The sequence below is a fragment of the Streptomyces sp. NPDC059567 genome, from assembly GCF_042735655.1.
Lineage (GTDB): Bacteria > Actinomycetota > Actinomycetes > Streptomycetales > Streptomycetaceae > Streptomyces.
Genome location: NZ_JBHWBS010000004.1, coordinates 122,528 through 174,933 on the forward strand (window position 1 = coordinate 122,528; position 52,406 = coordinate 174,933).

At 72.2% G+C, this 52,406-nt stretch carries 42 protein-coding genes and 2 pseudogenes; 23 read left to right on the forward strand and 21 right to left on the reverse strand.

Annotated features, from left to right (window positions below; translation table 11 throughout):
* The 8 genes from ACFVZW_RS03865 to ACFVZW_RS03900 form a co-directional block, all read right to left on the reverse strand.
* Positions 1 to 860, reverse strand: an 860-nt coding sequence (locus tag ACFVZW_RS03865) for a proline iminopeptidase-family hydrolase (RefSeq protein WP_384516300.1), incomplete at its 3' end; no start/stop codon positions are given.
* A 124-nt stretch (positions 861 to 984) separates the two neighbouring features.
* A complete protein-coding gene (locus ACFVZW_RS03870) occupies positions 985 to 1,893 on the reverse strand; it encodes a LysR family transcriptional regulator (protein ID WP_384516303.1) in 909 nt (302 codons plus the stop codon).
* A 25-nt stretch (positions 1,894 to 1,918) separates the two neighbouring features.
* Positions 1,919 to 3,118, reverse strand: a complete 1,200-nt coding sequence (locus ACFVZW_RS03875) for a glycine C-acetyltransferase (RefSeq protein WP_384516306.1) — start codon at positions 3,116 to 3,118, stop codon at positions 1,919 to 1,921.
* A gap of 158 nt (positions 3,119 to 3,276) precedes the next feature.
* Positions 3,277 to 4,308 (reverse strand): L-threonine 3-dehydrogenase, encoded by a 1,032-nt coding sequence (tdh, locus tag ACFVZW_RS03880; protein ID WP_384516309.1) that lies wholly within the window; start codon positions 4,306 to 4,308, stop codon positions 3,277 to 3,279.
* Positions 4,309 to 4,466: 158 nt separating this feature from the next.
* Positions 4,467 to 6,005: a phytoene desaturase family protein gene (locus tag ACFVZW_RS03885; protein WP_384516312.1), complete on the reverse strand. Its 1,539-nt coding sequence runs from the start codon at positions 6,003 to 6,005 to the stop codon at positions 4,467 to 4,469.
* 42 nt (positions 6,006 to 6,047) lie between these two features.
* A complete protein-coding gene (locus ACFVZW_RS03890) occupies positions 6,048 to 8,312 on the reverse strand; it encodes a tetratricopeptide repeat protein (RefSeq protein ID WP_384516315.1) in 2,265 nt (754 codons plus the stop codon).
* A complete protein-coding gene (locus ACFVZW_RS03895; RefSeq protein WP_384516318.1) occupies positions 8,294 to 9,190 on the reverse strand; it encodes an oxygenase MpaB family protein in 897 nt (298 codons plus the stop codon). Before ACFVZW_RS03895 ends, ACFVZW_RS03890 begins: the two co-directional genes overlap by 19 nt.
* 90 nt (positions 9,191 to 9,280) lie before the next feature.
* A complete protein-coding gene (locus ACFVZW_RS03900; protein ID WP_384516321.1) occupies positions 9,281 to 10,315 on the reverse strand; it encodes a GNAT family N-acetyltransferase in 1,035 nt (344 codons plus the stop codon).
* 283 nt (positions 10,316 to 10,598) lie between these two features.
* Between ACFVZW_RS03900 and ACFVZW_RS03905 the strand changes: the two genes are divergently transcribed.
* The 3 genes from ACFVZW_RS03905 to ACFVZW_RS03915 are packed head-to-tail and all read left to right on the forward strand — an operon-like array spanning position 10,599 to position 13,538.
* Positions 10,599 to 10,880, forward strand: coding sequence for a ferredoxin (locus tag ACFVZW_RS03905; RefSeq protein ID WP_384516324.1), 282 nt, complete (start codon positions 10,599 to 10,601; stop codon positions 10,878 to 10,880).
* Positions 10,870 to 12,264: an NAD(P)/FAD-dependent oxidoreductase gene (locus ACFVZW_RS03910; protein ID WP_384516327.1), complete on the forward strand. Its 1,395-nt coding sequence runs from the start codon at positions 10,870 to 10,872 to the stop codon at positions 12,262 to 12,264. Before ACFVZW_RS03905 ends, ACFVZW_RS03910 begins: the two co-directional genes overlap by 11 nt.
* A 38-nt stretch (positions 12,265 to 12,302) precedes the next feature.
* Positions 12,303 to 13,538 carry a cytochrome P450 gene (locus tag ACFVZW_RS03915; RefSeq protein ID WP_384516329.1) on the forward strand — a complete coding sequence of 412 codons (1,236 nt, stop codon included), beginning with the start codon at positions 12,303 to 12,305 and terminating at the stop codon, positions 13,536 to 13,538.
* 154 nt (positions 13,539 to 13,692) lie between these two features.
* Here the strand turns inward: ACFVZW_RS03915 and ACFVZW_RS03920 are convergent, their stop codons facing one another.
* The gene (locus ACFVZW_RS03920) at positions 13,693 to 14,943 is read right to left on the reverse strand and encodes an MFS transporter (RefSeq protein ID WP_384516331.1); all 1,251 of its coding nucleotides are present in this window, start codon (positions 14,941 to 14,943) and stop codon (positions 13,693 to 13,695) included.
* Between the two features lie 133 nt (positions 14,944 to 15,076).
* Between ACFVZW_RS03920 and ACFVZW_RS03925 the strand changes: the two genes are divergently transcribed.
* The 4 genes from ACFVZW_RS03925 (at position 15,077) to ACFVZW_RS03940 (ending at position 19,021) form a co-directional block, all read left to right on the forward strand.
* Entirely contained in the window at positions 15,077 to 15,412 is a 336-nt protein-coding gene (locus ACFVZW_RS03925; protein ID WP_384516333.1) for an ArsR/SmtB family transcription factor, read from the forward strand.
* A complete protein-coding gene (locus tag ACFVZW_RS03930; protein WP_384516336.1) occupies positions 15,412 to 16,137 on the forward strand; it encodes a cation transporter in 726 nt (241 codons plus the stop codon). Before ACFVZW_RS03925 ends, ACFVZW_RS03930 begins: the two co-directional genes overlap by 1 nt.
* A gap of 641 nt (positions 16,138 to 16,778) precedes the next feature.
* Positions 16,779 to 18,734, forward strand: a complete 1,956-nt coding sequence (locus ACFVZW_RS03935; RefSeq protein ID WP_384516339.1) for an amino acid transporter — start codon at positions 16,779 to 16,781, stop codon at positions 18,732 to 18,734.
* 104 nt (positions 18,735 to 18,838) lie between these two features.
* Positions 18,839 to 19,021, forward strand: coding sequence for a hypothetical protein (locus tag ACFVZW_RS03940; RefSeq protein ID WP_384516341.1), 183 nt, complete (start codon positions 18,839 to 18,841; stop codon positions 19,019 to 19,021).
* Between the two features lie 128 nt (positions 19,022 to 19,149).
* On the opposite strand, the pseudogene ACFVZW_RS03945 reads toward ACFVZW_RS03940, so the two are convergent.
* The 5 genes and pseudogenes from ACFVZW_RS03945 to ACFVZW_RS03965 all read right to left on the reverse strand — a co-directional run.
* Positions 19,150 to 19,410 (reverse strand): annotated as a pseudogene (locus ACFVZW_RS03945) (methyltransferase); the annotation flags it as partial.
* A gap of 31 nt (positions 19,411 to 19,441) precedes the next feature.
* The gene (locus ACFVZW_RS03950) at positions 19,442 to 21,931 is read right to left on the reverse strand and encodes an ATP-binding protein (RefSeq protein ID WP_384516344.1); all 2,490 of its coding nucleotides are present in this window, start codon (positions 21,929 to 21,931) and stop codon (positions 19,442 to 19,444) included.
* Positions 21,932 to 21,960: 29 nt separating this feature from the next.
* The gene (gene kdpF / locus ACFVZW_RS03955) at positions 21,961 to 22,050 is read right to left on the reverse strand and encodes a K(+)-transporting ATPase subunit F (RefSeq protein ID WP_384516347.1); all 90 of its coding nucleotides are present in this window, start codon (positions 22,048 to 22,050) and stop codon (positions 21,961 to 21,963) included.
* Positions 22,051 to 22,604: 554 nt separating this feature from the next.
* A complete protein-coding gene (locus tag ACFVZW_RS03960; protein ID WP_384516350.1) occupies positions 22,605 to 23,783 on the reverse strand; it encodes an acyl-CoA dehydrogenase family protein in 1,179 nt (392 codons plus the stop codon).
* A 216-nt stretch (positions 23,784 to 23,999) separates the two neighbouring features.
* Positions 24,000 to 24,200, reverse strand: a complete 201-nt coding sequence (locus ACFVZW_RS03965) for a hypothetical protein (protein WP_147981931.1) — start codon at positions 24,198 to 24,200, stop codon at positions 24,000 to 24,002.
* 165 nt (positions 24,201 to 24,365) lie between these two features.
* Here ACFVZW_RS03965 and ACFVZW_RS03970 point away from each other — a divergent pair.
* Positions 24,366 to 24,767, forward strand: a pseudogene (locus tag ACFVZW_RS03970) (siderophore-interacting protein); the annotation flags it as partial.
* Positions 24,709 to 25,089 carry a siderophore-interacting protein gene (locus ACFVZW_RS03975; protein WP_384516417.1) on the forward strand — a complete coding sequence of 127 codons (381 nt, stop codon included), beginning with the start codon at positions 24,709 to 24,711 and terminating at the stop codon, positions 25,087 to 25,089. The pseudogene ACFVZW_RS03970 and the gene ACFVZW_RS03975, both read left to right, overlap by 59 nt.
* Positions 25,090 to 25,545: 456 nt before the next feature.
* Here the strand turns inward: ACFVZW_RS03975 and ACFVZW_RS03980 are convergent, their stop codons facing one another.
* Positions 25,546 to 28,887 (reverse strand): ATP-binding protein, encoded by a 3,342-nt coding sequence (locus ACFVZW_RS03980; RefSeq protein ID WP_384516353.1) that lies wholly within the window; start codon positions 28,885 to 28,887, stop codon positions 25,546 to 25,548.
* Between the two features lie 90 nt (positions 28,888 to 28,977).
* Between ACFVZW_RS03980 and ACFVZW_RS03985 the strand changes: the two genes are divergently transcribed.
* Positions 28,978 to 31,065 (forward strand): SpoIIE family protein phosphatase, encoded by a 2,088-nt coding sequence (locus ACFVZW_RS03985; RefSeq protein ID WP_384516355.1) that lies wholly within the window; start codon positions 28,978 to 28,980, stop codon positions 31,063 to 31,065.
* Between the two features lie 15 nt (positions 31,066 to 31,080).
* On the forward strand, positions 31,081 to 32,094 hold the full coding sequence (locus tag ACFVZW_RS03990; protein ID WP_384516357.1) for a PHP domain-containing protein: 1,014 nt from the start codon (positions 31,081 to 31,083) through the stop codon (positions 32,092 to 32,094).
* A gap of 25 nt (positions 32,095 to 32,119) precedes the next feature.
* On the opposite strand, the gene ACFVZW_RS03995 is transcribed toward ACFVZW_RS03990, so the two are convergent.
* Positions 32,120 to 33,511: an NADP-dependent succinic semialdehyde dehydrogenase gene (locus ACFVZW_RS03995; protein ID WP_384516360.1), complete on the reverse strand. Its 1,392-nt coding sequence runs from the start codon at positions 33,509 to 33,511 to the stop codon at positions 32,120 to 32,122.
* 342 nt (positions 33,512 to 33,853) lie between these two features.
* On the reverse strand, positions 33,854 to 34,549 hold the full coding sequence (locus ACFVZW_RS04000) for a ThuA domain-containing protein (protein WP_384516363.1): 696 nt from the start codon (positions 34,547 to 34,549) through the stop codon (positions 33,854 to 33,856).
* A 155-nt stretch (positions 34,550 to 34,704) separates the two neighbouring features.
* Between ACFVZW_RS04000 and ACFVZW_RS04005 the strand changes: the two genes are divergently transcribed.
* The gene (locus ACFVZW_RS04005; RefSeq protein WP_384516365.1) at positions 34,705 to 35,511 is read left to right on the forward strand and encodes a class II aldolase/adducin family protein; all 807 of its coding nucleotides are present in this window, start codon (positions 34,705 to 34,707) and stop codon (positions 35,509 to 35,511) included.
* Here the strand turns inward: ACFVZW_RS04005 and ACFVZW_RS04010 are convergent.
* Positions 35,480 to 36,205 (reverse strand): TetR/AcrR family transcriptional regulator, encoded by a 726-nt coding sequence (locus ACFVZW_RS04010; RefSeq protein WP_384516367.1) that lies wholly within the window; start codon positions 36,203 to 36,205, stop codon positions 35,480 to 35,482. The two genes, ACFVZW_RS04005 and ACFVZW_RS04010, sit on opposite strands and share 32 nt — an antisense overlap.
* A 110-nt stretch (positions 36,206 to 36,315) precedes the next feature.
* Here ACFVZW_RS04010 and ACFVZW_RS04015 point away from each other — a divergent pair, with 110 nt between their 5' ends.
* From ACFVZW_RS04015 to ACFVZW_RS04025, 3 genes are read left to right on the forward strand one after another with little or no spacing between them, the layout of a single operon-like run.
* Positions 36,316 to 39,072, forward strand: coding sequence for an FHA domain-containing protein (locus tag ACFVZW_RS04015; RefSeq protein WP_384516370.1), 2,757 nt, complete (start codon positions 36,316 to 36,318; stop codon positions 39,070 to 39,072).
* A gap of 19 nt (positions 39,073 to 39,091) precedes the next feature.
* On the forward strand, positions 39,092 to 39,796 hold the full coding sequence (locus ACFVZW_RS04020) for a hypothetical protein (protein ID WP_384516373.1): 705 nt from the start codon (positions 39,092 to 39,094) through the stop codon (positions 39,794 to 39,796).
* Complete coding sequence (locus ACFVZW_RS04025) at positions 39,793 to 40,788, forward strand: serine/threonine-protein kinase (RefSeq protein ID WP_384516375.1); 996 nt, start codon at positions 39,793 to 39,795, stop codon at positions 40,786 to 40,788. The genes ACFVZW_RS04020 and ACFVZW_RS04025 overlap by 4 nt, the downstream gene beginning before the upstream one ends.
* 71 nt (positions 40,789 to 40,859) lie before the next feature.
* Here the strand turns inward: ACFVZW_RS04025 and ACFVZW_RS04030 are convergent, their stop codons facing one another.
* Positions 40,860 to 42,182 (reverse strand): streptophobe family protein, encoded by a 1,323-nt coding sequence (locus tag ACFVZW_RS04030; RefSeq protein WP_384516380.1) that lies wholly within the window; start codon positions 42,180 to 42,182, stop codon positions 40,860 to 40,862.
* Positions 42,183 to 42,275: 93 nt separating this feature from the next.
* On the opposite strand from ACFVZW_RS04030, the gene ACFVZW_RS04035 reads away from it, so the two are divergent.
* On the forward strand, positions 42,276 to 43,673 hold the full coding sequence (locus tag ACFVZW_RS04035; RefSeq protein WP_384516382.1) for a DUF6777 domain-containing protein: 1,398 nt from the start codon (positions 42,276 to 42,278) through the stop codon (positions 43,671 to 43,673).
* A 169-nt stretch (positions 43,674 to 43,842) separates the two neighbouring features.
* Here the strand turns inward: ACFVZW_RS04035 and ACFVZW_RS04040 are convergent, their stop codons facing one another.
* On the reverse strand, positions 43,843 to 44,028 hold the full coding sequence (locus tag ACFVZW_RS04040) for a hypothetical protein (RefSeq protein WP_384516385.1): 186 nt from the start codon (positions 44,026 to 44,028) through the stop codon (positions 43,843 to 43,845).
* Between the two features lie 115 nt (positions 44,029 to 44,143).
* On the opposite strand from ACFVZW_RS04040, the gene ACFVZW_RS04045 reads away from it, so the two are divergent.
* Together ACFVZW_RS04045 and ACFVZW_RS04050 are read left to right on the forward strand one after the other, a co-directional pair.
* Positions 44,144 to 45,613, forward strand: a complete 1,470-nt coding sequence (locus tag ACFVZW_RS04045; RefSeq protein ID WP_384516387.1) for a PLP-dependent aminotransferase family protein — start codon at positions 44,144 to 44,146, stop codon at positions 45,611 to 45,613.
* A 38-nt stretch (positions 45,614 to 45,651) separates the two neighbouring features.
* Positions 45,652 to 46,191 (forward strand): FBP domain-containing protein, encoded by a 540-nt coding sequence (locus ACFVZW_RS04050; protein ID WP_384516390.1) that lies wholly within the window; start codon positions 45,652 to 45,654, stop codon positions 46,189 to 46,191.
* 84 nt (positions 46,192 to 46,275) lie between these two features.
* Here ACFVZW_RS04050 and ACFVZW_RS04055 read toward each other — a convergent pair whose 3' ends face one another.
* Positions 46,276 to 47,481 (reverse strand): acyl-CoA dehydrogenase family protein, encoded by a 1,206-nt coding sequence (locus ACFVZW_RS04055; protein ID WP_384516393.1) that lies wholly within the window; start codon positions 47,479 to 47,481, stop codon positions 46,276 to 46,278.
* Positions 47,482 to 47,618: 137 nt separating this feature from the next.
* Between ACFVZW_RS04055 and ACFVZW_RS04060 the strand changes: the two genes are divergently transcribed.
* The 5 genes from ACFVZW_RS04060 to ACFVZW_RS04080 all read left to right on the forward strand — a co-directional run bounded on the left by ACFVZW_RS04060 (position 47,619) and on the right by ACFVZW_RS04080 (position 52,311).
* The gene (locus ACFVZW_RS04060; protein ID WP_384516396.1) at positions 47,619 to 48,794 is read left to right on the forward strand and encodes a CaiB/BaiF CoA transferase family protein; all 1,176 of its coding nucleotides are present in this window, start codon (positions 47,619 to 47,621) and stop codon (positions 48,792 to 48,794) included.
* Between the two features lie 67 nt (positions 48,795 to 48,861).
* Positions 48,862 to 49,527, forward strand: coding sequence for a GntR family transcriptional regulator (locus ACFVZW_RS04065; protein WP_384516399.1), 666 nt, complete (start codon positions 48,862 to 48,864; stop codon positions 49,525 to 49,527).
* A gap of 156 nt (positions 49,528 to 49,683) precedes the next feature.
* Entirely contained in the window at positions 49,684 to 50,241 is a 558-nt protein-coding gene (locus ACFVZW_RS04070) for an exonuclease domain-containing protein (protein WP_384516401.1), read from the forward strand.
* Between the two features lie 91 nt (positions 50,242 to 50,332).
* Entirely contained in the window at positions 50,333 to 51,571 is a 1,239-nt protein-coding gene (locus ACFVZW_RS04075) for a glycoside hydrolase family 64 protein (RefSeq protein WP_384516404.1), read from the forward strand.
* Between the two features lie 86 nt (positions 51,572 to 51,657).
* Positions 51,658 to 52,311 carry a CBS domain-containing protein gene (locus ACFVZW_RS04080; RefSeq protein WP_384516407.1) on the forward strand — a complete coding sequence of 218 codons (654 nt, stop codon included), beginning with the start codon at positions 51,658 to 51,660 and terminating at the stop codon, positions 52,309 to 52,311.
* Positions 52,312 to 52,406: the final 95 nt, after the last annotated feature.

The window sequence follows — 52,406 nt, forward strand, 5'->3', positions numbered from 1 at the left end:
ACAATCATTTTGCTTTTGGTTTTAGCCCGCCACCGCGTTCGTAACTTGTCTCTCATTAACAAGAGCCCCCACACCTCGCCGTGTTTACCCCCCCCCCCCCCGCCCCCCCCCACGTCGGGGGTCACCATGTCGTAGCGGCCGGAGGTCACCAGAACGGGGAGGTCGATCTCCCCCAGGCGGTCGGTGACGCTCCAGTCCTTCAGACTGCCCGTGACGTTCCACTCCGGGCCCCAGAGTGCCGCGTTCACCTCCTCCCGCATCGTGAGGACGGAACGCACGAGGTGTTCGGGCCAGGGGTCCAGACGGCAGAGCCACCGTTGGTAGAAGGCCATGGTGGCGCCCAGATAGGCATCGTCGTCGGTCGTCCCCTCCGCCTCGCACCGGTCGATGACCTCGCGCACCTCGGCGGGCAGGGAGTCCTTCAGCCGCCGCGCCTCGGCGGCGTAGGAGGGAGCGTCGGCGACGACGCCCGCCAGGACGAGGCCGGCCACCCCGGACGGCCTGCCGAGGATGTACGCGAGCGCCACCTGGGTGCCCCAGGAGTGGCCGAGGAGATGGAGGCGGTCGAGCCCGAGCTCCTTCCGTACGGCGTCGATCTCCGCCACGAACGTCTCCAGCGTCCACAGGGCGGGGTCGTCCGCCTTGTCGGACCTGCCGCAGCCGAGCTGGTCGTAGAAGACCACGGCACGCCCACCGTCCTCGGCGAGCGCCGCGAGGTCCTCCAGGTAGTCGTGCGGCAGGCCGGGGCCGCCGTGCACGACGAGGAGCGGGAGTTTCCCTCCGGGACCGGGCAGCCTGCCCACGACCTGGTACCAGGTGTGGAAGCCGCGGAACGGCACGGTGCCTTCGGTGACGGGCATGGAGCCTCCTGGGGAGATCCGGGGTTCCTTCCCATCATGAGCAGGCCGGGGGCGGAGGCGCCACGCGATGCGCCGTCGCCGGCGTCGGTCTCGGACGCGACCGGGGCCACCCGGGTGACGTCGGTCAGCCGGCCGGATCGGCGGCCGCACGCAGGGCGTCGAGCACGGGGCTGATCAGGGGGTGGTCCTCGGCCCCGCGCCGCACCGCGGCGAAGACGCGGCGAGTGGGGGCCACGCCGTCGACCGGCCGGATCACCGCCGCGTCGGGGGCCATGCCGCTCAGCGCCGAACGGGGCACGAGCGCCACGCCCGCCCCTGCCGAGGCGAGGGCGACCACAGCGCGGAAGTCGTCGGAGCAGTGCTCGAGCCGGGGTTCGAAGCCGGCGTACTCGCAGGCCAGGACGGTCACGTCGTGGCAGGGATTGCCGGCGGACTGCCCGATCCAGGCGTCCTTGGCGAGGTCGGCGAGGGCGACCCGGTCGCCGGCCGCCAACGGGTGCCCGGGGGGCAGGACGGCGTCGAAGGGTTCCGCGTAGAGCGGTACGCGGGTGAGCCGGGCGTCGTCCTCGCCGGGCGCGCCCCGGTACTCGACGGCGACGGCCACGTCGACCTGCCGGTCCAGGACCATCAGCAGGCTCTCGTCGCCCTCCGCGTCCCGCACCCGCACCCGGATGCCGGGCGAGGTGCGGGCGAGGCCGGTGATCGCCGGCGCGACGACCAGGCCGATGCCGGTGGCGAAGGCCGCCACCGTGACCGTGCCCGCCTCGCCGGAGCCGTAGGCGGCGAGCTCGGACTCGGCGCGCTCCAGCTGGGCGAGGACTGCGTTGGCATGGCTGAGCAGGATCTCGCCCGCCGGGGTGAGCCGCGCCCCTCGGGCGTTGCGCTCGACGAGCCGGTGACCGGTCTCCTGCTCCAGGGCCGCGAGCTGCTGGGAGACCGCGGAGGGGGTGAGATAGAGCGCGGCGGCAGCCGCCGTGACCGTGCGGTGGTCGGCCACCGCCCGGAGGATGTGCAGCCGCCGCGCTTCGATCATGCCCCTAGTGTCGCAGGCCGCGGGACTAGCTCCGCAGGGCTGCGCGGGCGTCGACGAAAGCGTCCACCGCGCGGTTCACGTCCTCGGTGGAGTGGGCCGCCGAGAGCTGGACGCGGATGCGGGCCTGGCCCTGCGGGACGACGGGGTACGAGAAGCCGATCACGTACACGCCGCGCTCCAGGAGCAGCTCCGCCATGCGGCCGGCCTCGGAGGCGTCGCCGATCATGACGGGCGCGATCGCGTGGTCGCCGGGGAGGATGTCGAAGCCCTCCGCGGTCATGCGGGTCCGGAACAGCTCGGTGTTGGCACGCAGCCGGTCGCGCAGGTCGCCGGCCGACTCCAGCAGGTCGAGGACCTTGAGGGAGGCGGCGGCGATGACCGGGGCGAGGGTGTTGGAGAAGAGGTACGGGCGGGAGCGCTGGCGCAGCAGGGCGACGATCTCGGCGCGGGCGGCGACGTAGCCGCCGGACGCGCCGCCGAGGGCCTTGCCGAGGGTGCCGGTGATGATGTCGACGCGGTCCATGACGCCGTGCAGCTCGGGGGTGCCGCGGCCGCCGGGGCCGACGAAGCCGACGGCGTGCGAGTCGTCGACCATCACCATGGCGTCGTAGCGCTCGGCCAGGTCGCAGATCTCGTCGAGCGGGGCGACGTAGCCGTCCATGGAGAACACGCCGTCGGTGACGACCAGCTTGCGGCGGGCGCCGCCCTCCGTGGCCTCCTTGAGCTGCTGCTCCAGGTCGGCCATGTCGCGGTTGGCGTAGCGGAAGCGGCGGGCCTTGGAGAGGCGGATGCCGTCGATGATGGAGGCGTGGTTGAGGGCGTCGGAGATGACGGCGTCCTCGGGGCCGAGGAGCGTCTCGAAGACACCGCCGTTGGCGTCGAAGCAGGAGGAGTAGAGGATCGTGTCCTCCTGGCCGAGGAAGGAGGACAGCCGAGCCTCCAGCTCCTTGTGCACCTCCTGCGTACCGCAGATGAAGCGCACGGACGCCATGCCGTAGCCCCAGCGGTCCAGCGCCTCGTGGGCGGAAGCGATCACCTCGGGGTGATCGGCGAGGCCGAGGTAGTTGTTGGCGCAGAAGTTGAGCACCTCACCGGGCTGTCCCCCGGCGGTGACGGCGACGGTGGCGGACTGGGGCGTGCCGATGACGCGCTCGGGCTTGTGCAGTCCGGCGGCGCGGATCTCGTCGAGGGTGGTGCGGAGGTCGTCGCGTACGGAGTCGAACATGGGGTTCCTTCAGGGGTGGGGAGGTCCGAGGGCGAGTGATCCGAAGGGGCGCGGCCGGCGGAACAGGTCCGAGCGCGCGCAGCCCCCCGAGGAACGAGGGGGGCGAGCACGTACGGGCCTGTGAGCCCGGCTTGAGTGCCCCGGAGGGGAACCGAGCCCTAAGAAAGGGTCCAGTCGAGGATGATCTTGCCGCCCTTGCCGGACGCGGCGTCGTCGAAGGCGGCCTCGAAGTCGGTGTACGCGTAGCGGCCGGTGATCACCGGGGCGAGGTCGAGTCCGCCCTCCAGGAGCACGGACATCGCGTACCAGGTCTCGAACATCTCGCGGCCGTAGATGCCCTTGATGGTGATCATGGAGGTGACGATCTTCGCCCAGTCGACGGAGAAGTCCTCGCTGGGCAGGCCCAGCATGGCGATCTTGCCGCCGTTGGTCATGTTCGCGACCATGTCGCGCATGGCATGCGGGTTGCCGGACATCTCCAGGCCGACGTCGAAGCCCTCCTTGAGGCCCAGCGTGCGCTGGCCGTCGGCGATGGTCTGCTCGGCGACGTTCAGGGCGAGCGAGACGCCCGCCTTGCGGGCCAGCGCGAGGCGCTCCTCGCTGACGTCGGTGATGACGACGTTGCGCGCACCGGCGTGCTTGGCGACCGCCGCCGCCATGATGCCGATCGGGCCCGCGCCGGTGACGAGGACGTCCTCGCCGACCAGCGGGAAGGACAGCGCGGTGTGCACGGCGTTGCCGAAGGGGTCGAAGATCGCGGCGACGTCGAGGTCGACGGGGACGCGGTGGACCCAGACGTTGGACGCCGGCAGGGCGACGTACTCGGCGAACGCGCCGTCGCGGCCGACACCGAGGCCGACGGTGGCGCGGCAGAGGTGGCGGCGGCCGGCCAGACAGTTGCGGCACTTGCCGCAGACGAGGTGCCCCTCGCCGCTGACCAGGTCGCCGACCACGATGTCCGCGACGTCACGGCCGATCTCGACGACCTCGCCCACGAACTCGTGGCCGAGGGTCAGCGGCGTGGCGATGGTCTTCTGCGCCCAGCCGTCCCAGGAGCGGATGTGGAGGTCCGTACCGCAGATTCCGGTGCGCTTGACCTTGATCAGTACGTCTCCGCTGCCGATCTCCGGTTCCGGTACGTCCGTGAGCCAGAGTCCCGGCTCCGCCTTCTGCTTGACCAGCGCCTTCAATGCCTTGGCTCCCGACGTGCGTGTCCAGTGACCTACGGGGTTCGGGCACGGGTTCGCGCCCAAGATCCTCGAAGAGAATCTTCCGTATGTCCTGCATCGGGGTCCATCGAGGTTTTCTTAAGCGCGGCCACAGGTGAGCTTCACGCCGGGTCCGGCCGTCATCGCCCGAGCGCGGCCATCGCCGCGTTGTGGCCGGGGATGCCGCTCACTCCGCCGCCCCTGACGGCGCCCGCGCCGCAGAGCAGGACGTTGGCATGCGCGGTCTCGACGCCCCAGCGGCCGGTGCCCTCGTCCCCGTAGGGGAAGGAGAGGTCGCGGTGGAAGATGTGGCCGCCGGGCAGCCGCAGATCGCGTTCGAGGTCGAGCGGGGTCTTGGCCTCGATGCACGGCCGGCCCTCCGCGTCGACGGCGAGGCAGTCGGCGAGCGGCTCGTCCAGTACGGCGTCGAGCTCGGCGAGCGTCGCCTTGAGCAGTGTCGCGCGGGCGGTGTCGTTGTCGGCGGCGAACAGCCGGGCGGGGGTGTGCAGTCCGAAGAGCGTGAGGGTCTGGTAGCCCCGCTCGGCGAGTTCCGGGCCGAGGATGCTCGGATCGGTCAGCGAGTGGCAGTAGATCTCGGAGGGCGGCGCGCTCGGCAGCCGGCCCGCGGCGGCTTCGGCGTACGCGGTGGCCAACTGCCCGTACCCCTCGGCGATGTGGAACGTGCCCGCGAAGGCCTCGCGCGGGTCGACGGACCGGTCCCGGAGCCTCGGGAGCCGGGTGAGGAGCATGTTGACCTTGAGCTGGGCGCCTTCGGCGGCCGGCGGGGGTGTGTCGCCGAGCAGGGCGGCGAGCGCCTGCGGGGAGGCGTTCACCAGTGCGTGCTCCGCCGCGACCACGCCTTCGCCCTCCGCCGTGCGGTAGGTGATCTCGGCGCGGGTGCCGTCGGTCTCGATCCGGGTGGCCTCGTGCCCGGTGCGGATCTCCGCGCCCGCCGCACGGGCGGCGTCCGCGAGGGCGTCGGTGAGGGCTCCCATGCCGCCGACGGGAACGTCCCAGTCCCCCGTACCGCCACCGATGACGTGGTAGAGGAAGCAGCGGTTCTGGAGCAGCGAGGGGTCGTGGGCGTCGGCGAAGGTCCCGATGAGCGCGTCGGTGAGGACGACACCGCGGACGAGGTCGTCGGTGAAGTTCTCCTCGACACCGACGCCGATGGGCTGCTCGAAGAGCATCCGCCAGGCGGTCTCGTCGGCCACCCGGGCGCGCAGCTCCTCACGGGTGGGCAGCGGCTCCGTGAGCGTGGGGAAGACGCGCTCGGCGACCTCGCCCGTGCGGCCGTAGAACGCCTGCCACGCCTCGTACTCCCGGTCGGAGCCGGTGAGCGCGGCGAAGGAGGCACGGGTGCGGTCGGCGCCGCCGCCGACGAGCAGCCCGCTGTCGCCCTTCGGGGTGTACGAGGAGATGGAGCGTTTCCGCACGGCGAAACGCAGCTCCAGCTCGCGCACGATCTTCGGCGGCAGGAGCGAGACGAGGTACGAGTACCGGGAGAGCCGGGCGTCGACGCCGTCGAAGGGCCGTGTGGAGACGGCGGCCCCGCCGGTGGAGCCGAGGCGTTCCAGGACGAGGACGGTGCGTCCGGCGCGGGCCAGGTAGGCGGCGGCGACCAGTCCGTTGTGGCCACCACCGACGATGACGGCGTCGTACGAGCGCTGTGCGGTCATGTCTCTTGCTAGCACGCGAAGATCGCCCGCGGAACCCCGCGTCTAGGACGTGTTCCGCTCCCCGTCCGTCCGGCGCAGCGCGGCGACGCGCCGGTAGAGGTCGACGGCCTCCGCGTGGCGGCCGAGCTGTTCCAGGCAGTGGGCCTCGTCGTGGCGGCTGGCCAGGGTGTCGGCGTGGTCGGCGCCGAGGACCCGCTCCCGGGCGTCGGCGACCTGGCGGTAGACCGACAGGGCGGCCGCCCAGTCCGCCAGCCAGCCGAGGCCGACGGCGATCTCGCGGCGGCTGACGAGCGTGTCGGGATGGTCGGCGCCGAGGACGCGCTCGCGGATGGCGCACACGTCCCGAGCCTCCTCGACGGCCTCCTCCCAGCGGGAGAGCCGGCCGAGGTTGACTCCCAGGCCGTGGCGGGCGCGCAGCGTCTCGGGGTCGTCCGGGCCGTGCACGCGGGTACGGGCGTCGACCAGGTCGCGGTAGAGCTCCAGGGCCTCGGCGCTCCTGCCGAGCCGGCCCAGACAGATCCCGACCTCGTAGCGGGCCGCGAGGGTGTCGGGATGGTCGGGACCGAGGACGGAACCGCGCGCGGAGGCGACGTCCCGGTACGTCGCGAGCGCCTCCGGCCAGCGCTCCAACTGACCGAGGGTGTACGCCACTTCGTAGCGGGTCACGAGCGTGTCGGGATGCTCGTCGCCGAGCAGCCGGGTGCGCGCCTCGGCCACCTCCCGGGCCATCCGGTACGACTCGTCCAGACGCCCGAGCCGCCCGAGGTTGAACGCCAGGTTGTGGCGGCAGCGCAGGGTGTCGGGGTGGTCCGGGCCCATCGTCCGCTCGCGGGAGGCGAGCACCGCCGCGTACACCTGGTGCGCCTCGAAGTGCCGCCCGAGGCGCCCGAGCACGTACGCCGTCTCCTGGCGCGCGGCCAGGGTGTCGGCGTGGTCGGGTCCGAGGACGCGCTCGCGCGCCTCGGCGACCCGGGCGAAGGCACGCAGGGCGTCGGCGGGGCGGGCGAGCCGGCTGAGCGTGAAGCCGAGTTCGTACCGGCTGGTGAGGGTCTCCGGGTGGTCGGGCCCGAGGGCCCGCTCGCGGTCCTCGGCGACGGACCGGTGCACGTCCTCCGCCTCCTCCCAGCGGCCGAGCCGACCGAGACTGAGCCCGGCCTTGTGCCGGCTGGCGAGGACGGCGAGGAGTTCGGGGGACGGCGTGGACCGCGGGACGAAGCCCGGCGCGGGCGATGCGGGGGACGGGGTGGACCGCGGGACGCCACGGTCCGGAGCGGGCAGGACGCGTGACGCGGCGGTCCACTCCCCCGTGAGCCCGACGGCCGGGTCGAAGGCCACGGTCCGCAGCGCGAGGGAGGCGGCGGTGGCCCGGTGGCCGTGGGTCATCCGACTGGCCCAGGAGGGGAGTCGGGGCGCGGCCGCCTCCGGTACCCGTACCTCCGCGGACACCCGGTCCGGTCCGGTCCGTGCCGAGACGATCCGACGGCGCAGGTCGGTCGCGTCGGTGGGCCGCCCCTCCGGCGTCTTGGCGAGCAGGTCGAGGACGATCCGGTCCAGGTAGTCGGGGAGTTCGGCGCGGTGCGTGCGCAGCGGCTCCGGCGGGGTGTCGCGATGGCCGACGAGGACGGCCCACGCGTCGTCGAGGTCGAAGGGCGGGGCGCCGGTGGCGATCTCGTACAGCACGCATCCCAGCGAATACAGGTCGCTGCGGTGGTCGACCTCGCCGCCGCTGATCTGCTCGGGAGACATGTAGTGCGGGGTGCCCATGGCGATGCCGGTGCCGGTGAGGCGGGAGGTGAAGCCGATGTCGGCGCCCAGTCGCGCTATCCCGAAGTCGCAGATCTTCACGGCGCCGTCGCCGAGCCGCATGATGTTGGCCGGCTTCAGGTCGCGGTGCACGATCCCCTGCCGGTGGGTGTAGGCGAGGGCGTCGGCGACCTGCTCGGCGATGTCGACGACGTCCGGCACCGGCAGCGGGTGCTGTTTGTTCTCCTCCAGGAGCTGGCTGAGGTTGTGGCCCTCCAGGAGCTCCATGACGAGGAAGAGGACACCGTCGGACTCGCCGAAGTCGTGCACGACGGTGACGCCGCGGTGCTGGAGCGAGGCGGCGACGCGCGCCTCGCGGCGGAAGCGCTCGCGCAGCACCTTCACGAAGTTCGCGTCCTGCTGCGGTCCCAGCGGCTTGAGGCACTTGACCGCGACGCGGCGCCCGAGCGACTCGTCGGTGGCGCGCCACACCTCGCCCATGCCCCCGCGTCCGATCACGTCGTGCAGCCGGTACCGGCCCTGGATCAGCCTGGTTTCCGCCATCGCGTGCTGTCGCCCCCGTCGATTCGCTGCGCCCTCCCCGGCTCGTCCAGTATGGCCGTCTGGCTGCGGAGTTTGTACGGGGCGGGGCGCGTGGCGGGTCCCAGACGGGCCATCGCGTTCAAGATGTGACCTGGCGGAAGCCGCCAGCGCATCCGTGCCGGGATGCAGCGCAGCAGGTTTCCCGCCACGGTGAGCTGATGCGTGACGGTGTCCGGCGGCGGTGCGGGCCGGCCGTACAGCGCGTGGGCGTAGGGAGGCAGCGCGCCGTAAGCGAGTGCGGCAATGCGCCGCCAGACGATCTCGCGCGCCGGACGCAGGGCGGGTTTGACCGGGGGACGGCGCAGGAACGCGTCGACGGTCCGCGCGTCCTCGCCGGCGGCGAGCCGCGGCCGTACGTCGTCGAAGTAGTCGGCGAGCTCGCCCGCGGTGGCGGGCACCTCGCGCGGGTCGAGCCCGACGAGCCGGGCGGACGCGCGGTGTTCGTCGATGTAGCGGTCGGCCTGGGCGTCGGTGAGCGGGATGCCGGAGCGACGGACGACGGAGAGGTACGAGTCGACCTCGGCGCAGTGCACCCAGAGCAGGAGCTCGGGGTCGTCGACGCCGAGCAGCCGGTGGATCTTCCGCACGCGGGCGCCGGCCGCCTCGGCGGCATCGGTGCTGCCGTAGCTGATCGTGCCGACGAAGTTCGCCGTGCGCAGGAGCCGGCCCCAGGCGTCCTTCCTGAAGTCGCTGTTGATCATCACGCCGCGCACGGCGACGGGGTGCAGTGCCTGCAGATAGAGAGCGCGGACGCCGGCGATCCACATCACCGGGTCGCCGTGCAGCTGCCAGGTGACGGAATCGGGACCGAAGAGCCCGGGATCGGCGTCCTGCCTCATACCGTTCAGGCTACGGGTGCTGCCGCCGGATCGACCCCACGAAGCGGGGTCGGAGTCAGGCGACGGGGTGGGCAACCTGAGCGTGGCCCCTCAGTTCCTCACCTCGGGATCGTCGGTCCAGGTGAGGGAGCGGATGAGCCAGTCGCCCGAGGCGTCGGCGGCGAGCTCGAAGTGCTGGCGTCCCCATCCGGCGAAGGGCACACCGTCGCGGACGCCGTGCTTGTGGTAGAGCGAGGACCGCAGCGCGCGTCCCGCGACGACGACGGTGGAGAAGCTGACCTCGAACTCCTCGAAGTCGGTCAACTCGGATCCGTTCAGAAAGGCTTGACGGGGCACCAGGAACTCGTCGACGTCCATCCGGGTCACCTGCCCGTCCTGCGCCACGAACTCGATCACCGCCTCGGGTGCGAGCACGGCCCGGGCCGCGTCCAGGCTGACCGGCTCTCCCTCGCGGCGGGTGAACGCGGAGAGGAACGTGGTGGCCACCTTGTCGACGGCGCGCTCCTGGGCAGACGGCGCGTTCTTGCGCCATTCACCGGCCAGCACGGCGAACACCGAGTCGCTGCACCAGGCTCCCTTGAGGAAGGTGCCGTCACGCAGAACGGACTCGTGGCGCATCCCGATGCGCCGCATGAGGGCCGCGGACGCGACGTTGCGTACGTCGCAGATCCCGATGACGCGGTGCCAGCCGAAGCTCTCGAAGGCGATGTCGAGCGCCGCCGTGACCGCCTCGGTGGCCATGCCCGTGCCGTGCACGTCAGGGTGGAACGCGAACCCGACCTGGCCGGTGGCCGGTTCGTCGGGCTCCCGCCGGAGGAACACCTCGCCGACGACCCGCCCCGACTCGTTCTCCACGGCCAGCCCGAGCCAGTCACCGGGAGTGGCGAGCGCCTCACCGGAGATCAGGCGCTCCAGCGTCTGCTGTGTCACGTCCCTGGTGTGCGGCTCGTGCGGCAGGTAGAGCGCGACCTCGGGCAACGAGCGGTGGGCGTAGATCGCTTCGAGGTCGTCCTCGCGCACGGGGCGCAGGCTCAGCCGCTTCGTCCGGACCGGGTACGCCGGATGCGTCGGGGCGTCGGTACCTGCCGGATCGGCCGGATCGGTCAGGTCGTTCGGGTCGGACATCGAATCTCCGTTCGCGCGATGGACCCGCACAGTGTGCCGTGCCGCAGCCCGCCGAAGCGACCAGGTTCTGGTGGCCCCGACGCAGACACGGAGCCGTCACGACCGCATGACCTCCGCCCGTGTGCCCACCGCTCGTCGCACGGCGGGCCACTCCTTCGGCGGTCCTCGGCGAGCGCGAACCATGCTGCGGCTTCCATGCTGGTCCGGGGGGAGATGACCGCTGTCCGAGGCCGCTGTCGAACCCTGGCTTCCTGGGACCTGGCCGCGGAAGACCGGAGCACTGATGAGGCTTGTCGTCGATCTCAACAGATGCCAGGGGTACGCGCAGTGCGCCTTCCTCGCGCCCGAGGTGTTCACGATGCACGGAGAGGAGTCGCTCGTCTACGACCCCCACGCCGAGGACGAGCATCGGGAGAAGGTGGCGCGCGCCGTCGCGGCCTGTCCGGTGCGGGCGATCACAGCGGAGGGTCTGGCGGAAGCCCATCACACCTCAGGGCGTCCCGGCCGGTCCGCTCGCTCCGCGCAGGCCGTTCGGCCCGGGCAGGGGCCGTTCGATGGCCGTTGACGATTTCCACGCGTGGCTCAGGCGCGAGGGCCGGATCGTGATCGTGGGGGCTTCGCTCGCGGGTCTGCGGGCGGCGGAGACGCTGCGAGCGGAGGGCTTCGCCGGTTCGCTCACCCTGATCGGGGACGAGCCGTACGAGCCGTACGACCGGCCCCCGCTGTCCAAGGCGGTCCTGCTGGGCAAGGCATCGCCGGCCCACACCGAGCTCCCCCGGCGCCGGGAGTTCGACGCCACGTGGCGGCTCGGTGTCGCGGCGAGCGGTCTGGACATGGCGGCCAAGCGCGTGCTCCTGGCCGACGGGGACGCGGTGGAGTACGACCGGCTGCTGATCGCGACCGGGGTCCGCGCCCGGCCCTGGCCGCACGAGGCGGAAGCCCAGCTGGACGGGGTCTTCGCGCTCCGGACCCGTGACGACGCGGTCGGCCTCCACCGCCGGATGGCGGCCTCGCCCCGTCGGGTCCTGGTCGTCGGCGCCGGGTTCACCGGTTCGGAGATCGCCTCGGCCTGCCGGGACCGGGGCATCGACGTCACCGTGACGGAACGTGCCGACGCTCCGCTGGTGGGTGCGCTCGGCGGCGTGATCGGTGCGGTCGCGGCGGACATGCATCGCGAGAACGGCGTGGATCTGCGTACGGGCGTCACGGTCACCGCCCTGGAGGGCGATTCGGAGGGCCGTGTGCGGGCGGCGCATCTCTCCGACGGCAGCGTGGTCGAGGCGGATGTCGTGGTCGTCTCGCTCGGAGCGATCCGCAACACGGAATGGCTGGCCGGGTCCGGCCTCGGCGCCGGCCCCCGCGGTATCGCCTGCGACGCCGGCTGCCGGGCCTTCGACATCCGGGGCATCGTCACGGACGACGTCTACGCCGCCGGTGATGTCGCCCGCTCTCCGAACGCCCTGTTCAACTACCAGTTCCTGTCCCTGGAGCACTGGGGCAACGCCGTGACGCAGGCCGAGGTCGCCGCGCACAACATGATCAGTGTCAGCGCGGAGCGGCGGCCCCACATGGGGGTGCCCTCCTTCTGGTCCTCCCAGTTCGGGGTGAACATCAAGTCGGTCGGCGTGCCCTCGATGGGCGACGAGATCATGTTCACCCAGGGTTCGCCGGGCGAGCGGCGCTTCATCGGGGTGTACGGCCATCAGGGCCGCGTCATCGCGGCCGTCAGCTTCGACAACTCGCGGTGGCTGGAGTTCTACCAGCGCCTGATCGAGACGGGCGCGCCGTTCCCCGTGGAGTTCCCGACGGTGGACCGGCGGCCCGAGGGCCGCAAGCCGGTCCCGGCCGAGTTCCCCGACCCGTCCCTGCCGACCCATGGCCCGACGGTGACCCTCAGCGGCTACTCGCCCACTGACCAACAGCTGGTCTTCACCCCGGCCCATCGCTGACCGACGCCCGTCCGGCCCTCTCGTCCCGAGGACACCTCATGACGCATGCCACCCCGCTCCTGCGCCAGATCACCGACTACGCCAATCGCGCGGACCCGTACCCGCTGTACGAGAAGCTGCGCGAGACCCCGGTGCTTCAGGAGGAGGGCGGCCCTTACGTCATCAGCTCCTACTACGACATCCTCCATCTGCTCCACGACCCCCGAATCAGCTCGGACGCCGCCAACATCACCGCGGCGAGCACCGACGGCAGGAGCGGCGCGGAGGAGACGGGGCTGCCACCGAGCTTCATCCGGCTCGACCCGCCCGAGCACGACCGACTGCGGCGGATCGCCACCCGCCCCTTCGGCCCGCCGCACAGCCCCCACCGGGTCGACTCCATGCGCGGCGAGTTGGCCGAGATCATCTCCGGGCTGCTCGACGACCTGGGGGACGCCGGGGAGATCGACCTGGTGGACCAGTTCGCGTACCCGTTTCCCGTGACCGTGATCTGCCGGCTGCTCGGGGTGCCGCGCGAGGACGAGCCGCGATTCCGCTCCTGGGTCGACCCGATCGTGGCCGGTCTGGACCCGGACGCGGGCGGTGACACCACGGAACGGCGGCGGGAGGCTCAGGAGGCGCGGCTGCAGCTCGGCACGTACCTGGCCGGGTTGGTCGAGCAGCGGGGCAAGGAGCCTCGCGAGGACATGCTGTCCGAGCTGGTGGCGAGTCGCGGCGGCGACGGTCCCATGACGACGATGGAGGTGCTCAGCACCGCGGTCCTCCTGCTGATCGCGGGCCACGAGACGACGGTCAACCTCATCGCCAACGGCATGCTCACGCTGCTCCGCCACCCGGACGTCCTCGACAGACTGCGCGACGACCCGGCGCTTGCCGTCAACATCGTGGAGGAGCTGCTGCGTTACGAGCCGCCGGTGCAACTGGTGCCCCAGCGCACCTGTATCGCGGACATCGAGCTGCGCGGGGTCACGATTCCGAAGGGCTCGCTGATCTGGCTGGTGCTCGCCTCGGGCAACAGGGATCCGGAGCGCTTCCCGGATCCCGACCGCTTCGACCCGGACCGCGAGGACATCCAGCACCTCGGCCTGGGAAGCGGCATCCACTCCTGCTTCGGCGCGCCCCTGGCCCGGCTGGAGGCCCAGCTCGCCCTGTCGGCACTGGCCCGCCGCCTCGACAACCCACGGCTGCTGGAGGACCCACCGCCGTACCGTCATAACGCGGTGCTGCGCGGCCCGCGCCATCTGCGCATCGGCGTCGACGGGGTGCGTCCCTGAGGGGCCCCCGAGCCCGCCCCGCGGTTTTGCGACCACTGGCCGCTGCCGTCACAAGCCGGCGCATCCGTCCTGCAGATGCGCCGACGGACATCCCGCCACGACGCCTCGGCTCGGCGCGGCGGTCGGCGGTCGGCGGTCGTGGCCTACTCCCCGTTCATCCCGTCGCTTCCGCTGCAACGCCCGGCCGAGGCCGGGTGCGCATGCCCCAGCGGGCAAGAGGTGGGCCGGCAGCGCCCAGCGCCGCGAAGAACGCTGCCAGCAGCAGCCAGCCCGCCGTGCCGAGGCCGAGCACCACCGTGGTGAGGATCGCAGGAGCGAGGGCCTGGCCTGCGGTGAAGCCGAGGCCGAGGAGTCCTTGGTACTGGCCCTGGGCATGGTCGGGGGCGAGGCCGAAGCCCAGGGCGAAGCCCGCCGAGGACTCCCAGATCTCCCCGAGGCTGTGGACGAAGATCGCCGCGACGAGCAGTCCCGCCGCCGCCCAGACCGGGGTGTGCGCCGCCAGCGCCATCATCGGGCAGCTGACGAGGAAGAGCAGTCCCGCGTTGCGGAACGCCCTGCCGCCGTCGCGCGGGGTTTCGATGCGCGAGCCGATCCGGGTCTGCAGGAGCACGCAGAAGGCGGCATTGACGGCGAACACCGCGGCCACCGTCCAGCGCGGCGCTTCGGTGTGCTGGGAGATCCAGATCGGCAGGAGCAGGGACACCACCTGGTACTGGAGCCCCATGGCCCCGAACAGGGCGGTGAACGTCAGGTACGGGCGGTCCGCGAAAGCGAGCCAGCGACGCTCTCGCGGCGGTGCCGGCAGCGCCGGATAGTTGGGCAGCAGGAAGAGAAGCAGCGCGCACAGGGCGAAGCTCGCCGCGTTGCCGAGGATCAGCACGACATAGGCACCGCGGGTGTCCGCCGCCACCGCCAGCCCGGAACCCACCGTTCCGAAGATGACGCCCAGATTGACGAAGGTGCGCAGCTTCGCCCGGAACAGTGCCGGGCGTTCGGTCCCGACCCGGGCCACCAGAGCGCCCCAGGCCGCCCCGCCGGCCGCCGCGGCGATCTGGTCGACCGTCGCGAGGACCGTGAGCGCAGCCCAGCTCTCGACGAGGACGAGAGCCGCCATCGACGCCGCCTGGACCGCGAGGGCCAGCATCATGATCGTGCGCGCGCCGCGCCGGTCGGCGAGATGGCCTCCGGGTATCCCCGCGAACAGGCCGATCAGTCCGGCGATGGTGAGCGCGCCCCCGACCTGGACCGCGGGCAGGCCCACGATCAAGGTGAAGTAGAGCGCCGATGCCGCGTTGAACAGACCGTTGCCGACCCGGTTGACGAAACTGGCGGCGATCAGCACGCGCTCCGGCCTGCTGCCCCCCACCACGCCGGCTATTCGGCCGCCCGGGCTGCCCTTGATCATGAGCAGCAGGCTAGCAGCGGGCCCGGACACCGCCTCAGCTACACAAAGACCGGTGGTCCGGGGGAGCAAGCCGCCCCGACGAGCATGACGATCCATGCTTTCGTGAATTCACGATCCACTGTACTGTCGGGGCGTGCTGACCGTTGCCTCCGACATCGACGTGCTGGCCCGCTTCGGCCGTGCGCTCGCCGACCCGATCCGCTGCCGGATCCTTCTCGCGCTGGGCGAGGAGCCGGCGTACCCGGCCGACCTCGCCGATGCGCTCGGCATCTCCCGGACCCGCCTGTCGAACCACCTGGCATGCCTCCGCGACTGCGGACTCGTGGTGACCGTCCCGGACGGGCGCCGCACCCGCTACGAACTCGCCGACGAACGACTCGGCCACGCCCTGGACCACCTCCTCGCCGCCGTCGTCGCGGTCGAGTCGGACAAGACCTGCCCGGACTCCGAGGCGGAGGGCTGCTGTTGATGGCCGCACTGTCCCTCGGGCCGCCCCCGGCCCGCCGCGACGCCCTCGCCAAGCGCATACGACTGCTGGTCGCCGCGACCATCGCCTACAACGTCGTCGAGGCCGTCGTCGCGATCACCGCCGGCACGATCGCCTCCTCCACCGCGCTGATCGGCTTCGGCCTCGACTCGATCATCGAGGTCTCCTCCGCCGCGGCCGTCGCCTGGCAGTTCTCCGCCCGCGACCACACGCTCCGCGAGGCCCGGGAGAAGGCCACGCTGCGGATCATCGCCGGCTCCTTCTGCGCCCTCGCCGCCTACGTCGCCTTCGACGCGGTCCGGGCCCTGACCGGCACCGGCGAGGCCGACCGCTCCGTCCCCGGCATCGTCATCGCCGCCCTCTCCCTGGCGATCATGCCGTTCCTCTCGGCCGCCCAGCGCCGCGCGGGCCGCGAACTCGGCTCCGCCTCCGCGGTCGCCGACTCCAAGCAGACCCTGCTCTGCACCTATCTCTCCGCCGTCCTGCTGGTGGGCCTGGTCCTCAACGCCACGCTCGGCTGGGCCTGGGCCGACCCCATCGCCGCCCTGGCCATCGCCGCCATCGCCGCCAAGGAAGGCCGCGACGCCTGGCAGGGCAAGGGCTGCTGCGCACCCACCACCCATGCCCACACCCCGGCCGCCGTAGGAGCAGCCGCGATCGACACGGACGCATGCGGCTGCATGCCGGGCTGCTCCTGCTGTTCATGAACTCCTCCGGAGGTCCGAACGGCTCCCGCGTGCCCGCGGTGCCCGGTCCAAGGGCTGTGGGTCACGAGGACGGTCCGGACCGACCGGCTCACGGCGGTCGACTGGCCGGTCGGCATCGCTCAGCGCCTGGTCCTGACGGACACGGACGGGGTACGGGCGGAGGTCGACCTGCGCGTCCTCGTCTCGAACCCGGCGCTGTGGCTTCGACTCGAAGCCGATGCGCGGGTCGCCCAGGAGCGCGGCACCCTGGACCACGGAACAGCCGGACTCGCCCGGCTCACCCGGCGCGTCGATACGGAGACGACCCACTCCGTCTTCAGGATGTCCGGCCTGGACCAGTACGGGCGCCGGGCGCGGCGCGGCGGTCACCCGGCCGGGGCAGGCTCCTCCACGCGGTCGAAGCGGTGCGAGAATCCCGGCCGCCACCGCCCCCACGTCCCGGAGCGGTGTCCGCAACGTCGCTCTCCCTCCGCGTACGTCTCCAAACCGCGTCCGGTGTGACGTACCTGACGGCCGGGAGGGGGATCTTGACGCTTTCCTGACGCGTGACCCGGGGCTGGTGAGGCGCCCCCTGCTTAGGCTTGCTCGGCTGTCCGCGCGATGGCCGAAAGCCGACACCTACCAGCACCCAAGGACACCCGATGGCGACCACGAACAACGCCCGCACCGGTCGATTGCGCGCGTGGATGCTCGAGGGCCTGTCCGACATGGGCAAGGGCAAACCCTCCCGGCCCGCGGAGGCGGCCCCGGACGCCGGGCACAAGGGCCAGCCGTGGTACCGGGTGATGTGCCTGACCGGTGTCGACTACTTCTCCACCCTCGGCTATCAGCCGGGCATCGCCGCCCTGGCCGCCGGGCTCCTCTCCCCCATCGCCACGATCGTCCTTGTCGTCGTGACGCTCGCCGGCGCACTGCCCGTCTACCGGCGCGTGGCCGAGGAGAGCCCGCACGGTGAGGGGTCGATCGCGATGCTGTCGCGGCTGCTGTCCTTCTGGAAGGGCAAGCTCTTCGTCCTGACCCTGCTGGGCTTCGCGGCGACCGACTTCCTCATCACCATCACCCTCTCGGCCGCCGACGCCTCCACCCACCTCGTGGAGAACCCGCACCTGGAATCAGCCCTGCACGACAAGCAGGTCCTGATCACCATGATCCTGATCGCGCTCCTCGGAGCGGTGTTCCTGAAGGGCTTCCTGGAGGCGATCGGCGTCGCCGTCGCCCTCGTGGCCATCTACCTCGCACTCAACGCCGTCGTCGTGGTCAGCGGCCTGTGGCACGTGATCACCGAGGGCCATGTCGTCACCGACTGGACCGCCGCCCTGACGCAGGAGCACGGCAACGTCTTCGCGATGATCGGCGTCGCCCTGCTCGTCTTCCCCAAACTCGCCCTCGGGCTCTCCGGCTTCGAGACCGGCGTCGCCGTGATGCCGCACGTGAAGGGCGACCCGGGCGACACCGAGGCGAAGCCCGCCGGCCGCATCCGGGGCACGAAGAAGCTCCTGACGACGGCCGCGCTGATCATGAGCGTCTTCCTGATCTGCACCAGCTTCATCACCACCGTGCTCATCCCCCACGAGGAGTTCGAGCCCGGTGGCAAGGCCAACGGCCGCGCGCTGGCCTACCTCGCCCACGAGTACCTCGGCAACACCTTCGGCACCATCTACGACGTCTCGACCATCCTCATCCTGTGGTTCGCAGGGGCGTCGGCGATGGCGGGCCTCCTCAACCTCATGCCCCGCTACCTGCCGAAGTACGGCATGGCCCCGCACTGGGCCCGCGCGGTGCGCCCCATGGTCATCGTCTTCACCCTCGTCGCGTTCCTGGTCACGTGGATCTTCGACGCCGACGTGGACGCGCAGGGCGGCGCGTACGCGACCGGCGTCCTCGTCCTGATCTGCTCGGCCGCCATCGCGGTGACGATCGCGGCGCGCAAGGCCGGCCAGCGCGGCTGGACCATCGGCTTCGGCGTCATCTCGGCCGTGTTCCTCTACACGACCGTCGTGAACGTCATCGAGCGTCCCGACGGCGTCAAGATCGGCGCCTGCTTCATCGCCGGCATCATCCTGATCTCGCTCCTCTCCCGGCTCGGCCGCGCCTTCGAACTCCGTGTCACACACGTGGAGCTCGACGACATGGCGGAACGCTTCATCCGAGACATCTCCCATCGCACCGCCCGGTTCATCGCCAACGAACCCGACCACCGGGACGTCGCCGAGTACCGCGAGAAGATCGAACAGATCCGTACCGACAACGACCTCCCGACCAGCGAGGACTTCGTCTTCGTCGAAGTCACCGTCACGGACCCCTCCGAGTTCGAGGCGGGCCTCACCGTCCGCGGCGAGGTCATGCACGACCGCTACCGCGTGCTGACCCTCGAGTCCTCCTCCGTCCCCAACGCGCTGGCCGCTCTCCTCCTCCACGCCCGCGACACCACCGGAACACGCCCCCACATCTACTTCGAATGGACCGAAGGCAACCCCTTCGCCAACTTCCTCCGCTTCTTCCTCCTCGGCCAGGGCGAAGTCGCCCCCGTCACCCGCGAGGTGCTACGAGAGGCAGAACCCGACCGGGACCGCCGCCCCCGCGTCCACGTCGGCTAGTGGCACCACGGGACCGGGAGGCTCCGGGATCCCTCGTGTCAGGACCGCGTGAAGAGTTGGGACGTGCGCGCCTGCTCAAAGGCACACCGGCCTACAGTCACGGCATGAGCCGATCTGACGGCCGTCTGCCCGTCGACCGCCGCGTGCGCCGCATGTCGATGGCGCTCGCCGTGGCAGCCGTGCTCCTCAGCGCTCTCGGGGCCGTGGGCGACAGCATGTGGCTGATGGGGGCAGGGGCCTGGCTCCTGATCGCGGCCATTCTCCTGGACCTCGTGTACCGGCCCTGAGCCCCCCGCGCCGGCCCGCCCGGTGGGTCGGAGGCGCGCGCACCGAGTTGTCGGCCTTCCGTCCACCATGCGCAAGCCGACCCGCACTTGCCGATGAGGCCGGCCAGTAGCACGGCGACGTTTGAGAATCAGGCAGCCCCGAGGCACCACAGCGAGGTCGTCTCGCCCGCGCGGGCTCGGTACAGGGGGTCCGAGGGGCCAGTCGCTCGGGGGTGACGAGGCTTCGTGACCGTGCGGGACAGCACCCGCAGGCCCGCGGACGCGATCGCGTCCGCGAGTTCCGTCCGGGCGCGCAGGCCGAGCCGTTCGGCCAGGTCGGAAAGGATCAGCCAGCCTTCACCGCCCGGCTCCAGATGGTCTGGGAGGCCGTTCAGGAAGCGGTGCAGCATCCGGCTCTGCTGCGGGCCAGCAGCGCCGCCGTCATGCCTGCGCCGCGGCCGTTCCCGCTGTTTCCGCGACGGGTAGGGAGACCACCATCGTCAGGCCACCGCCCGGGGTGTCCTCCGGGGTCAGGGTGCCGGCCATGGCCTCGGTGAGACCGCGGGACAGGGCGAGCCCGAGGCCGACGCCTGTGGTGTTGTCGGTGTCGCCCAGCCGCTGAAACGGTTCGAAGATCCGCTCCCGGCCGGTGGGCGGAAGACCGGGGCCCCGATCGACGACGCGCAGTTCGACACGGTCGGCGAGCGCGCTGGCGGTGACCAGCACCGGGGTCCCCGGCGGGGCGAAGCGCGCGGCGTTGCCGACGAGGTTCGCGATGACACGTTCGAGCAGCGGCGGGTCGGCGATCACGGACGGGATGGCCTCCAGGCCGTGGAGCTCGGGCGGTGTCGCGTCCGGCGGCAGCGAGTCCAGGGCGGAGGGCAGGACCTCCTTCAGACTCGTGGCACGAAGGTCGAGCGTGAGCGCGCCTGCCTGGAGCCTGCTCATGTCCAGCAGATTGTCGATGAGCCGGCTGAGGCGCGCCATGGATTCGTCCGCGGTGGCCAGCAGTTCGCCCCGTTCCTCGTCCGTGAACTGCACGTCCGGGCTCCGCAGGGAGCCGACCGCAGCCCAACCCGCGGCGAGGGGGGTGCGCAGGTCGTGACTGACGGCCGCGAGAAGCGCGGTGCGCATACGGTCGGCGGCCTTGACCGGTTCGACCTCGGCGGCTGCCTCGGCGAGCCGGGCCCGTTCGACGGCCGCGGAGACATGCGCCGCGAACGCGGCGAGGACCCGGCGCTCGGACGACGGCAGGGCACGGCCTCGCAGGACGAGGTGGAGACCGGGGCCCACGGACACCTGGGTCGCGGTGGGGTCGTCCACCTGCCGCTCGACGAGTTCGGCGGAGTCCATCGCGAAGGTCTCCCTCGTACGGGCCAGGAGCGCCGGTACGGCCTGGTCGCCTCGGACGACGTCGCCGGTGAGTGAGGAGAGCGTCTCCGCCTCGGCCGTGGCCGCCGCGGCGCGTCGGGACATCCGGAGTGAACGGTCCACGATCGCGGCCACCGTGCCCGCGACCAGGACGAACACCACGAGCGCGAGCAGGTTGTCGGGGTCGCTGAAGCTGAACTCGCCGATCGGCGGTATGAACCAGTAGTTGAGCAGCAAGGACGCGGTCACCGCGGCGACGAGCGCGGAGACGACCCCGCCGATGCAGGCCACGCCCACCACGGTCACCAGGAACAGCAGCGCCTCACTCGTCAGGTTGAAGGTGCCCCGGGTGCGGTCGAGGAGGAGCGTCAGCAGAACGGGAAGCACGAGACCCGCCACAGGCCCGGCGACGAGTCGGGAGGTCGGCAGCGTACGACGGCGGGAGGGCAGCAGCCTGCCGCGTCCGGCCCGCTCGTGCGTGACCATGTGGACGTCGATGTCGGAAGAGAGGGCCACGGTCGTCTCGCCGATCCCACGGCCGGTGAGGAAGCGTTCGAGTCGGCCGCGCCGACTCGTCCCCAGGACGAGCTGGGTGGCGTTCTCGGCGCGCGCGAACTCCACCAGCGCGGTGGCCACGTCGTCTCCCACGACCGTGTGGTAGCTGCCGCCCACGCTCTCGACCAGACGTCGCTGCCGGGCGAGCGCGGAGTGCGAGGCCCCTGTCGCAAGACCGTCGCTGCGGACGACGTGCACGGCGAGCAGGGCGCCGCCCTGGGCCGCGCGGGCGGCGATGCGGGCGGCGCGACGGATCAGCGTCTCGCCTTCGGGCCCGCCGGTCAGTGCCACCACGACGCGCTCACGGGTCTCCCACACCCTGCCGATGCCGTGCTCGGAGCGGTACCTCCGCAGGGCCTCGTCGACGCGGTCGGCGGTCCAGAACAGGGCCAGTTCGCGCAGCGCGGTGAGATTGCCCGGCAGGAAATGGTTGGCGAGCGCGGCGTCGATCTTCTCCGGCGGGCAGACGTCGCCGTGAGCCATCCTGCGGCGCAGCGCCTCCGGATCCATGTCGACGAGCTCGATCTGGTCGGCTCGGCGTACGACGTCGTCGGGCACTGTCTCCAGCTGCGGAACCCTGGTGATCTTCACGACGACGTCGTTGAGGGATTCCAGGTGCTGGATGTTGACGGTGGCGACGACGTCGATACCGGCGGCCAGCAGCTCCTGCACGTCCTGCCAGCGCTTGGCGTTGCGGCAGCCCGGCACGTTGGAGTGGGCGAGTTCGTCGACGAGAACGACGTCCGGGCGGCGTCGCAGCGCGGCGTCGAGATCGAGCTCGGGATACGTGCTGCCGCGGTACTCCCGCCGCGCCCGGTCCAGCACCTCCAGGCCGTCCAGCATCGCCTCGGTGCGGGGCCGGCCATGGCACTCCACGTAGCCGACGACCACATCGGTGCCGCGTGCGGCCCTGCGCCGGCCCTCGTCGAGCATGCGGTACGTCTTCCCGACGCCGGGTGCCGCGCCGAGGAAGACCTTGAGCGTTCCCGGACGCGTCGCGGGCAAGGGCGAGGCATCCAGGGGGCCGTCGTGCTTCAGAACTTCTCCGGGCGGATCAGGGCGGCCACCAGGTAACCGACCAGGCTGATGGCCACGACGAGGCCGACGACGTTCTCTACGCCCATGCGCGATCAACTCCCCTTGTGCGTACACCCCTTGGAGTACGTGTTCAGGTATACGGAAACGCGCCGCATCGTGGGCGCACAGTCAGCTTGACGGCTCCCTTGCGCGGTCCGGGGTGATGCTGACGCAGTCCTGACGATTCCCATACGGATAGGGTGAAGACGGGGTGCCGGGAAGTCTGGTCGGCGGCGGGGACCACGAGGCCCCGTCTGGTCCAGGGGACGTCATGCGAAGCGTCGGCACGGTCCTTCGTCTTGTGGTGCTCGCCACCGCCGTGGCGACGGGTGCCCGCCGGCGCGCATCCCCGCTCCCTCTTCGGCCTCGCCCTGCCGACGCGACGCTTGTACGAGGACCACGACATCAGCGACATCACTCGTCGACGCCTGCAACGCTCGCTGGACCTGGAGGACGCGCGACTCGCTTGCGCCACCCCCGCTGCGCCTCGATCGAGCGGGCTGAGGCCGACCGCGCCGGGCCGGCCCCGCAGAGTCCGTCGGCCGAGAACAGGCCTTGGTGGTGACGCAGGCGTAGCCGGAGGCTTCTCGTCCCAACGGTTTCAGCGTCGGACGCGGGGCATTCCCAGGCCGATCCAGGAGATGATCTCGCGCTGGATCTCGTTGTTTCCGCCCCCGAAGGTGAAGATGACGGCGGAGCGGTAGCCGCGTTCGAGTTCGCCGTGGAGGACCGTGCCGGCGGAGCCTTCCTTGAGGGCGCCGGCCGCGCCGACGATCTCCATGAGCCAGGCGTAGGCGTCGCGGCGGGCCTCGGAGCCGTAGACCTTGACCGCGGAGGCGTCCTGGGGGGTCAGGGTGCCCTGTTGGACGGCGTTCACCATCTGCCAGTTGAGGAGTTTCATCGCGTCGAGCCGGGTGTGCGTACGGGCGAGGCTGCGGCGCACCCAGCCGAGGTCGATCACGCGGCGGCCGTCGGCGAGCTTGGTGTCGGAGGCCCAGCGCTGGACGTCCTGGAGGGCGCGGATCGCCATCGTGCCGTGGGCGGCGAGGGTCACGCGCTCGTGGTTGAGCTGGTTGGTGATCAGCCGCCAGCCCTTGTTCTCGTCGCCGACGCGATGGGAGACGGGGACGCGGACGTTCTCGTAGTAGCTCGCGGTGGTGTCGTGCGAGGCGAGGGTGTTGATGAGCGTGCAGGAGTAGCCGGGGTCGCTCGTCGGGACAAGCAGCATCGTGATGCCCTTGTGGGCGGGGGCGTCCGGGTCCGTGCGGACGGCGAGCCAGACCCAGTCGGCCGTGTCGCCGTTGGTCGTCCAGATCTTCTGCCCGTTCACGACGTATGCGTCGCCGTCCCTGACCGCGCGGGTCTTGAGGGCGGCGAGGTCCGTGCCCGCGTCGGGCTCGCTGTAGCCGATGGCGAAGTCGATCTCGCCGGAGAGGATCTTCGGCAGGAAGGACGCCTTCTGTTCGTCGGTGCCGAACTGCATGATCGTGGGACCGACGGTGTTCAGGGCCATCAGCGGCAGCGGGACGCCGGCCTGGGCGGCCTCGTCGAAGAAGATGAACTGTTCCATCGGGCTCAGCCCGCGCCCGCCGTACTCGGTGGGCCACCCCACCCCGAGCCAGCCGTCGGTGCCGAGCCTTCGCACGGTCTCGCGGTAGAAGCGCTTCTGAGCGGCGGGATCGGCGTACCGGGCGTGGACGTCCTCGGGGACGAGCTCGGCGAAGTACGCGCGCAGTTCCGCGCGCAGGCGGTGCTGGGCGGGCGTGTACTCGAGGTGCATGGGGGCCTCCCGTGGCAGCGTCCTTCGTACCGTGCGCGCGACGGCGGCCACGGTAGAACGTGTTCCACAAATGGGGAAGCCCCATGACGGGCCCGGGCCCGGCCCACGGGCACGGACCACCCCGGCCCGGCGGGGCCGGACCGAGGCGGTGGTGGCGCGGGGTCGGGGTCCGGGGTCCGAGGTTCGGGAACCCGCGGGATCACCGGCCCTCGGGGTTCAGGGCAGGAGCTCGTCCAGGGAGGCGCGTCCCTTCTCCGCCATACGGCGCTCCGCCCACGCGAGGCTCTTCGGATTCACGTCACGACCTGAGGCGAGGACCAGGTCCTCCGCCGTGTATTCGCCCTCCGACCCGGCATGCAAGAGGCGGTCGGGCGTCGGGCTCTCCCCCGGAGATGTCTTGTCGGACTCAGCGTTCATGCCGCCTCCTACTAGTTCTTCCGGCACTGGCCATTCTCGTGTCCGGCTCCCGGTCCCGCATCCGGGCCGGACCGGGACCGGGCCGCCGTGTCGGTTCCGTATCGGCGGCCTGTCGGCGGGAACGGCGAGGGTGGACGGCCCAGCCACGTCACACGGGAGCCGTCGATGCCACAGCCCGAGCCCTTTCCCCTCCGCCGGATCCGGGTCGTCGCCGCCCGGCGGGTCACCCCGCGCATGATCAGGGTCACCTTCGGTGGCGAGGGCCTCTCCGAGCTCCGGCTCGCCGGGCCCGACCAGCAGGTGAAGCTGTACTTCCCCCGGCCGTCCGGCCGCGCCGAGCCGGTGCTGCCCGCGCCGGATCCGGACGGCGACGTGATGCGCTGGTACGCGGCGTACGGAGCGATTCCGGAGGCCGAGCGTCCATGGATGCGGAGCTACACCCTCCGGGCCCATGATCCGGCCGCGGCCACCGTGACCATCGACTTCTTCGTCCACGAAGACCGGCTCCATGGGCCCGCGACACGCTGGGCGCTGGCCGCGCGGCCCGGCGACACGCTGGGCATGTTCGGACCGTCGGCGTACTTCGCCGAGCCGATCGTCCTCGGGGGCGGCGGACTGGACGCTGCTGGTCGCCGACGGGTGCTCCCTCCCGGCGCTCGCCACCCTCGCCGAGGCGCTCCCACCGGGCCACCGCGCCCTCGCCTTCGTCCAGGTCCCCGACGCGGCGGAGGAGCAGCCCCTGGCGACGGCCGGCGCACTGACCGTGCACTGGCTGCACGGGAACGCGTCGGTCGTCGCCGCCGTGCGGGAGGCCGCGCTCCCGTCCGGCGCACCGTACGTGTGGCTCGGCGGAGAGGCCGGGACCGTACGGGCGCTGCGGCTCACCTGATCGACGAGCGCGGGTACGACCGCCGTGCCGTCGACTTCACCGGCTACTGGCGCCACCGCCTCACCCAGGACGACGCGCCCACGCCGGAGGACCTGGCGGAGGCACGGGAACGACTGGAGCAGGCGGGCGGGAGCGCCGGGGGCTGAGGGGCCGGCCCGGACGGGTTCGCGCCGTGGTGGGCTACGAGTACACCTGCCACCAGCGGTCCGCCTCAGCGCGAGCCACTTCGGCGTCGTACCGACTCGCGTCGAAGTGGAGCTCCGGCGGCGGGTACGGCGCGGGGGGTGTGCGCCGCCCGCGGAACCTCCCAGTCCGACCACCGCACGATGCCCCCGAACCTCTGCACGACCACGGCCAGGAAGCCGCAACAGGCACCGGTGCAGTCCGGTTCGCCCAGCTCCAGGCGGCGCGCCTCGCCGGTCGCCCGGAGAGGGCTGGGGCCGCCGGCCGAAAGCCTCAGGCCCCCCGTACGAGAGCCGCCGCCTGCCTCACCGTCAGGGTGCCGCCCTCCTCGTAGCTCCTCGTGTACGTCTCCGGGGGCAGGGCCGCCCGCAGCGCCCGCTCGGCCTGTTCCCGTACCGATGCTTCGGTCCGGCCCGTGAACGGGCGGAAGCCCGCGCCTCCCGCCTCTCCTCGGTGGGCGTCGTACGCGCCCAGGAGCCGGGCTCCGTCCGCGGCTTCGTCCGTCGTGCCGCGGCCGGCCCTCGCCCAGGCCGCCGTCGCGAACTGGCAGACGACGAGGTACGGCGCCACGAGGTACGCGAGGGTCTCGACGTCCCGCACGGCCTGGGCCAGGTGCGCGACGGCGTCTTCGTACGTCCCGTCGAGGCAGTCCAGCCAGCCCCGCAGCCCACCGGTCACTCCGGCGAAGAGATCGGGCACGTTGCCCCCGAACTCACCCTCGATGCGCTCGAGTTGTTCACGCGCCAGGCCCGTGCGTCCGGTGTGCGCGTAGTGCTGGGCGAGCAGCAGCCGGGCCGTGCTGACGGGCTCGCCGGTCGGCGCGCCGGTCTCCTCGGCGGCTTCGGCCAGCAGGCGTTCGGCCTCCTTCCGTGCCGTCGCGTCGGCATCCGGGAGGCGCAGCCGTACGGCGGCGAGGCGGGCCGTGAAGACCGGGACCTGTGAGCGGGCACCGAGGCGGGCCGACGCCTGCGCGGCACGCTCGAAGTCGGCGGCGGCCTCCGGGAGACGGTCTGCCTGTTCGTACGCCTGCCCCCGCGCGCAGAGGGACTCGGCGATGCCCCATGAGTCCTGCTCCCGCTCGAAGAGCGCGAGCGCCCGCTCGGCGTCGTCGAGTCGGTCGCCGAGGAGCTTGGCCCGCAGGAGGAAGGTGAAGGCGAGGTCCCAGCGGTCGCCGTGCGCGCGGCAGGCGGTGACGACGGCCGCCAGCGTGTCGTCGAGGCCGTGGAACTCGCCGGTCATCAGACGGGCGAAGTACCACATCGAACCGGGCTGACGGCAGTTCTGTGGCATACCGGGGCGGTACGCGGAGACGATGGCGGCCAGCCTGGCGCGGGTCTCGGGCCGCTCCATGGCCGTCGCGCCCTCGCCGCCCTCGGCCGCGAGGACCAGCATGCGGCAGCCTCGCCGGGCCTCCCACAGCTGCTCGTCGTTCCACGGCGGCGGCGTGTCGGTGCAGCGCCCGGCGAGGGGCACGGCATGCCGAACGGGCGACGCGAACGGGTCGGGGCCGAGGGCGGCCGCCGCCAGTGACCATGCGCGGGCGTCGGCCTGCCGGGCACGGAGCTGCCAGAACCAGCTCATGGACAGGACGAGGCAGAGCGCCTCCTGTTCCTCCCCACGGTCGACGGCGGTCCGCAGCGCCGCCGTCACATTGTCGTGCTCGGTCTCGAGACGCCGCAGCCAGTCGTCCTGTCCGGGCCCCCGGAGTGCGGCGTCTCCGATGCGGGCGACTTCCCGGTAGTGGACGAGGTGACGCCGTTCGGCGACGGCGCGGTCCCCGCTCTCGTCGAGACGTTCGGCGGCGTACTCGGCGACGGTCTCGAGGAGTCGGTAGCGCATCGTCCCATCGCCCTCGGAGGGCACGGCGACGACGAGCGACTTGTCGACCAGCGCACCGAGGAGGCCGAGGACACGAGCGGCCGGCACGGCGCCTCTCGCGTCCCGGTCGGCATCGGCCGCACCCGCCCCGTCCCGTCCCGGACCCCCGCCCTCGGCAGCCGTCGCGCAGACCGCCTCCGCCGCCGCCAGGTCACAGCCGCCCGAGAAGACCGAGAGCCGGCGCAGTACGGTCCGTTCGCTCCCGTCGAGGAGGTCCCACGACCAGTCCACCACCGCGCGCAGCGTCTGCTGCCGGGGCAGCACCGTCCGGGCCCCGGTGGTCAGCAGCGGAAAGCGGTCGTCGAGCCGTTCGGCGATCTGGCGCGGGGCGAGCAGCCGCAGCCGCGCCGCCGCCAGTTCGATCGCCAGCGGCAGACCGTCGAGGCGGCGGCATATCTCCGCGCATGCCTCGGGGTCGTCCGCCGGGTCGAATCCCGCCCGCGCGGCCGCCCCGCGCTCGGCGAGCAGCCGCAGCGCGCCGTCCGGAGACAGCGGTTCCACCGGTCGTACGAACTCTCCCGGCACCCCCAGCGGCTCGCGGCTGGTGGCGAGCACGGTGACACCCGGGCAGCGGACCAGCAGCTGCTCCACCAGCTCCGCCGCCGCGCCCACCACGTGCTCGCAGTTGTCGAGGACCAGCAGCAGGCGACGCGACGCGCAGTGCTCCACGAGCCGGGTGAGCGTGTCTCGCGCGCTCGGCTCGACGACCGTGGTCCCGCTCCACAGCTGCGTCTCCCGGGCACCGAGTGCGGTCAGGACGGCGGAGGGAACGTCGGACTCCGAGCGTACGGAGGCGAGTTCGGCGACCCGTACCCCCTCCTGCCAGTGCGGCGCACCGCGTTCGGCGGCTTCCAGCGCGAGCCGCGTCTTGCCGACCCCGCCGGTTCCGAGCAGGGTGACGAGTCGCCGCTCCCTCACCTCGCCCACGAGGGCGTCCAGTTCGGCATCGCGTCCGACGAAGGACGTGAGGCGGGCAGGGACGCGGAGGCCTTCCGGCGCGGGAGCGTCGCCCGCCAGCAACTCGGCGTGCAGTTCCCTCAGTTCCTGCCCGGGATCCGTGCCGAGGCGGTCCGCGAGGAGCATGCGGACATCGGCGTACACCTGCAGCGCCTCGGCCGGCCGGCCCGCCGCCCGCAGGGCCCGGATACGAAGGGCCTGGAGTGGCTCGTCCAGCGGATGCTCGGCGGCCAGTGCCGCCAGCGGGGCGACGGCGCTCGCCGCCTCCCCGAGGGCCACGTCGGCGGCCAGACGGTCCCGATGGGCCTGCGTGTGGCGTCGGTCCGCCCGTACGACGAGAGGGTCGGCGTCCCGGCCGGGGAGGTCGGCGAGGGCGGGCCCGCACCACAGCCCGAGCGCCTCGTCGAGGAGACGGGCCGCTCGAGCCGGGTCCCCCGCCGCGAGTGCGCCGGAGCCGTCGGCGGCCAGCCGCTCGAACACATGGAGGTCGATGTCCTCGGGGCCGGCGGCGAGCCGGTACCCGCCGGCCGTGGAGGCGACGGCCTCCCGGCCGAGCGCCCGCCGCAGCCGTCCGACCAGCGCGTGAAGCGCCCCGGTGGGTTCCTCGGGCGGTGCGTCCTCCCAGATCAGGTCGATCAGCTCGCCCGCCCCGACCTCGCGCCCGCCGGCGGCGGCCAGCGCGGCCAGCAGGGCCCGGAGCCGGGCGCCGCTGAGCACGGCCTCGCCGCCGTCGGCCCGGAGGGCGCGGCTCGGGCCGAGGACGCGGTAGCGGAGGATCACCGGCCCATTCTGCCCCGGTCGGTCACAACTCCAGTACGCCGCGTGTCGCCGCCATGGCGTTGAAGGGGTCCGGGTTCGACAATGGTGTCGATGACCGATGACGACCGGGGCACGCACAGTGGCGAGATCGGGCCCACCGAGCGGCTCGCCATGAATCGGACCGGCAGCTTCGACTGGGACCTCGACACGGGCACCATCGACGTCGACGAGGCCGGGCTGCTGGTCTTCGGGCTGGAATCGGGCGGGTTCGACGGGCGCCCGACCTCGCTCATCCAACGCCTTGACCCGGAGGAGCGGACCCGGCTCGACGCGGTGATCCACCGGGCGATCACCAGTGGTGAGACCTCGTACTCCGCGCACTTCCGGACGGAGGACGAGGAAGGTACACCCCAGTGGACGCATGTCCAGGCACGAATTCTGCGGACGGCCGACGGCATGGCCCACCGGATCGTCGGGATCGTCCGGGACACCACCACCGAGGTCGCGCACTCCGAGATCGTCCTGGAGCTGGAGAAGCGCCGCGAGGTGCAGACCAGCATCGTGGAGCGGACCACACACGCGCTGTCGCGTGCCGTGACGGTCGACGACGTGACGGCCGCGATGACCGGCCCCGGCGGGCTCGCCAGGCTCGGCGCGGACGGTCTCGCGCTCGGTCTGGTGGAGAACGGCTCGCTCAACATCATCGCGCTGAGCGGCGAGTCCCTGGACGCCCTGAACGACTTCCGTTCGCGCCGCCTGGACCGGGGCCTGCCGCTCGCCGAGACGGTGCTGAGCGGGCGGCCACGGTTCGTGCCCGCCTTCGCCACGCTCGGCCGGGACTTCCCGGAACTCGCTCCGTACATCGAGCGGCTGAGGTTCACGTCCGCCTGCTATCTGCCCCTGGTCGCGCAGGCCCGCTCGCTCGGCGGCATGGCGCTGTTCTACCGCCGCCGTTCCTCCTTCAACGCCGACGAACGCAACCTGCTGCTCGGCCTCGCCGCGATCGTCGCCCAGTCCCTCCAGCGCGCCCTCCTCTTCGACGAGGAACGAGAACTCGCCACCGGGCTGCAGGAGACGATGCTTCCCCGCCGTATTCCGGCGATCTCCGGCGGCGAGATCGCGGTGCGCTACCACGCGGCGTGGAGCGGGCGGCAGGTCGGCGGTGACTGGTACGACGTGATCCCGCTGCCCCGCGGCCGCGTCGGGATCGTGGTCGGCGACGTCCAGGGCCACGACACCCACGCGGCCGCGATCATGGGCCAGTTGAGGATCGCGCTCAGGGCGTACGCGGGTGAGGGTCACGCGCCCTCGACCGTGCTGGCGCGGGCCTCGCGCTTCCTCGCCGAGCTCGACACGAACCGCTTCGCGACCTGCACCTACGCCCAGGTGGACCTGGGCACCGGTGCCGTGCGCGCGGTGCGCGCAGGGCATCTGGGGCCGCTGATCCGGCACACCGACGGCCGGGTCGGGCAGCCGAAGCTCCGCGGCGGGCTTCCCCTCGGCCTGGCGACCGTGTTCGGGGACGAGGAGTTCCCGGAGACGCGGCTCGACCTGGTCCCGGGCGAGACGCTGGTGCTGTGCACGGACGGTCTGGTCGAACAGCCGGGCTCGGACATCGAGTCCGGCCTGGAAGCGCTGTCGGCGGCGATGAGCAGCGGTCCGCCGCAGGCGGAGGCGCTCGCGGACCATCTGTCGGAACAGCTGTGGGAGCGGTGGGGCGCGGGTGACGACGTGGCTCTGCTGGTGCTGCGGCGCAGCCCGGACCCGGGGACACCGCGGGCGCCGCGCATCCATCAGTACATCCACCAGGCGGATCCGCAGGGACTCTCGGACGCGCGGGCGGCGGTGGGTCAGGCGCTACGGGACTGGAGCATGCCCGAACTGGCCGACGACGCGGAACTGTTGACCGGCGAGCTGCTGGTGAACGTGCTGCTGCACACCGAGGGCGGGGCGGTGCTCACGCTGGAGGTGCTGCCCGAGCCGGTGCGGAGGGTACGGCTCTCGGTGCAGGACCGTTCGAGTGCGTGGCCCCGTCGGCGCACACCGGGCGAGGCGGCGACCTCGGGGCGCGGGCTGCTGCTCCTGGACGCGCTGGCGTCGCGGTGGGGTGTGGAGCCGCGCGGCGAGGGCAAGGCCGTGTGGTGTGAGATCGGCCCGTCGCAGGTGCCGGCCGCGGCCGAGTCACCGGGCCGAGGGTGAGGGTGAGGTGCGCTGATGGATCCCGTGGCGGCGCTGGACCGGATCGCGTTCCTCCTCGAACGCTCCCAGGCGCCGACGTACCGGGTCCGGGCGTTCCGTACCGCGTCCGCGGCCGTCACGGCGATGGCGGACGGCGAGGCGGAGCGACGGGCGAAAGCCGGCACGCTCGAGTCGGTGAAGGGCATCGGGCCGAAGACGGCGGCGGTGATCCGTGAGGCGCTTGAGGGCCGGGTGCCGGAGTACCTGGAGCGCCTGGAGGCCGAGATCCCCGTGCCGGAGGTCAGCGGCGGCGAGGCGCTGCGGGCGGCGTTGCGGGGCGACTGCCATCTGCACTCCGAGTGGTCGGACGGCGGCAGCACGATCGAGGACATGGGCCGCACGGCGGCGCGGATCGGTCACGGGTGGGCGGTCCTGACGGACCACTCGCCGAGCCTGAAGGTCGCGCGCGGGCTGTCGCCGGATCGGCTGCGGGAGCAACTGGACGTGGTGGCACGGCTGAACGAGGAATGGGCGCCGTTCCGGCTGCTGACCGGGATCGAGTGCGACATCCTGGAGGACGGTTCGCTGGACCAGGAGCCGGAGCTGCTCGACCGGCTGGACGTGGTGGTCGGCTCGGTGCACTCGAAGCTGCGGATGGACGCGCCGGCGATGACCCGGCGGATGGTGAGGGCGGTACGCAACCCCCTGATGGACGTCCTCGGGCACTGCACGGGGCGGCTCGTGAGCGGGGGGCGGTTGCGGCCGGAGTCGACCTTCGACGCGGACCGGGTCTTCGCGGCGTGCGTCGAGTCCGGGACGGCGGTGGAGATCAACAGCCGCCCGGAGCGCCTCGATCCGCCGCGGCGGCTGCTGCGGCAGGCGGTGGAGGCCGGGGTGTGGTTCGCGGTGGACACGGACGCGCATGCGCCGGGGCAGTTGGAGTGGCAGATCTTCGGCTGCGCGCGGGCGGAGGAGTGCGGGGTGCCGGCGGAGCGGGTGATCAACACATGGTCGGCGGAGGAGCTGCTGCGGTGGACGCGGGAGCGGTAGCCGTATCGGTTTCGGCCGCGAGAGGTCAGGCGCGCTGCCAGACGGTCGTGGCGTTGCAGAACTCTCGGATGCCGTGGCCGGAGAGTTCGCGGCCGTAGCCGGAGCGCTTCACGCCGCCGAAGGGGAGCGCCGGGTGGGAGGCGGTCATGCCGTTGACGAAGACGCCGCCGGCCTCCAAGTCCCGTACGAAGAAGGCGATGTCCTCGTCGTTGCGGGTCCACACGTTCGAACTGAGCCCGAAGGGCGAGTCGTTGGCGACGGCCACGGCCTCCTCGATGTCGGAGACCGGGTAGAGGGTGGCCACCGGGCCGAACGCCTCTTCCTGGTGGATGCGCATCTGGGGGGTGATGCCGGTGAGGACGGTGACCTTGTAGAACCAGCCGCGGGACCGGTTCTCGGGGCGGCCTCCGCCGCACAGGACGGTCGCGCCCTTCTGTACGGCGTCGTCGACCAGCTCCTCGAGGTCGGCGCGGCCCTGCTCGGTGGCGAGGGGGCCGACGTCGGTGGATTCGTCGAGGGGGTCGCCGACGGTCAGGGCGTTCATGGCGGCGGTGAAGCGTTCGGCGAAGTCGTCGTAGACGTCGTTGTGGACGATGAACCGCTTGGCCGCGATGCAGGACTGGCCGTTGTTCTGGACGCGAGCCGTGACGGCGGTCTTGACGGCCCGCGGCAGGTCGGCGGAGGGCATGACGATGTACGGGTCGCTGCCGCCGAGCTCCAGGACCGTCTTCTTGACCTCGTCGCCCGCGATGGAGGCGACCGAGCGCCCGGCGGGCTCGCTGCCGGTGAGGGTGGCGGCGACGATCCGGCTGTCGCGCAGCACGGCCTCTACGGCCGAGGAGCCGATGAGGAGGGTCTGGAAGCAGCCTTCGGGGAATCCGGCACGGCGGAAGAGATCGCCGAGGTAGAGGGCGGTCCTGGGTACGTTGGAGGCGTGCTTGAGGAGCCCGGTGTTGCCGGCCATGAGCGCCGGCGCGGCGAACCGGACGACCTGCCAGAGCGGGAAGTTCCAGGGCATGACGGCGAGGATGGGGCCGAGGGGGCGGTAGTGGACGCGGGCGGTGTCGGCCCCGGAGTCGTGGACGTCGGCGTCGGCGGGGTGCTCGTCGGCGAGCAGGGCCTCGGCGTGATCGGCGTACCAGCGCATGGCCTTGGCGCACTTGGCGGCCTCGGCACGGGCGGCGATGATCGGCTTGCCCATCTCGGTGGTCATCGTGTGGGCGATGTCCTCGGTGTCCTCGTCGAGCAGGTCTGCCGCGCGCCGCAGAAGGCGGGCGCGTTCGGCGAAGGACGTGGTGCGGTACTGCCGGAACGTCTCGTGCGCGGCGGCGATCCGCCGCTCGACCTCGTCGTGCCCGTGGGCGTCGTAGGTCCGCAGCGTCTCACCGGTCGCGGGGTTCACTGTGGCGATACCCATGTCGTCTCCTCTACCCGTCCGCCCCACAGGAACCCTCCCGCGCCCCACCCACGCCCGCAATCGGGGAGGGGGCGCGGGAGTGACGCCACCTCGGGCGGCCGGCGGGGGCGGCGCCCTTGGGCGATCCGGCCGGGGCCGGGGGCACGCAAGCCCGACGAGCCGGGGTGGACACGGGCACGGACCAGGCGGCGGGGCGAGGCGGCGGCTTCGGAGGCCCGCACCGGCGGTCGCCGGGGGCGGGATGGGCGCGGCTGCTGCGACCAGCGGCTCTCGGCGACCGGCCGGGGCACCGGGGCGGGGCCTCGGGCGGTTCCCCCGGCGCGGGGCGGAGCCCCTGTCTCGTCAGAGTTTCGGGGAGGGGTGGGGTGGGGGAGATTCCCCGCCCGCGACCCAGCGGAGCGCACCCGTCAGGTGGGCCCTGAACGTCTCGTCCCGGTAGGCCGCCTCCGCGTGACCCAGTGCCGTGAAGAAGACCCGGCCCCGGTCGGCCTCGCGGCACCACACCAGGGGGTGGTCCCGGCCCAGCGTCCCGCCGCGGTACGTCGACTCGTCCGCGCGCGCCAGGACGCGTACCCCCGCCCCCCGCGGGTTCGACGTGAAGTTGTACCACTCGTCCGTCCACTCCCACCGCCCCGGCAGCGACGCCGTCCCGGGGTGGTCGTGGGCGTCCACGCACACCACGCCCGGCTGGATCTCCGGATGGCCGTCGAAGCGCGTCCCGAGGAGTTCTCCGTAGAAGGGCCAGTCCGGCTCCGCATTGGCCGCCGCGTGGATCGCGAGGAATCCCCCGCCCCCACGGACGTACGCCTCGAAGGCCGCCCGGCCCGACGGCCTCAGGACCGTGCCGGTCGTCGACAGGAAGACCACCGCGGCGCACCGCCCCAGCCTCTCGGCCGTGAACACCGCCGGGTCCTCGGTCGTCTCGGCCGCGAAGCCCACCGCCCGCGCCAACTCCACCAGCGCCGCCGCTCCGACCGGAATCGAGTCGTGGCGAAAGCCCGCGGTGCGGGTGTAGATCAGGACGTCCGGGTTCGCCACGAGGTCAGCTCCCTAGGGGTAAGCGCTTTCTCCGCGCGACCGTAGCCACCCGCCGCCCACCCCCGCAAGACCGTTCCGCTCGATCCATTGGCGCATCGGATACATCTCTGTATCTTTTGGCGGGCACCGCGTCCCGCCCGTCGTGAGGAGCACCCATGAGCACTCTCCCGCCCGCCCTGGCCGCCACCGTAGGACCCATGCCCGAGGGCGTCACCATCCCCCTGCCACCCACCTTCGACACGGTCGAGGAGGAGCGCCGGTACCGCAAGGAGCAACTCGCCGCCGGCTTCCGGCTCTTCGGGAAGTTCGGGTTCTCCGAGGGCGTCGCCGGGCACATCACCGTCCGCGACCCCGAGAACCAGCACGCCTTCTGGGTCAACCCGTTCGGGATGAGCTTCAGTCAGATCAAGGCCTCCGATCTGATTCTCGTGGACCAGGACGGCACCCTGCTCTCCGGCAGCCGTCCCGTGAACCGCGCCGCGTTCGTCATCCACTCGCAGGTCCACGCCGCCCGCCCCGACGCGGTCGCCGCCGCGCATTCGCACTCGCTGCACGGCAAGGCGTTCTCCAGCCTCGGCATCCCCCTGGATCCGATCACCCAGGACGCCTGCGCCTTCTTCGAGGACCACGGGATCTACGACGACTACCGGGGCGTCGTCAACGAGCTCGACGAGGGCGAGCGCGTCGCGAAGGCGCTCGGCGAACACAAGGCGGTCATCCTGAAGAACCACGGGCTGCTGACGGTCGGGCACTCGGTGGCCGAGGCCGTCTGGTGGTTCATCACCATGGAACGCTCCTGCCAGGCCCAGCTGTTGGCGATGGCAGCGGGCACACCGCAGCTCATCGACCGCGAGACGGCACTGATCACCCGCGGACAGGTCGGCACCCACCTCGCCGGCTGGTTCCAGGCCCGCCCGCTGTGGGATCAGATCACGGCGTCGGACCCTGACCTGTTCGACTGACCGACGTCTCCGACGCGTCCTCCCGCCCGCTCTCCCGCCCCTCGTCCCGCGCACCCTCCCGCTCGCCCTCAGGCGCGGGCTCCGGCGCGATCTCCCGCGTCGACGCCGCCAACAACGGGGCGAGGAAATCCCGTTCGAGGCTCCCGGGCGGGAGCTCCGCCGGTTCGACGTAGCTCTGCGCCAGGCCGCCTTCGCGCAAGGCGATCAGCATCCGGGCGAACCGGTCCGCGTCCACGGTGAGTTCCCGCCCCGCACGGCGGAGTACGGACGTCAGACCGCGGGCGATCTCGGCCCGCAGCCGGGCGTCGTGCCGGGCGAGCACCCACCCCGCCTGCGGGTCGCGGATGGCGTGCAGGGTGAACTCGGTGGTGACGAGGTACCAGTCCCGCTCGTCCGGCTCCACCCGGGAGGCCAACTCGGCCAGCCGCTCCAGCGTGTACTCCTCGGCGGCCAGCGCGTCGATCGCCTCCGCGAGCCGGCGCACGGTCCGCTCGCTGTGCTCGTCGAAGAGCGCGAGGAACAGCTCTTCCTTGCTGGCGAAGTTCGAGTAGTAGGCGCCCCGGGTGTAGCCCGCCCGCTCGCAGATCTGCTCGATGGAGGTGGCGTGGAATCCGTGCTCCGCGAAGGTCTCCAGAGCGGCCTTCAGCAGGGCGGCCCGGGTCCGGGGCCGACGCTTGGTGACACCTTTCGGCACGGGTGGGCCCTCCTTCGTCCACGATCGGGCACCCCTCGTCCACGACCGGGCGACCACGATACCGGCGCCTCTCGCAGGCACGGATCCGCCCTGGAAGATAAAATTCACCCATGGGAGAGCGGCCCGTCGCGCCTGCCGCACCCGAGCTAGTCCTCGAGATGAACGGGGACGCGACCGTAATGAGTCCGAGCCGGGTCTACCGCATCGGGCGCGACCCCACCAGCGACATCGTCCTCGTGGACGACCGGACGTCCTGGCACCACGCGGTCCTGCGGGCCGTCGCGGGGCATTGGAGGCTGGAGGACGAGGGCAGCACGAACGGCACCTACGCGGACAGCCACCGTGTCGCCGTGCGCGAGGTCGGCCCGGGTACGGTCATACGGTTCGGGCATCCCGGGGACGGCCCGCGCGCCGTACTCTCCGGCACCGCGCCGACGGCCGTGCACGAGCCGGAAGCCGAACCCACAGCCGTGCACGAGCCGGAAGCCGAGCCGACGGCCGTCCACGACCCCGCCACGGAACCGACGGCCGTCCACGACCCCACCGCCGAACCCACGGCGGCCGTACGCGAGCCCGCCAACGAACCGGAACCGGCGCCCCCGCACGCGCCCGACTCCGCGCCGACGCAACTGCACCACCCCGTACCCGCGGCCCCCGCACCCGCCCCGACACCTCCGCCGGAGCCCACGCCCACGCCGGAACCCGCCCCCTCCGCCCCCGCCCCGCCACCGCACGAGCCCGGACCCTCCACCCCCGCGCCCCCGCCCCCGCCCGTGCCGGCCCCCGAGCCGCCGACCCCCGCGCCTCCCCCCGTACCGACCCCTGAACCGCCCGCCCCCGCGCCCCCGCGGACGCCGCCGCGGCCCTCCTCCGTGTCCCATCCGGCCGCCACCGGAACCTTCCGGCAGCCGACCTCCGTGAGGCCGCTGCCCACCCGTACCGTGCGCATCGGCCGCGGACCGGACAACGATCTGGTCGTCGACGACCTCGTGGTCTCACGGCGCCATGCCGAACTGCTGGCCCAGCCGGACGGCACGTACTGGATCCACGACCTCGGCAGTCACAACGGCACCTTCCTCAACGGCCATCCCGTGGACAGCGCCCGTGTGACCCCGGACGACATCGTCGGCATCGGCCACTCCGCGTTCTGCCTCATCGGCGGGCAGCTCGTCGAGTACACGGACACCGGCGAGATCTCCCTCGACGTCCAGGACCTGGCGGTCACCGTCGACCGCGGCCGGAAGACCCTCCTCGACGACGTCTCCTTCCCCGTCGGGCAGAAGTGTCTCCTCGCCGTCGTCGGACCGTCCGGCGCCGGCAAGTCCACCCTGCTCGGCGCGCTCACGGGCCAGCGCCCGGCCGACCGCGGCACGGTCTTCTACGACGGACGGGACCTCTACCGGGACTACGCGGAGCTGCGCCAGCGCATCGGGCTCGTCCCCCAGGACGACATCCTGCACCTCCAGCTCACCGTGCGGCGCGCCCTCGGATACGCCGCCGAGCTGCGCTTCCCCGAGGACACCGCGGCGGACGAGCGCCGGGCCCGGGTCGACGAGGTCATCGCCGAACTCGGCCTCGGCGAACGGGCGGAACAGCCCATCCACAGTCTCTCCGGTGGTCAGCGCAAACGGGTCAGCGTGGCCCTGGAGCTGCTCACCAAGCCGTCGCTGCTCTTCCTCGACGAGCCGACCTCCGGCCTCGACCCGGGCATGGACCGCTCGGTGATGCACATGCTGCGCGGGCTGGCCGACGACGGCCGTACGGTCATCGTCGTCACCCACAGCGTGCTGAGCCTGGACGTCTGCGACCGGCTGCTGGTGCTCGCGCCCGGCGGCCGGGTCGCGTACTACGGGCCGCCGGACGACACATTGGACTTCTTCGGGTTCGCGCAGTGGCCGGAGGCGTTCGAGGCCTTCGAGAAGGAGCGCGGCCGCGACTGGGCGGGCCAGTACCGCTCCTCCCGCTTCCACCGGCGGTACATCGCCGACGCGATGGACCGGACGAGCCTCCCGAGCGCCGGTACGGCACCGGAGATCGGAGCGGCGCCCAAGGCGCAGAGCTGGGGCTCCCAGCTTCGTACGCTGGTGCGCCGCTATGTCGCCGCCCTGGCCGCCGACCGGATGTTCCTGGCCATCATGATCGCCCTGCCGTTCGTGATGGGTGCGATGGCCCGCGCCCTGTCGGAGGGCAGTCTCAACCCCGAGTCGACTTTGAACGTCCTGCTCATCCTCTGCGTCGGCGGTGTCCTGACGGGTGCCGCCAACGCGGTGCGCGAGCTGGTGAAGGAACGCACGATCTACCGGCGCGAGAGAGCCGTCGGCCTGTCACGTTCCGCGTATCTCATGTCGAAGGTCGTGGTGCTGGGTCTGATCACGGTCGTCCAGGCCGTGGTCCTGACCCTGGTCGCGCTGATCGGCGTGCCGCTGAACGTGCCGGGCGGCGAGGGCGTGCTCTTCCCGCCCCTCGTGGAGCTCACGCTCGCGGTAGCGCTGCTGTCCTTCACCGCGATGATGCTCGGTCTGTTCGTCTCCGCCCTGGTGCGCAAGGAGGAGATGACCATGCCGTTGCTCGTCCTCCTCGCCATCGTCCAGGTGGTGTTCTGCGGGGCGCTGCTCAAGGTCACCGGGACACCGGTCCTCGAACAGCTGGCGTGGCTGGTGCCGTCGCGGTGGGCGTTCGCGGCGATGGGCGCCACCATCGACATCGGGACGACCGCGCCGAGCGAGAAGACGACAGATCCGCTCATGGACCACACCCTGGAAGCCTGGCTCTTCGACATGGGGATGCTGGTCGTGCTCTGTCTCGTGCTCGGCTTCGTCATCGCGCGGCTGCTGCGGCGCCAGGAGCCGGTGATCATGCGCAAGTGAGCAGAGAGGCAGGCGGTTCATGGGTGTCCCGGCCACTCCCCCGGTACCGGAGTACGTACCGGACTTCCGGCCGACGCATGTCGTGCCGCGTGACGGGCTGCCCGCCTGGGAGGCCCCTGATCCGGGTCTGCCCACCGTGCCGCTCGACGCCTTCCTGCCGGTGGAACTCCTGCAGCGGGTCGGCGACTGGGGGCAGATCCTGTGCTCGAACGGCTGGGCCGCCTGGGTCGACGCCCGGCTGCTCGTCTCCGTGCCCGTGGACCCTCCGGAGGCCCGTAAGCCGCTCGCCAGGACCGCCGACCCGCGGCCGCTGATCGCCCGGGCGGAGGAGTCGCTGGGGCGCTTCCGGCGGGCCGCCGAGGAGCTGGCGGCGGGCGGGACGGACCGGGACACGTTCCGGCGGCGCACGTTCGGGCTGAGGGTCGGCATGGTGGTCGACGGCGAGTCGCTGTGGCTGTACGACGGGGAGCACGAGCGCTGGGTGTACTGCGACGGGAGCGGGCTCAGCACGTACGCGGCCTCGTCCGCGCCGTCGGCGTCGGCCGCCGTACCCGCGGGCGAGGAAGCCGGCGCCGGGCACCAGCCGACGCGTGTGGTGCCGCAGCTCGACGAGAGCGACGGAGACGAGAACGGCACGAAGAAGGGCCCCCGGAAGCCGCCGGCCGGGCCGCCGCCGCCCACCCAGGTCGTGGACGTCAAGGACCTGCCGGGTGAGGACCGATGACCGACGCGTCCCGGGACGCGGATCTCCCCGTCGGCCGGGATTCCGGGCTCATCGGCAAACAGATCGCGAACTACGTCGTGGAGGCGGAGATCGGGCGCGGCGGCATGGCGGTCGTGTACCGGGCGCGCGACCTGCGCCTGGACCGGACGGTGGCCCTGAAGCTCCTCGCCCCCGAACTGGCCCGCAACGACACCTTTCGCAAGCGGTTCGCCCACGAGTCGCGGGTGGCCGCGGCGATCGACCATCCGCACATCGTGCCGGTCTTCGAGGCGGGCGAGACGGAGGGCGTGCTGTACATCGCGATGCGGTACGTCGCCGGGCAGGACCTGAGGGCGCTCCTGGACCGTGAGGGCGCGCTGCCGCCGGTGAAGGCGGGGCGGATCGCCGTCCAGGTGGCGTCCGCGCTGGACGCGGCGCACGCGCACGATCTGGTGCACCGGGACGTGAAGCCGGGCAACATCCTGGTCGCCGAGGGAACCGACCGCGACCATCCGGAGCATGTGTACCTCACGGACTTCGGGCTCACGAAGAAGTCGTTGTCGCTGACCGGTCTGACGACGGTGGGGCAGTTCGTGGGCACCCTCGACTACGTGGCGCCGGAGCAGATCTCGGGGAAGCCGGTGGACGGCCGGTGCGACGTGTACAGCCTGGCCTGCGTGGTCTACGAGACGCTCACCGGGGCGCCGCCGTTCCGCCGTGACGACGACATGGCGCTGCTCTGGGCGCATCAGTACGATCCGCCGCCACCGGTCTCGTCGGAGCGGCCGGAACTGCCGGAGGCCGGGGACGAGGTGCTCGCGAAGGCGCTGGCCAAGGAGCCGGAGGAGCGGTACGGGACGTGCCTGGAGTTCGTCGGTGCGCTGCGGGCGGCGCTGGAGCGGGGAGGCAAGGGGCCGGGCGAGCGCGGTGGGACGCGCCGCAGTCCGCAGCCGCCGACTCCTCCGCTCCCGCCGCCGACCTGGGCGCGGCCGGTGTTCCGGGATCCGTCCTGACACAGCAGGTACGGACCGTGGGGAAGGAACTCAGTGGGTACGCGTGTCCTTCCGGTCCTCGTGCGAGAACTTCAGTGGGTACGCGCGTCCTTCCGACCCTCGTCCACTTCGCCGCGGCGGTGGACCGGTTTGGCGAGCAGTCCGCCGAGGAGTCCCGCGACGAGTCCCCAGAGGAGGGCGAGGCCGGCGCTCTTCCAGACCGCGGGCCGCAGTACCACCTGGCCGCCCAGTGATTCGAGTTCGCCGATGCCGAGGATGGAGAGCCCGAACCGCGCCTCGACGAGCGTGACGGGGGTGATGACCAGCATGGTCAGGGCGAACGCGATCCCCATGCGGAGGGCGTGCTGCCAGAGCCGGGTGCGGGCGGGCGAGCGGACGGCGGCGAGGAAGGACACGGCCAGCACCAGGACGGCGGCCACGGGGAGCAGCCACCAGGCCCGGGAGTCGTACGAGGTGAGGGAGGACAGGTCCACGGTGGAGAGGCCGGCGGTGTCGGTGCGCAGCACGGCGTCGAGAATCGGGGGCATGGGCAACCCGAACGGCCCCTCGACCGTGCCCTCCCAGGAGCTGCCGATGCCGACGCCGAGGGCGAGCCAGCTGACGTTGGGCAGGCCGAGCAGGATCACGGCCCAGGTCTCGGCGGCGTGGCCCCTGGTGGTCGCCACGACGATGCCGATGACCAGACCGACGACGACGTACGCGAGCACCAGGAGCAGCATGGCGTGCGCAGCGGGGCGTACGGCTTCCTGATAGCGGACGAGGCGGGGCGGCAACGGGCTGCGGGAGACCAGCAGGGCCATGAGAAGGACGCCGAGGATCCACAGGAGACCGAAGCCGAGGGTGGCGCCGAGGTCGGTGCGGAAGCCGACGGTGGGGTCGGCCGCGTCGAGGAGTTCGCCGAAGAGGTCGGACACTGTGTCCTCGGTCTCGCCGCCGCCGATCGAGACGGGGAAGTCGTGCTGGGCGACGGCGGAGAGGCAGGCCAGGGCGACCAGCCACAGCACGACGGTGCCGGCGGCCCGCGCGAGGAGGTCACGGGTCCTGGCGACGGCGTGGTGGCGGAGCGGGAGCAGGAAGCAGATACCGGTGACCAGAGCGCCCACGAGGGTGACCGTGAGCGGCATGGCGGTGAGTTCGGCGTTCGTACCGGCGAGTGCGCCGGCGTCGCCGGAGAGGTCGATCTGTCCGCCCGCGGCCATGACGACGACCGCGGCGACGATACTGACGAAGCCTCCTGGCAGGTCCGCGGCGCCCGCGGCCCAGAGGCCGAGCGCGGCGACGACGGCCATCGCGAGGAGACCGGCGAGGACGGCGGCCAGGGCTTCGCCCCATTGGCGGGCGAGTTGCCGGGCGCCGTGCGCCGGTCGGGAAGGGGTGGGCGGCTGACGGCTCACGCTGTCCACGCTAGTACCGGCGGGTGCCGTCCGCTTGCGGGCGGGACGGGTTCGGCGCACACAATGGGCGCGGAACGGAAGAAAGGGAAAAACGTGACTTCCCACCCGCCGTCCGGCCGCCCCTCGGTTCCCCCCTCAGGTCCGCCTTCGGGTCCCCTCTCGGGCCCGAGCACCAGTCCAGGGGCCGCCGGTCCACCGCCGCCCCCCGATCGGCCGCATGACGGCTCGGGGGGCGGATCGGGCGGTTCCGGCGGCCCAGGCGGCCCCGGGGACGGAGGCGGCGCAGGGGGTACGGGCGGTGGCTCGAACGGCCCCTGGTGGCGTTCCGTCCCCAAGGTCGCCTCGATCACCGCCATCCTGGTGGCCGCCATCGCCCTGGTGGTCGTGCTCACCCGCCCCGACGGCAATGGTGGCGACAGCGCCGCGGGGGGCGGCGAGGTGTTCCTGCAGAACGCCTCCGCCACGGGCCCCGACCCGTTCACCCCGTCCACGGCCCGCACCCCCAGCGCCTCACCGACGGCCGCGCCGCTGCCCAGTCCGACGCGAACGGCGGACGCCAACGCCACGCGCAGCGTCAGCGGTTCCGCGGCGGGCCTGTACGGCGGTACGCGCAACGTGGCGAGCTGTGACGTCGAGCAGCAGGTCCGCTATCTGACCGACGAGCCGGCCAAGAACGCGGCCTTCGCCTCGGTCCAGAAGATCTCCGCCAACGAAGTCCCCGGCTATCTCCGCTCCTTGACCCCGCTTCAACTGCGGGTCGACACCCGTGTCACCAACCACGGCTACCGGGGCGGCGCCGCCAACCCGTACCAGGCGGTGCTCCAGGCCGGCACGGCGGTGCTGGTCGACGACCGAGGGGTGCCCCGGGTGCGCTGCGCCTGCGGCAATCCGCTGACGACTCCGGTCCCCCAGAAGGCACCGAAGACGACCGGTACCGCCTGGCCGGGCTACCAGCCGTCCCAAGTGGTCGTCGTGGCACCCTCGGTGCAGGTGGTGAACGTCTTCGTCGTCTACGACCCCGAGGACGACGGCTGGTTCGCACGCAAGCCCGGCGACCACAAGGGGAAGCAGGACAAGCCGACCACTCGGCCGACGGCTCCCCCGTCACCGTCGATCTCCGACTCGGGGACCGGCTCCCCTTCGACGTCCGAGTCCACGCCTGCGACCTGTGTGACGCCGCGGGGTGGCGAGACCGGGAGGCCGTGCCCCACGGGCACCGCCACCACGTCCGCACCCGCCACGGAGGGGTCCGTCTCGCCGCCGAAGTCGGATCCGGCGACGGACGGGACGACCTCGGGCGAGACCACGGACGGCACGACCGGCGACGCGACGGACGGGACGACCGACCGGTCGGCCCCGGCGGTGAATCCCGAGACCTCCGTCACCACCCCGGTCGCCCCCGGGTCGAGCATCACCGGCTCGTCCCCCGGGACGGTTCCGCAGCCCGGACCGGTTCCGCTGCCCGGGCCGGAGGCCCAGTCGGTCGTATGACCGGCCGTCCCCCGCGGCCGCGGTGGACCCCGTCACGGCCGGCGTAACCCGCTCCGACCGTGACACCGACCCCGTACCGGCGCCGTCCGGTACGGGGTTCTCCCTACTGCGCCGCAGTACATCCCGACGACGATCCGGCGGCTCTCGGCACCACGGGTGTCCTCGGTGGTCACGCCGGCTCGCAGGGATGCGGCCGGGACGCGGCCATCGCGGTGCGCCGGCCGGGCCCTTGGCGGCGGGCGATCACGGAACCGACTCCGCGGATCCAGGCGCCGATCCGCAGGGGCTCCGCCACCCGCTCCTCGGCCCGCCGCTGCCACATCCTCTCGTCACGGTCGGTGAGGTGTCCGGACATCGCTCGTCTCCCTTCAATTCCCCTCCGTCCCTCTCGGGACGTGGTGACCAGGCCACTGAGAAGGAGTCTGTAGACTTATTGGCCTGGACAGCAGAGCCAATGAGGAGTGATTGGCATGGCAGAGGGTCGAGTGGTCCGCACTGCGGACCGCACGCTGACGGGCCGCCAGCTGGCGGCGCTGCTCACCCGGCCGCCGGAGGGCAGGTTCGGCTACCGGGAGCTGGCCCGCGCCGTCCGGGAGACCCTCCTCGACGGACGGGTCGCGCTGCGGATGCGGCTGCCCGCCGAGCGGGAGCTGGCCACGGCGCTGACGGTGAGCCGTACGACCGTCACCGGCGCCTACGACCTGCTGCGGGAGAGCGGATACGCGCACAGCCGACGGGGCGCGGGCACCTGGACGGCACTCCCGGACAATCAGGCGCCGATCAGCCTCGCGACGTTCCACGGCCACTCGGACGCCGCGATCGACCTCGCGCTCGCCGCACCCGAGGCCCCGATCGACGAACTCGCCGAAGCACTCGCCACGGCCTCGGCCGAGCTCCCGCGCTACGCACGTGCCCAGGGGTACCACCCGTTCGGGCTACCGGAGCTGCGCAGCGCCATCGCCGACCGCTACACGCGGCGCGGCCTGCCCACCCGCCCCGAACAGATCCTCGTCACGACCGGGGCCCAGCAGGCGGTGTCCCTCGCCCTGGCACTGCTCGGCGGCCCCGGCGACAGGGCGCTCGCCGAGAACCCCTCGTACACCAACGCCCTGGACGCCATGCGCGGCCGGCGGCTGCGCATCACCCCGGTACCGGTCACCGAATCCGGGTGGGACAGCGGGCTGATCGAGGCGGCGCTGCGCCAGACCGCGCCCCGACTCGCCTATCTCATCCCCGACTTCCACAATCCGACCGGGCATCTGATGCCCGAGGCCCAGCGCCGTGAGGTGGCGCGTTCGGCGCATGCCACCGGCACCTGGCTCGTGGTCGACGAGACGCTCGCCGACATCGCCCTGGACGTGCCGGCCCCTCGGCCCTTCGCGGCGGTCGCGGGGCCCGGGCACGGCGAGCAGATCATCAGTGTCGGTTCGCTCAGCAAGGGCTGCTGGGGCGGGCTGCGGGTCGGCTGGGCCCGGGCGTCGGCACGGGTGGTCACCGAGCTGGCTCGGGTCCGCATCACCGCGGATCTGGCGGGTTCCGTCCTCGACCAGCTGGTCGCCGCCGAGCTGATCGACCGGCTGGACACCATGCTGCCGCGCCGCGCGGAGGAGCTGCGCAGGCGCCGCGAGGCGCTGACGACGGCGCTCGCGCGCCATGTCCCGGAGTGGCACTGGACCCAGCCCGCCGGCGGGCTGTGCCTCTGGATCGACCTGGGCCGTCCGATCGCCTCCTCGTTGGCGGGACGGGCGCTGCGGCACGGCGTGCGGGTCGAGGGCGGCGCCCGGTTCGGGGTGGATCCGGGCACCCACGAGCACCGGCTGCGCCTTCCCTTCGCGCTCCCGGCCGACGTCTACGACACGGCGGCCGAGCGCCTGGCGGCGGCCTTGTCGGGAGCTCCGGCCCGGATCTCGGACCCGGACCTGCCGGACTGGGTGGCCTGAGGCGCGACAGGGCGGCGGCCGGGCGGGGCGAAATCCGGATGCCCCGACCCACGGGTCCGTGTACGGTCCACCGAGTGGAACCTCTCACCGACCAACAGATCCGCTCGTCGTTCGTGAACTGCACGAAGGGCGAGGCGAGCCGGCTCAAGCTGCCGCTCGACTTCGCCGAACTCCCGTGGCAGGACCTCGACTTCCTCGGCTGGGTCGACCCGGGCGCGCCGCTGCGCGCCCATCTCGTCGTCCCCCGTGCGGAGGGCCCGCTCGGCATCACGCTGCGGGTGCCCGCGACGAGCCGTACCAGCGCCGTCAAGTCCAGCCTCTGCCAGGTATGTCTCACGGGGCATGCCTCGTCGGGCGTGACCCTGCTCGCGGCGCCGCTCGCCGGCAGCCGGGGGCGCGAGGGGAACACGGTCGGCATCTATGTCTGCGCCGACCTGGCGTGCTCCCTCTACGTCCGCGGCAAGCGGCAGCCCAAGCTGCGGGCCGGGCGCCACGAGGAGTCGCTGACCGTCGAGGGGCGGATCGAGCGGATGACCGCGAACCTCGACGCCTTCCTGGCGAAGGTCACGGCAGGCTAGGGCGTGACCGACGGATCGGGGCCGGACACCCCCTAGAAGGCCACCTCGTCGTCTGCCGCCCCGCGGCGCCCCGGGCGGCGGGGATCAGCGGAAGGCCTGCTCGCCCGTGAGCGCCTTGCCGATGACCAGGGCGTGGACCTCGCTGGTGCCCTCGTAGGTGAGCACCGACTCCAGGTTGTTGGCGTGGCGCATCACCGGGTACTCCAGGGTGATGCCGTTCGCGCCCAGGATCGTCCGGCACTCGCGGGCGACGGCGATGGCCTCCCGTACGTTGTTCAGCTTGCCCACACTGACCTGCTCGGGGGTGAGGGTCCCCGCGTCCTTGAGGCGCCCCAGGTGCAGCGCGAGCAGCATGCCCTTGCCGAGTTCCAGGGACATGTCCGCGAGCTTCGCCTGCGTCAGCTGGTAGGAGGCGAGGGGCCGTTCGAAGACGATGCGGTCGCCCGCGTACGAGATCGCCGCTTCCAGGCAGTCGCGAGCGGCGCCGAGGGCACCGAAGACGATCCCGAAGCGGGCCTCGTTCAGACAGCCGAGCGGGCCGGACAGGCCGCGTGCCTCCGGCAGCATCGAGTCCGCCGGCAGGCGTACGTCCTCCAGGACCAGCTCGCTGGTCACGCTCGCGCGCAGCGACAGCTTCTGCTTGATCTCGGGGGCGCTGAATCCGGGGGTGCCGGCGGGCACCAGGAAGCCGCGCACTCCTTCGTCGGTGCGGGCCCAGACGACCGCGACATCGGCGACCGAGCCGTTCGTGATCCACATCTTGGTGCCGTTGAGCACCCAGTCCCCGCCGTCCCGCTTGGCGCGGGTGCGCATGGATCCGGGGTCCGACCCCGCGTCCGGCTCGGTGAGCCCGAAGCATCCGATGTACTCGCCGGCCGCCATCCCGGGCAGCCACTGCTGCTTCTGCTCCTCCGAGCCGTACTTCCAGATCGCGTACATGGCGAGCGAGCCCTGGACGGAGACCAGGCTCCGCAGCCCCGAGTCGACGGCCTCCAGCTCCAGGCAGGCCAGACCGTACGCGACGGCGTTGGTGCCCGCGCAGCCGTAGCCCTCCAGGTGCATGCCGAGCACACCGATACCGCCCAGCTGCCGGGCGAGTTCGCGGGCGGGGATCGCGCCCTGCTCGAACCACTCGGCCACGTGCGGGCGCAGCTCACGGTCCGCCATCGCGCGGACGGTCCTGCGGATCTCCCGCTCCTCGTCCGTCAGCAGTCCGTCGATCGCGAACAGATCGAAGGGGTGGACGGGGGACGACTTCGACGCGTTCGACGACTGCGGCGACGGCTTCACGGACGGCCTCCAGGCGGGTGCGGCTACTCGGCGTGCCGAAGCGTAGCGGGAGATCGGATTTTGGATCCAGTATTGAATATCTGATCTCCGATCCGTACGTTCCCCGTGGATCCGATCGCCGGGCGGAGGAGAGCGGTATGCATGCAGACAACCAGGGGGTGCCCGGCCCGGGCGCGTTGTCCGGGATCGTCGTCGCCGACTTCGGCCGGGTACTGGCGGGGCCGTACATGACGATGCTTCTCGCCGACCTCGGTGCCGACGTGATCAAGATCGAGCGGCCGGGGTCCGGGGACGACACGCGCGCGTGGGGGCCTCCTTTCGCGAACGACGAGGCCACCTACTTCCTCGGGGTGAACCGGAACAAGCGCTCCGTCGCGCTCGACCTGACCGACCCGGCGGACCGGGATACGGCACGGGCGATCATCGACCGCGCCGACGTCCTGGTGGAGAACTTCCGCCCCGGCACGATGGAGAAGCTCGGTCTCGGATACGAGGACGTGCGGGCCTCGAACCCGGGGCTCGTCTACTGCTCGGTGACCGGTTTCGGCACCGCCGAGGGCGCCTATCTGCCCGGCTACGACCTTCTCGTGCAGGCCATGGGCGGCCTGATGAGCGTCACCGGCGAACCCGGCGGTCAGGGTACGAAGGCGGGGGTGGCGCTCGTCGACGTGATCACCGGACTCCACGCGGGCCTCGGCGTCCTCGCCGCCCTGCGCCACCGGGAACGTACCGGAGAAGGCCAGCGTGTCGAGGTCTCGCTGCTCACCTCGCTGCTGTCCGCGCTCACCAACCAGTCGGCCGCGTACCTCGGCGCGGGCGTCGTCCCCCGAGCGATGGGCAACCGGCACCCCAGCATCGCCCCGTACGAGGTGTTCGAGGCGAAGGACCGGCCGCTCGTTCTCGCCGTGGGCAACGACCGCCAGTTCCGGACGCTCTGCGCAAAGCTCGGGCTCGCCGCTCTCGCCGACGACTCCCGGTTCGCCACCAACGCCGCCCGCGTCACTCACCGCGAGGAGCTGCTCCGGGCCCTGGCGGGTCCGCTCGCCGAGCGGACCGCCGACAGCTGGTTCGAGGAGCTGACCGCCGCCGGCGTGCCCTGCGGGCCGATCAACGATCTCGCCGCCGCCTTCGGCCTGGCCGAGCGTCTCGGCCTCGAACCCCGCGTCCCCACCGAGGCGGCGGGCCCGGGCCAGGTCGTCAACCCGATCTCGTTCGGCGCGACCCCGCCTGCCTACCGCGCCGCTCCCCCGCGCCTGGGCGAGCACACCGAGTCCCTCCTCGCCGAGCTGGGACTTCTCCCCCGCAAGCCATAGGAAGATGTACGGATCCGGCGCCGCGGGACCGCGCGCCGGTCAGGGAACCGAAGAAAGGTCACAGGCGATGAGCAGCGCGGTGCAGAAGCGGCGGCCGCCGACCGCCCAGCAGTTCGTCCTCGAGGAGCTGCGGCGCGCCATCACCACCGGCGAGCTGCGGCCCGGCGGCCAGATCCGCCAGGACGCGCTCGCCGCCCGGCTCGACGTCAGCCGGGTGCCGCTGCGCGAAGCCCTGAAGACCCTGGAGGCCGAGGGTCTGGTGGTGCACCACATCCACCGGGGTTACTTCGTCGCCGAGTTGTCCCTCGCGGACCTGGAGGAGATCTACCGGATCCGGGAGTTGCTCGAGACGGAGGCGGTGCGGCTTGCCGTCGTCCGCGGCGAGGACGGGCTGGTGGCCACGCTGGAGGGGATCCAGCGGGAGGTGGAACGGGCCGCCGACGCCGGGGACGTGACGGCGATGGCGGCGGCCAACCGCCGCTTCCACTTCACCCTGATCGAGGCGTCCGGGATGCCGCGCCTGGTCCGCCTCATCGGCACGCTGTGGGACGCCACGGACGCCTACCGCTCGCTGTACTACACGGAGGTCCCGAACCGGGAACTGGCCGTGCACGAGCACCGGGCCGTCATCTCGGCGGTGCGCCACGGCGACGAGAACGCGGCGGTGCGCGAGCTGAGCGATCACCGGGCGCACGCGGTCGCGGCGTTGCGGGACGTCCTGGATCTGGACTGAGGCAGCGAGCCGGAGTGGTGGCGCCGCCCTGAAGTGGCGGCGGCCCCGGGTGAGGGCCCGACCGGGAGTGACGGCGACTCGCCGGCGCGCTGTGGGCAGCCACCGGGCGGAAAATCGGGATGCCCCTTCCGTATCACCACCTCTAGCCTCGACGGCATGGACCATGGACGCCTGCTGAACATCGTCGACGTCGAGGCGACCTGCTGGGAGGGGAAGCGGCCGCCGGGAGCGGTGAGCGAGATCATCGAGATCGGCCTCACCGTCGTCGATCTGGACGCCGGCGAACGGATCGGCCGGCACCGAGTGCTCGTCAAGCCCGCGCGTTCGACGGTCAGTTCGTTCTGCACGGAGCTGACCGGACTCACCCAGGCGGAGGTGGACACCGGTCTGGATTTCGCCGCCGCCTGTCGACTGCTCGCCGCCGAGCACGCCACCGGGGCCCGCCCGTGGGCCAGTTGGGGCGACTACGACCGCAATCAGTTCACGCACCAGTGCCGGGTGACGGGTACGGAGTACCCCTTCGGGCACCGCCACACCAACGCCAAAGCGGTCTTCACCGAGGCGAACGACCTGCCCAAACGCCCGGGCATGGCACGTGCGTTGGAGATCGCGGGAATCCCGCTGGAGGGCCGGCACCACCGGGGCGAGGACGACGCCTGGAACATCGCCGCGCTCGTTCTGCGGTTGAACGAGCGCGGCTTCTGGCCCGCGTAAACCGTTCAGAAGGTTGACAGGGTCATCACACGCTCACCATTCTGAGAGCGCTCTCAGCTCCCTCATGACCCCCACCCCGAGGAGCCCTCCCATGCCTTCCCGCCATCGACGCAGGCTCGCGCTGCTCGCCCCGGTCACCGCCGCCGCCCTCGTCGGCACCGCCGTGACCGTCGCCGGCCCCTCCCCCACGGTCCAGGCGGCCGTCACCGACTCCGCCGCCGCTTCGGCCGCCGTCCCCGCCACGATCCCGCTCACGTTCACGAACAACTCGCGCCGCGGAGAGCAGGTGTACGTCTACAACCTCGGCACCGAACTCTCCACCGGCCGCCAGGGCTGGGCGGATGCGAACGGCACCTTCCATCCCTGGCCCGCCGGGGGTTCCGTCCCCGTCCCCGCGCCCGACGCATCGATCGCAGGCCCGGCGAGCGGTGGGTCCATGACGATCCGTCTGCCGAAGTTCTCCGGACGGATCTACTTCAGCTACGGCCAGAAGCTCGTCTTCAAGCTCGCGACGGGCGGCCTCGTGCAGCCGGCCGTGCAGAACCCCGGCGACCCCAACCGGAACATCCTCTTCAACTGGTCCGAGTACACGCTCAACGACTCCGGACTCTGGCTCAACAGCACCCAGGTCGACATGGTCTCGGCCCCGTACGCCGTCGGCGTCAAGCGGCCCGACGGAAGCGTCGCCACCACGGGCCGGCTCAAGCCCGGTGGCTACAAGGGCTTCTTCGACGCGCTCAGGGGCCAGCCCGGCGGCTGGGCGGGCCTCGTCCAGACCCGGAGCGACGGGACCGTACTGCGGGCCCTCGCGCCCGGCCACGGCATCGAGGCGGGCGCGCTCCCGGCCGGTGTCATGGACGACTACATCAATCGCGTCTGGACCAAGTACGCCGGCTCGACGCTCACCGTGACGCCCTTCGCGAACCAGCCGTCGGTCAAGTACCACGGCCGGGTCTCCGGCAACGTCATGAACTTCACGAACAGCGCGGGGGCCGTCGTCACCTCCTTCCAGAAGCCCGACTCGGACAGCGTCTTCGGCTGCTACAAGCACCTCGACGCCCCGAACGACCAGGTCCGGGGCCCCATCTCCCGTACCCTCTGCGCCGGATACAACCGCTCCACCCTGCTCACCAACCCCGACCAGCCGGACACGTCGGCCGCCGGCTTCTACCAGGACGGCGTGACGAACCACTACTCGCGCAAGATCCACGCGCAGATGGCGGACGGCAAGGCGTACGGCTTCGCCTTCGACGACGTCGGCGCCCACGAGTCCCTGGTGCACGACGGCGACCCGCGACAGGCGTACGTGACGCTCGACCCGTTCGACTAGCCTCCCGCCGTCCCGGGCTCCTGCTCCTCCTCCGGCTCCGCGTGAGGGATCATGGACGAAGGAGCGGAGAAGGGACGGAACCGACCATGCGGAACCGCAGTGTGGCCGACCTGATGACGCCGACCGCGGTGGCCGTGCAGCCGGGGACGTCGTTCAAGGAGATCGCGCGACTGCTCGACGAGTACGGCATCACGGCGGTGCCGGTGGTCGACGAGGACAACCGGCCGGTCGGCGTGGTGTCCGAGGCGGATCTGCTGCGCCGCCACACCGCCAAGGGCGGGCCGAGCACCGCGGGGGCCATGATGTCCAGCCCCGTGGTGGTGGCCCGCCCTTCCTGGACGGCGATCGAGGCGGCCCGGCTCATGGAGCGGCACCGGGTGAAGCGGCTGCCGGTGGTGGACGCGGGCGGGCAGCTCATCGGGGTGCTGAGCCGGAGCGATCTGCTCCAGCTGTTCCTGCGGCGCGACCGCGCGATCCAGGAGGAGATCCTGGAGGACGTGGTCATGCGCATCCTGGGTATCTCGCCAGCCTCGCTCCACATCGACGTGGAAGAGGGCCGGGTGACGCTCAGCGGCACGCTGGAGCGCAAGAGCATCGCACCGGTGTTCGTCCGGCTCTGCGAGAGCGTCGACGGCGTGGTCGAGGTCGTGGACCGGCTGTCCTACGAGGACGAGGACGAGGATCAGGACAAGGGCGACAGCGACGCTCCGGCCGAGGCCGAGGCTCCGCCCCTTCCCTGACAGCGGAGCGGGGCCGGCGGCAGGGCGCCGCCGGGCCCGGGCCGGCGGGCCCCTCAGGCGTCCGCCGCGGGCCCGCCCGATCCGGGGCCGGTGGG

Coding starts and splice junctions, on each gene's coding strand:
- ACFVZW_RS03870 (WP_384516303.1), bottom strand. CDS start 1,893: ATGATCGAAGCGCGGCGGCTGCACATCCTCCGGGCGGTGGCCGACCAC.
- ACFVZW_RS03875 (WP_384516306.1), bottom strand. CDS start 3,118: ATGTTCGACTCCGTACGCGACGACCTCCGCACCACCCTCGACGAGATC.
- ACFVZW_RS03885 (WP_384516312.1), bottom strand. CDS start 6,005: ATGACCGCACAGCGCTCGTACGACGCCGTCATCGTCGGTGGTGGCCAC.
- ACFVZW_RS03890 (WP_384516315.1), bottom strand. CDS start 8,312: ATGGCGGAAACCAGGCTGATCCAGGGCCGGTACCGGCTGCACGACGTG.
- ACFVZW_RS03895 (WP_384516318.1), bottom strand. CDS start 9,190: ATGAGGCAGGACGCCGATCCCGGGCTCTTCGGTCCCGATTCCGTCACC.
- ACFVZW_RS03900 (WP_384516321.1), bottom strand. CDS start 10,315: ATGTCCGACCCGAACGACCTGACCGATCCGGCCGATCCGGCAGGTACC.
- ACFVZW_RS03905 (WP_384516324.1), top strand. CDS start 10,599: ATGAGGCTTGTCGTCGATCTCAACAGATGCCAGGGGTACGCGCAGTGC.
- ACFVZW_RS03910 (WP_384516327.1), top strand. CDS start 10,870: ATGGCCGTTGACGATTTCCACGCGTGGCTCAGGCGCGAGGGCCGGATC.
- ACFVZW_RS03915 (WP_384516329.1), top strand. CDS start 12,303: ATGACGCATGCCACCCCGCTCCTGCGCCAGATCACCGACTACGCCAAT.
- ACFVZW_RS03920 (WP_384516331.1), bottom strand. CDS start 14,943: ATGATCAAGGGCAGCCCGGGCGGCCGAATAGCCGGCGTGGTGGGGGGC.
- ACFVZW_RS03930 (WP_384516336.1), top strand. CDS start 15,412: ATGGCCGCACTGTCCCTCGGGCCGCCCCCGGCCCGCCGCGACGCCCTC.
- ACFVZW_RS03935 (WP_384516339.1), top strand. CDS start 16,779: ATGGCGACCACGAACAACGCCCGCACCGGTCGATTGCGCGCGTGGATG.
- ACFVZW_RS03940 (WP_384516341.1), top strand. CDS start 18,839: ATGAGCCGATCTGACGGCCGTCTGCCCGTCGACCGCCGCGTGCGCCGC.
- kdpF (WP_384516347.1), bottom strand. CDS start 22,050: ATGGGCGTAGAGAACGTCGTCGGCCTCGTCGTGGCCATCAGCCTGGTC.
- ACFVZW_RS03960 (WP_384516350.1), bottom strand. CDS start 23,783: ATGCACCTCGAGTACACGCCCGCCCAGCACCGCCTGCGCGCGGAACTG.
- ACFVZW_RS03965 (WP_147981931.1), bottom strand. CDS start 24,200: ATGAACGCTGAGTCCGACAAGACATCTCCGGGGGAGAGCCCGACGCCC.
- ACFVZW_RS03975 (WP_384516417.1), top strand. CDS start 24,709: ATGGGCCCGCGACACGCTGGGCGCTGGCCGCGCGGCCCGGCGACACGC.
- ACFVZW_RS03985 (WP_384516355.1), top strand. CDS start 28,978: ATGACCGATGACGACCGGGGCACGCACAGTGGCGAGATCGGGCCCACC.
- ACFVZW_RS03990 (WP_384516357.1), top strand. CDS start 31,081: ATGGATCCCGTGGCGGCGCTGGACCGGATCGCGTTCCTCCTCGAACGC.
- ACFVZW_RS03995 (WP_384516360.1), bottom strand. CDS start 33,511: ATGGGTATCGCCACAGTGAACCCCGCGACCGGTGAGACGCTGCGGACC.
- ACFVZW_RS04005 (WP_384516365.1), top strand. CDS start 34,705: ATGAGCACTCTCCCGCCCGCCCTGGCCGCCACCGTAGGACCCATGCCC.
- ACFVZW_RS04015 (WP_384516370.1), top strand. CDS start 36,316: ATGGGAGAGCGGCCCGTCGCGCCTGCCGCACCCGAGCTAGTCCTCGAG.
- ACFVZW_RS04020 (WP_384516373.1), top strand. CDS start 39,092: ATGGGTGTCCCGGCCACTCCCCCGGTACCGGAGTACGTACCGGACTTC.
- ACFVZW_RS04025 (WP_384516375.1), top strand. CDS start 39,793: ATGACCGACGCGTCCCGGGACGCGGATCTCCCCGTCGGCCGGGATTCC.
- ACFVZW_RS04040 (WP_384516385.1), bottom strand. CDS start 44,028: ATGTCCGGACACCTCACCGACCGTGACGAGAGGATGTGGCAGCGGCGG.
- ACFVZW_RS04045 (WP_384516387.1), top strand. CDS start 44,144: ATGGCAGAGGGTCGAGTGGTCCGCACTGCGGACCGCACGCTGACGGGC.
- ACFVZW_RS04050 (WP_384516390.1), top strand. CDS start 45,652: ATGCCCCGACCCACGGGTCCGTGTACGGTCCACCGAGTGGAACCTCTC.
- ACFVZW_RS04060 (WP_384516396.1), top strand. CDS start 47,619: ATGCATGCAGACAACCAGGGGGTGCCCGGCCCGGGCGCGTTGTCCGGG.
- ACFVZW_RS04065 (WP_384516399.1), top strand. CDS start 48,862: ATGAGCAGCGCGGTGCAGAAGCGGCGGCCGCCGACCGCCCAGCAGTTC.
- ACFVZW_RS04070 (WP_384516401.1), top strand. CDS start 49,684: ATGGACCATGGACGCCTGCTGAACATCGTCGACGTCGAGGCGACCTGC.
- ACFVZW_RS04075 (WP_384516404.1), top strand. CDS start 50,333: ATGCCTTCCCGCCATCGACGCAGGCTCGCGCTGCTCGCCCCGGTCACC.
- ACFVZW_RS04080 (WP_384516407.1), top strand. CDS start 51,658: ATGCGGAACCGCAGTGTGGCCGACCTGATGACGCCGACCGCGGTGGCC.